General features: G+C 74.3%; 42 protein-coding genes, 1 tRNA gene and 1 pseudogene. 20 read left to right on the plus strand and 24 right to left on the minus strand.

What is annotated here, in order from left to right; genetic code table 11:
• Positions 1–702 (minus strand): SDR family oxidoreductase, encoded by a 702-nt coding sequence (locus tag VGP36_22585; GenBank protein HEV7657498.1) that lies wholly within the window; start codon positions 700–702, stop codon positions 1–3.
• 16 nt (positions 703–718) lie between these two features.
• Complete coding sequence (locus VGP36_22590) at positions 719–1,621, minus strand: sigma-70 family RNA polymerase sigma factor (GenBank protein ID HEV7657499.1); 903 nt, start codon at positions 1,619–1,621, stop codon at positions 719–721.
• A gap of 152 nt (positions 1,622–1,773) precedes the next feature.
• Between VGP36_22590 and VGP36_22595 the strand changes: the two genes are divergently transcribed.
• Positions 1,774–2,727 carry an ATP-binding cassette domain-containing protein gene (locus VGP36_22595; GenBank protein HEV7657500.1) on the plus strand — a complete coding sequence of 318 codons (954 nt, stop codon included), beginning with the start codon at positions 1,774–1,776 and terminating at the stop codon, positions 2,725–2,727.
• A complete protein-coding gene (locus VGP36_22600) occupies positions 2,724–3,560 on the plus strand; it encodes an ABC transporter permease (protein ID HEV7657501.1) in 837 nt (278 codons plus the stop codon). The genes VGP36_22595 and VGP36_22600 overlap by 4 nt, the downstream gene beginning before the upstream one ends.
• Here VGP36_22600 and VGP36_22605 read toward each other — a convergent pair whose 3' ends face one another.
• Entirely contained in the window at positions 3,561–6,728 is a 3,168-nt protein-coding gene (locus tag VGP36_22605) for a BTAD domain-containing putative transcriptional regulator (GenBank protein HEV7657502.1), read from the minus strand. It lies immediately after the preceding gene.
• Positions 6,729–6,935: 207 nt separating this feature from the next.
• Between VGP36_22605 and ssb the strand changes: the two genes are divergently transcribed.
• From ssb to VGP36_22620, 3 genes are read left to right on the plus strand one after another with little or no spacing between them, the layout of a single operon-like run.
• Entirely contained in the window at positions 6,936–7,370 is a 435-nt protein-coding gene (gene ssb / locus VGP36_22610) for a single-stranded DNA-binding protein (GenBank protein ID HEV7657503.1), read from the plus strand.
• Between the two features lie 59 nt (positions 7,371–7,429).
• A complete protein-coding gene (gene ettA, locus VGP36_22615; GenBank protein ID HEV7657504.1) occupies positions 7,430–9,112 on the plus strand; it encodes an energy-dependent translational throttle protein EttA in 1,683 nt (560 codons plus the stop codon).
• 59 nt (positions 9,113–9,171) lie between these two features.
• Positions 9,172–9,849, plus strand: a complete 678-nt coding sequence (locus VGP36_22620; GenBank protein HEV7657505.1) for a hypothetical protein — start codon at positions 9,172–9,174, stop codon at positions 9,847–9,849.
• A 126-nt stretch (positions 9,850–9,975) separates the two neighbouring features.
• On the opposite strand, the gene VGP36_22625 is transcribed toward VGP36_22620, so the two are convergent.
• From VGP36_22625 to VGP36_22650, 6 genes are all read right to left on the minus strand, one after another.
• Positions 9,976–11,592 carry a glycoside hydrolase family 13 protein gene (locus VGP36_22625; protein ID HEV7657506.1) on the minus strand — a complete coding sequence of 539 codons (1,617 nt, stop codon included), beginning with the start codon at positions 11,590–11,592 and terminating at the stop codon, positions 9,976–9,978.
• Positions 11,593–11,663: 71 nt separating this feature from the next.
• Positions 11,664–12,071, minus strand: coding sequence for a globin (locus tag VGP36_22630; protein HEV7657507.1), 408 nt, complete (start codon positions 12,069–12,071; stop codon positions 11,664–11,666).
• A 388-nt stretch (positions 12,072–12,459) separates the two neighbouring features.
• Complete coding sequence (locus VGP36_22635) at positions 12,460–13,122, minus strand: dienelactone hydrolase family protein (GenBank protein ID HEV7657508.1); 663 nt, start codon at positions 13,120–13,122, stop codon at positions 12,460–12,462.
• A 112-nt stretch (positions 13,123–13,234) separates the two neighbouring features.
• Positions 13,235–13,726, minus strand: a complete 492-nt coding sequence (locus VGP36_22640; GenBank protein ID HEV7657509.1) for a DUF2867 domain-containing protein — start codon at positions 13,724–13,726, stop codon at positions 13,235–13,237.
• A gap of 47 nt (positions 13,727–13,773) precedes the next feature.
• A complete protein-coding gene (locus VGP36_22645) occupies positions 13,774–14,808 on the minus strand; it encodes a mechanosensitive ion channel family protein (GenBank protein ID HEV7657510.1) in 1,035 nt (344 codons plus the stop codon).
• Positions 14,805–16,901 (minus strand): prolyl oligopeptidase family serine peptidase, encoded by a 2,097-nt coding sequence (locus tag VGP36_22650; protein ID HEV7657511.1) that lies wholly within the window; start codon positions 16,899–16,901, stop codon positions 14,805–14,807. The genes VGP36_22645 and VGP36_22650 overlap by 4 nt, the downstream gene beginning before the upstream one ends.
• A gap of 140 nt (positions 16,902–17,041) precedes the next feature.
• On the opposite strand from VGP36_22650, the gene VGP36_22655 reads away from it, so the two are divergent.
• The 7 genes from VGP36_22655 (at position 17,042) to VGP36_22685 (ending at position 23,575) form a co-directional block, all read left to right on the plus strand.
• Positions 17,042–17,242, plus strand: coding sequence for a hypothetical protein (locus VGP36_22655; protein ID HEV7657512.1), 201 nt, complete (start codon positions 17,042–17,044; stop codon positions 17,240–17,242).
• A 225-nt stretch (positions 17,243–17,467) separates the two neighbouring features.
• Positions 17,468–17,986 (plus strand): HNH endonuclease, encoded by a 519-nt coding sequence (locus VGP36_22660; protein ID HEV7657513.1) that lies wholly within the window; start codon positions 17,468–17,470, stop codon positions 17,984–17,986.
• A 238-nt stretch (positions 17,987–18,224) separates the two neighbouring features.
• Positions 18,225–18,719 (plus strand): hypothetical protein, encoded by a 495-nt coding sequence (locus tag VGP36_22665; protein ID HEV7657514.1) that lies wholly within the window; start codon positions 18,225–18,227, stop codon positions 18,717–18,719.
• A 335-nt stretch (positions 18,720–19,054) separates the two neighbouring features.
• The gene (locus VGP36_22670; protein ID HEV7657515.1) at positions 19,055–19,990 is read left to right on the plus strand and encodes an FAD:protein FMN transferase; all 936 of its coding nucleotides are present in this window, start codon (positions 19,055–19,057) and stop codon (positions 19,988–19,990) included.
• Positions 19,987–20,667, plus strand: coding sequence for a ferric reductase-like transmembrane domain-containing protein (locus VGP36_22675; protein ID HEV7657516.1), 681 nt, complete (start codon positions 19,987–19,989; stop codon positions 20,665–20,667). Before VGP36_22670 ends, VGP36_22675 begins: the two co-directional genes overlap by 4 nt.
• Positions 20,664–22,109 (plus strand): NADH-ubiquinone oxidoreductase-F iron-sulfur binding region domain-containing protein, encoded by a 1,446-nt coding sequence (locus tag VGP36_22680; protein ID HEV7657517.1) that lies wholly within the window; start codon positions 20,664–20,666, stop codon positions 22,107–22,109. Before VGP36_22675 ends, VGP36_22680 begins: the two co-directional genes overlap by 4 nt.
• Before the next feature lie 1,094 nt (positions 22,110–23,203).
• Positions 23,204–23,575, plus strand: coding sequence for a ferredoxin (locus tag VGP36_22685; GenBank protein HEV7657518.1), 372 nt, complete (start codon positions 23,204–23,206; stop codon positions 23,573–23,575).
• On the opposite strand, the gene kynU is transcribed toward VGP36_22685, so the two are convergent.
• Complete coding sequence (kynU, locus tag VGP36_22690) at positions 23,572–24,825, minus strand: kynureninase (protein ID HEV7657519.1); 1,254 nt, start codon at positions 24,823–24,825, stop codon at positions 23,572–23,574. The two genes, VGP36_22685 and kynU, sit on opposite strands and share 4 nt — an antisense overlap.
• A 43-nt stretch (positions 24,826–24,868) precedes the next feature.
• Here kynU and VGP36_22695 point away from each other — a divergent pair, with 43 nt between their 5' ends.
• The 3 genes from VGP36_22695 to VGP36_22705 are packed head-to-tail and all read left to right on the plus strand — an operon-like array spanning position 24,869 to position 27,240.
• On the plus strand, positions 24,869–26,299 hold the full coding sequence (locus tag VGP36_22695; protein ID HEV7657520.1) for an amidase: 1,431 nt from the start codon (positions 24,869–24,871) through the stop codon (positions 26,297–26,299).
• A 43-nt stretch (positions 26,300–26,342) separates the two neighbouring features.
• Entirely contained in the window at positions 26,343–26,660 is a 318-nt protein-coding gene (locus VGP36_22700) for a hypothetical protein (GenBank protein ID HEV7657521.1), read from the plus strand.
• Positions 26,647–27,240, plus strand: a complete 594-nt coding sequence (locus tag VGP36_22705; protein HEV7657522.1) for a DUF5130 family protein — start codon at positions 26,647–26,649, stop codon at positions 27,238–27,240. Before VGP36_22700 ends, VGP36_22705 begins: the two co-directional genes overlap by 14 nt.
• Before the next feature lie 195 nt (positions 27,241–27,435).
• Here the strand turns inward: VGP36_22705 and pepN are convergent, their stop codons facing one another.
• Positions 27,436–29,982, minus strand: coding sequence for an aminopeptidase N (gene pepN, locus VGP36_22710; GenBank protein ID HEV7657523.1), 2,547 nt, complete (start codon positions 29,980–29,982; stop codon positions 27,436–27,438).
• A 137-nt stretch (positions 29,983–30,119) separates the two neighbouring features.
• Between pepN and VGP36_22715 the strand changes: the two genes are divergently transcribed.
• Positions 30,120–30,743 carry a disulfide bond formation protein DsbA gene (locus VGP36_22715; protein ID HEV7657524.1) on the plus strand — a complete coding sequence of 208 codons (624 nt, stop codon included), beginning with the start codon at positions 30,120–30,122 and terminating at the stop codon, positions 30,741–30,743.
• On the opposite strand, the gene VGP36_22720 is transcribed toward VGP36_22715, so the two are convergent.
• The 5 genes from VGP36_22720 to VGP36_22740 all read right to left on the minus strand — a co-directional run bounded on the left by VGP36_22720 (position 30,740) and on the right by VGP36_22740 (position 36,469).
• Positions 30,740–31,573, minus strand: a complete 834-nt coding sequence (locus VGP36_22720; protein ID HEV7657525.1) for a BadF/BadG/BcrA/BcrD ATPase family protein — start codon at positions 31,571–31,573, stop codon at positions 30,740–30,742. The two genes, VGP36_22715 and VGP36_22720, sit on opposite strands and share 4 nt — an antisense overlap.
• Positions 31,574–31,676: 103 nt before the next feature.
• Positions 31,677–33,080: a glycoside hydrolase family 3 N-terminal domain-containing protein gene (locus tag VGP36_22725; GenBank protein ID HEV7657526.1), complete on the minus strand. Its 1,404-nt coding sequence runs from the start codon at positions 33,078–33,080 to the stop codon at positions 31,677–31,679.
• A complete protein-coding gene (locus VGP36_22730; GenBank protein HEV7657527.1) occupies positions 33,077–33,916 on the minus strand; it encodes a carbohydrate ABC transporter permease in 840 nt (279 codons plus the stop codon). The genes VGP36_22725 and VGP36_22730 overlap by 4 nt, the downstream gene beginning before the upstream one ends.
• Positions 33,913–35,016: a sugar ABC transporter permease gene (locus VGP36_22735; GenBank protein HEV7657528.1), complete on the minus strand. Its 1,104-nt coding sequence runs from the start codon at positions 35,014–35,016 to the stop codon at positions 33,913–33,915. The genes VGP36_22730 and VGP36_22735 overlap by 4 nt, the downstream gene beginning before the upstream one ends.
• Before the next feature lie 154 nt (positions 35,017–35,170).
• Positions 35,171–36,469 carry a sugar ABC transporter substrate-binding protein gene (locus VGP36_22740; GenBank protein HEV7657529.1) on the minus strand — a complete coding sequence of 433 codons (1,299 nt, stop codon included), beginning with the start codon at positions 36,467–36,469 and terminating at the stop codon, positions 35,171–35,173.
• Positions 36,470–36,591: 122 nt separating this feature from the next.
• Here VGP36_22740 and VGP36_22745 point away from each other — a divergent pair, with 122 nt between their 5' ends.
• On the plus strand, positions 36,592–38,031 hold the full coding sequence (locus VGP36_22745; GenBank protein ID HEV7657530.1) for an aldehyde dehydrogenase family protein: 1,440 nt from the start codon (positions 36,592–36,594) through the stop codon (positions 38,029–38,031).
• On the opposite strand, the gene VGP36_22750 is transcribed toward VGP36_22745, so the two are convergent.
• A complete protein-coding gene (locus VGP36_22750; GenBank protein HEV7657531.1) occupies positions 38,017–38,832 on the minus strand; it encodes an MBL fold metallo-hydrolase in 816 nt (271 codons plus the stop codon). The genes VGP36_22745 and VGP36_22750 overlap by 15 nt on opposite strands.
• Positions 38,829–39,020 carry a 2-hydroxymuconate tautomerase gene (locus VGP36_22755; GenBank protein ID HEV7657532.1) on the minus strand — a complete coding sequence of 64 codons (192 nt, stop codon included), beginning with the start codon at positions 39,018–39,020 and terminating at the stop codon, positions 38,829–38,831. Before VGP36_22755 ends, VGP36_22750 begins: the two co-directional genes overlap by 4 nt.
• 36 nt (positions 39,021–39,056) lie before the next feature.
• Here VGP36_22755 and VGP36_22760 point away from each other — a divergent pair, with 36 nt between their 5' ends.
• Complete coding sequence (locus VGP36_22760) at positions 39,057–39,542, plus strand: ribose-5-phosphate isomerase (protein HEV7657533.1); 486 nt, start codon at positions 39,057–39,059, stop codon at positions 39,540–39,542.
• A gap of 5 nt (positions 39,543–39,547) precedes the next feature.
• Here VGP36_22760 and VGP36_22765 read toward each other — a convergent pair whose 3' ends face one another.
• Positions 39,548–39,715: a hypothetical protein gene (locus VGP36_22765; protein HEV7657534.1), complete on the minus strand. Its 168-nt coding sequence runs from the start codon at positions 39,713–39,715 to the stop codon at positions 39,548–39,550.
• A gap of 639 nt (positions 39,716–40,354) precedes the next feature.
• On the minus strand, positions 40,355–41,587 hold the full coding sequence (locus VGP36_22770) for a GNAT family N-acetyltransferase (protein HEV7657535.1): 1,233 nt from the start codon (positions 41,585–41,587) through the stop codon (positions 40,355–40,357).
• A gap of 128 nt (positions 41,588–41,715) precedes the next feature.
• Between VGP36_22770 and VGP36_22775 the strand changes: the two genes are divergently transcribed.
• Positions 41,716–42,816, plus strand: a complete 1,101-nt coding sequence (locus VGP36_22775; protein HEV7657536.1) for a PP2C family protein-serine/threonine phosphatase — start codon at positions 41,716–41,718, stop codon at positions 42,814–42,816.
• Here the strand turns inward: VGP36_22775 and VGP36_22780 are convergent.
• The 3 genes and pseudogenes from VGP36_22780 to VGP36_22790 form a co-directional block, all read right to left on the minus strand.
• A pseudogene (locus tag VGP36_22780) lies at positions 42,726–43,430 on the minus strand (UbiA family prenyltransferase). The gene VGP36_22775 and the pseudogene VGP36_22780 sit on opposite strands and share 91 nt — an antisense overlap.
• 253 nt (positions 43,431–43,683) lie before the next feature.
• Positions 43,684–43,836 carry a hypothetical protein gene (locus tag VGP36_22785; protein ID HEV7657537.1) on the minus strand — a complete coding sequence of 51 codons (153 nt, stop codon included), beginning with the start codon at positions 43,834–43,836 and terminating at the stop codon, positions 43,684–43,686.
• A 56-nt stretch (positions 43,837–43,892) separates the two neighbouring features.
• Positions 43,893–44,597, minus strand: a complete 705-nt coding sequence (locus VGP36_22790; protein HEV7657538.1) for a hypothetical protein — start codon at positions 44,595–44,597, stop codon at positions 43,893–43,895.
• A 67-nt stretch (positions 44,598–44,664) separates the two neighbouring features.
• Here VGP36_22790 and VGP36_22795 point away from each other — a divergent pair, with 67 nt between their 5' ends.
• Positions 44,665–45,429, plus strand: a complete 765-nt coding sequence (locus tag VGP36_22795) for a class I SAM-dependent methyltransferase (protein ID HEV7657539.1) — start codon at positions 44,665–44,667, stop codon at positions 45,427–45,429.
• Positions 45,430–45,681: 252 nt separating this feature from the next.
• On the opposite strand, the gene VGP36_22800 is transcribed toward VGP36_22795, so the two are convergent.
• Positions 45,682–45,752: transfer RNA gene (locus VGP36_22800), tRNA-Gly, on the minus strand.
• Positions 45,753–45,820 lie beyond the last annotated feature (68 nt).

Genomic DNA, 45,820 nt, shown 5'->3' on the forward strand with positions numbered 1-45,820 from the left:
TCAGGCGGGAGTCGTGCCGGCGGGGGTGAGGAGCCAGGCGCCGGTGGTCTGCTCGGCCGTGACGAGGTCGAGGACCGCGGCGCCGACCTGCTCGGCCGTCAGCAGCGGACCCCGCCCGGCCAGGAAGGCCTCGACGTCGACCCCCTCCCGCTCCGCGTACGCCGCGGCCCCGGACGCCCCGACCGCGCCGGCGGGCGTGAGCGCGGGCAGCAGGCTGGCGAAGCCGATCCCGAGACCGGCCCGCTCGGCCTCGACCGCTCCGTAGGCGGCTAGGAAGCGGACGGTCGCCTTGGCCCCCGCGTACCCGCCGCTGGCCGGGGAGCCGTGCACGGCCGCGCCGCTGGACAGCGCGACGACCCGGCTGCCGGGCGGGAGCGGCGCGAGCAGAGCGGCCCGGGTCCACTCGAAGACGTGCCGGACGTCGACCTCCCAGTGCCGGCTGAACGTCTGCCAGGTCTGCTCCTGGACCGGTCGGTTCACCGGCACCGCGCCCGCGTTGAGCACGAGGATCCGGGGCCGGTGCGCCCGGATCAGCCGGGCGGCGAGGTCGGGGTCGGTGGCGTCGCCGGCCTCCACGCCGTCGGCGGGATGCCGGGCCAGGCCGACCACTTTCGCGCCGGCGTCGGTCAGGGCGGTGGCGATCGCGCGGCCGAAGCCGCGGCTCGCGCCGGTCACGATTGCGGTGCTGCCGTCAAGGGTCATGCCGTACTGACCGGCCTCAGCCCGGCGAGGAACCGGGCAGGCCGAAGAGGGGGAGGAGACCTGGATCCAGGAACGCGACGATCCCGGCGACCAGCCCGTCGCGGATCTCGAGGACCTGGATGCCGTGGGGCTCGCCGTTGACGTACATGGCCATCGCCGGCTGGCCGTTCGCGGTGATCGCGATCCCGGCCTGCCGCGTGGTCAGCACCCGGGTGGCCAGGAACTCGAGCACGTCGTCCCGGCCGGCGAACCAGGTCGCGTGCGGCGGCATCTCCAGCGTCGCGTCCTCCCGCAGCAGGCTCGTCAGGGCCGGGATGTCGGCGGTGACGAACGCGGCGACGTAGCGGTCGAGCAGGCCGCCGGGCGCCGGCTCGGGCTGGTCGTCCACGACCAGCCCGAGCGCGCCGATCCGCTCCCGGGCCCGCTGCAGCGCGCTCTTGACCGCGACCGTGCTGGTGCCGAGCAGCTCGGCGACCTCGGCCGCCGGCCAGCCCAGCACGTCCCGAAGGATCAGCACCGCCCGCTGCCGGCCGGGCAGGTGCTGCAGCGCGGCCACCAGCGCCAGCCGCAGCCCGGACCGGCCCGCGGCCACCGCGGCCGGGTCGTCCGGCAGCGGGCCGAGCCAGCGCACGCCGTCGACCAGCGGCGTCCCGATCGGCGACGGGCCGCCGAGCCCCGACGGCAGCGGCCGGCGACCCCGCTGCTCGGCCGCGGTCAGGCAGACGTTGGTGGCGATCCGGTAGAGCCAGGTCCGCAGCGACGACCGCCCGTCGAAGCCGCCGTACGCCTTCCACGCCCGCAGGTAGGTGTCCTGGACGGCGTCCTCGGCCTCGTCGGCCGAGCCCAGCATCCGGTAGCAGTGCGCCAGCAGCTCCCGCCGGTACGGTCCGGCGAGCTCGGCGAAGTCGGTCTCCATCACCAGGTCAGACCGGCCGCGGGCGCGAAAGGAACCGGTCCGGCTGGCAGCCGGCTGAGGCCCGCTGACAGCGCCGGGACGCCGCTGCCAGCCCGGTGTGCGCGGGCTGCCAGCGGCCGGGGCGATCGTCGTACCCGACGAGAGAGGAGAACGCCATGTACGCGATCGAGGCTGAAGGACTGGTGAAGCGGTTCGGCGCGACCACCGCGCTGGCCGGAGTGGATCTGGCCGTGCGCCCCGGGACGGTGCTCGGCGTGCTCGGACCGAACGGGGCCGGCAAGACCACCGCGGTCCGGGTGCTGGCCACGCTGCTGCGCCCCGACGCCGGCGTCGCCCGGGTCGGCGGCCTGGACGTGGTCCGGGACGCGTCCGCGGTTCGCCGCCTGGTCGGGCTCACCGGCCAGTACGCGGCTGTCGACGACGACCTGACCGGCGCCGAGAACCTGGTGCTCATCGGCCGCCTGCTCGACCTGCGCTCCGGCGAGGCCAAGCGCCGCGCCGCCGACCTGCTGGCCGAGTTCGACCTGACCGACGCGGCGAACCGGGCCGCCAAGACGTACTCCGGGGGCATGCGGCGGCGGCTGGACCTGGCCGCGAGCCTGGTCGGCCGGCCGTCGGTGATCTTCCTGGACGAGCCGACCACCGGTCTGGACCCGACCAAGCGGGACGAGGTCTGGATGACCATCCGCAGCCTGGTCTCCGAGGGTGCGACCGTGCTGCTGACCACGCAGTACCTGGACGAGGCGGACGCGCTCGCGGACGAGATCTCGGTCTTCGACCACGGGAAGATCATCGCCCACGGCACGCCGAACGAGCTCAAGCAGATCGTCGGCGACCAGAGTCTGCAGGTCCGTCCGGTGGATGAGGCCCGGCTGCCGGACGTGGCCCGGGTGCTCACCGCGGTCGCCGGCGCCGCGCCGGAGTCGCCCCGCCGCGGCGTACTGCAGGTCCCGGTGCGCGGCGACGAGGCGATGACCGAGGCGGTCGCCCGGCTCGCCGCGGAAGGCATCGCGGTGACCGAACTGGCGCTGAAGCTGCCCGGACTGGACGAGGTGTTCGCGGCGCTCACGGGCGCCCCCGCCACGAGTGACGAGGAGGACGCGGCATGACCACGACGACTCTGGAAGAGACGACCGCACAGGCCCCGCCGCCCGTGTCGGCACCCGAACAAGGCGCCCGGCCGTTCCCACTGCTGCGGCACAGCCTGGTGCTGGCGGGCCGGGCTGTGCGCAAGATCCGCCGTACGCCCGAGCAGTTCATCGACGTCACCCTGCAGCCGATCATCTTCGTGGTGCTGTTCGTCTACATCTTCGGCGGCGCGGTGTCCGGCTCCACCCACGACTACCTGCAGTACGTCCTGCCCGCGATCATGGTGCAGACGGTCCTGTTCAGCTCGCTGTCCATCGGGGTGAACCTCAACACCGACATCAAGAAGGGCGTCTTCGACCGGTTCCGGTCGCTGCCGATCGCCCGGTCGGCGCCATTGATCGGAGCCGTCTCGGCCGAAGTGGTCCGGTTCGGCGTCTCGGTCATCGTCCTGATGGGCTTCGGGTACGTGCTGGGTTTCCGGATCGGCACCGACCCGCTGTCCGCGCTGGCCGGCTGCCTGCTGGCCGTCGCGTTCGCACTCTGCGTGAGCTGGATCGCGGTCTTCCTCGGCACCTGGCTGCGGGAGTCCGGCGCGGTGCAGGGCATCGGCTTCCTGGTGATGTTCCCGCTGACGTTCGGCAGCAACATGTTCGTCCCGACCGCCTCGCTGCCGGGCTGGCTGCAGGCCTGGGTGAAGATCAACCCGGTCACCCACCTCACCGACGCGATCCGGGGGCTGCTGGTCGGCGGCCCGGTCGCCGGTCCGGTCGGGTGGTCGGTGCTGACCGGGGCGATCATCCTGGCGGTCTTCGCTCCGCTGGCGGTCACCACGTACCGCCGCAAGACCAACTGATCAGCCCGTCTCCGCGGCGCTGCCGCCCAGCAGGTCCATCGCCTGCTCGCGCGGCAGCGCGGCGTTGTCGTTGTAGATGCGCTCCAGCTCGGCCGGGCCGAGGGCGGCCAGGAGCTTCTCGCGGAGCTCGATGACCTGCGGGCTGCCGCGCTCCTCCGTCCCGCGCAGCGCCAGCGCCGCCCCGAGCCGGGCCGCGGACGCCTCGAACCGCCCCGCCTTGAGCTCCACGTACGCCGCGGCCAGCGCGACCGTGCCCATCACCGGCATGTCCCGATCGGCCAGCGGCAGCGTCACAGCGTGCCGGATGCGGTCCCGCCCGAGCGGGGCGTCGCCGTCGTCGGCATCGAGCATGCCGAGCGCCGCGTACGCCACCGCGGTCATCTGGGGCGGCATGTTCTGGATCTCGTCGGCACCGCGGACCGCCGACTCGACCAGGCGCCGCGCCTCGACCCGATCGCCGTCGTCCCGGGCCAGCTCGGCCATCACCAGTTCAGCGCTGACCAGCCCGATCGGCGAGCCGCTGCGCTCGGACTCGGCCAGGGCCGCGGCCAGCTCCACGCGGGCCCGGTCCTTGTCGCCGCTGCGCGCGTACGCCACGGCCAGCCGGGTCCGGGTGAACGAGGCGTCGTCGGTGGCGGTGATCTGGCCCATCAGCTGATGCGCCTCTGCGTACGCCGCGACCGATCCCGCCGCGTCGCCGTCGGCCAGCCGGACGCTGCCGGTCGCGGCCAGCGCACCGGCCAGACCCCAGCGCTCGCCGATCTCCCGGTAGCCCTCCAGCGCATGCTTGAGGTATTCGCGGTGCTCGGCGAAGTGGCCCGCGTTCTCGTGCACCATCGCGCCGAGCAGCCAGCGGGTCGCCGCGATCCACGGGTCGTCGTCGGTGTGCCCGCGGTCCAGCATTGCCAGCGCCTTGTCCTCCTCGCCCGACAGGAGGGCCGCGATCGGCTCCAGCAGACTCAGCATCGGGTGGTCGTCCCAGCTGTCGCCGATGTCGAGCCCGCGGGCGGCCTCGATCTGCTTGGACATCCCCTCGAAGTCGTCCAGCGCGGCGCCGCGGCTGACCGCGCCGACGACGATGCAGATCGCGCGGGCCTCGCTTGGTGCCTCGCCCGGCAGCTCGGCGGCGGTGGGCAGCAGCTCGGCGGCGAGCGCGTGCTCGCTGCGGGCCGTCCAGTACCAGGCCAGGGCGGCGCCGAGGCGGATCGCGGTGGCGGCGTCGCCGGTGTCGATCGAGTACCGCATCGCGGCCAGCAGGTTGTCCCGGTCGGCGGTGAGCCGGGCGAACCACTCCAGCTGATCGCGGCGGCGCAGGTGCGGGTCGGCCTCCTCGGCCATGGCCAGGAAGTGCAGCGCGTGCCGGTGCCGGATCTCGGCGACCTGGTGGGCGGCGGCCAGCCGCTCGGTGCCGAACTCCCGGAGGGTCTCCAGCATCCGATAGCGCGGCGGCGCGCCGGGCAGCTGCTGCAGCAGCGACTTGTCGGTGAGCGCCGCCAGCAGGTCGGGCACGTCGGCGGCGTCGACCGGGTCGCCCGCGCAGACCGCTTGGGCCGAGTCCGCGGTGACGCCGCCGGGGAAGACCGCCACCCGGTCGGCCAGCGCGGCCTCGGCCGGGGTGAGCAGGTCCCAGCTCCAGGCGACGACCGCGCGCAGCGTCTGGTGCCGGGGCAGCGCGGCCCGGCTGCCGCCGGTCAGCAGCCGGAACCGGTCGTCCAGCCGGGCGGCGACCTCGGTCACCGGCAGCGAGCGCATCCGGGCCGAGGCCAGTTCGATCGCCAGCGGCATGCCGTCCAGGCGGCGGCAGATCTCGACCACCGGCGCGACGGTGCGCTCGTCCACCTCGAAGCCGGGCCGGACGGCGCCGGCCCGGTCGGCCAGCAGCCGGACGGCCGGATGCCGCAGCGCCTCGCCCGGGCTCGCGTCCGCCGGCGGCAGCCCGAGCGGGGCGACCGGCGCGAGCGCCTCCCCGGTGATCCCGAGCGGCTCCCGGCTGGTCGCGAGGATGCGCAGCCGCGGGCAGCGGGCCAGCAGCTCGGCCGCGGTCCGGGCCGCGGGCTCGATCAGGTGCTCGCAGTTGTCCAGCACGATCAGCGCGCACCGGTCGGCGAGCAGGTCGACCAGCCGGGCCAGCGGCGGCGGCTGGGCGGCGGCCTCCCGCAGCCGGGTGTCGGGCAGCCCGACCGCACTGACCACCGCCTGCGGGACCTGGCTGCCGTCGGTCACCGGGGCGAGCTCGGCCAGCCAGGCGCCGTCCTGGAACCCGTCCAGCACCCGGACCGCGGTCTCGGCCGCGAGCCGGGTCTTGCCCGCGCCGCCCGGTCCGACCAGCGTGACCAGGCGGTGCCGCTCGAGCAGCCGGGCCACCTCGGCCAGGTCCGCGTCGCGGCCGACGAAGCTGGTGAACTGGGCCGGCACGTTCGTCCGCGGGGTGGCTCGGCGCGGCTCCGGCGTCGCCCGCAGCACCCGCAGGTGGATCTCCTGCAGCTGTCGGGACGGGTCGACGCCCAGCTCGTCGGCGAGCAGCCCCCGCAGGTCCTCGTACGCGGCGAGCGCGTCGGCCTGCCGGCCGGCCGCGTAGAGCGCGCGGATGTGCTGCCCGCGGATCCGCTCGCGCATCGGGTGCGCCCGGGCGAGCGCCTCCAGCTCGGCCAGCACCGCCCCGTGCCCGCCCAGCTCCAGCTCGGCATCCATCCGGTCCTCGGTCGCGGCCAGCCGGCGCTCGGCCAGCCGGTCGGCGGCGGCGTCGGCCCAGGGGCTGCCGGCCGCGTCGGCGAGCGCGGGACCGCGCCAGAGCGCGAGGGCCTCGGTAAGCAGCCGGCGGGCGGTCGCGGGCTCGTCCGGCAGCGCCCGCCGACCGGCCTCGGCCAGCCGGGCGAACTCGGCCGCGTCGACGTCGCGGCGGTCGAGCGTGAGGCGGTAGCCGGTCGGGCCGGACTCGATCGGCGCGCCCGGCAGCGCCCGGCGCAGCCGGGAGACCAGCGACTGCAGCGCGTTGAGCCGGTCGGCCGGGGGCGTGTCGCCCCAGAGGTCCTCGACCAGCGCGTCCACCCCGACCGGGCGGCCGGGCTCCAGCGCGAGGCGGGTCAGCAGTGCACGCAGCCGGGCGCCGCCGACCTCGACCGGCCGGCCGGCCTCGTCGGTCACGAGGAGAGCCCCGAGGATCGCCACACGCACACCTCCACTCTCGCAGGTCCCGCTCACTGTTTCGGTCGGGCGCCCATCGGATCAGGGGCGCCCGGGCCTGTCCAACGGCTGTCCACAGCCCCGGCGGTTGTCCACAGAACGGCGATCGGGGCTCCCGCGACGACGGCTCTGGCCGGAGCCTTCGTGCCGTCGCCCACCGCGGTGGTGGGCATGTTTCGAAGGAGTCCGGCGTTGAACGAAACGTTTGTCACCGTGGTGGGCAACCTGGTCGACGACCCGAAGGTGCGCACCATCGAAGCCGGGCAGGACGTGGCCGGCTTCCGGATCGCCTCGACCTCCCGGCGGTTCGACAAGGCGACCGGCCGCTGGGTCGACGGCGGCCAGCTGTTCCTCAGCGTGAGTTGCTGGCGGGAGCTGTCGGCCAACGTGTCGGTGTCGCTGCGCAAGGGCGACCCGGTCATCGTCAGCGGGAAGCTCACCACGCGGACGTACGAGAAGGACGGCCAGAACCGGTCGGTCTGCGAGCTGGAGGCGCTCGCGATCGGTCCGGACCTGGCCCGCGGGACGGCGGTGTTCCGGCGGTCGCCCCGGACGGCGGAGGACCCGGCCGGCGGCTCGACGGCCGCGGTGCCGGACGGGTCCGGGCTGGTAGGAGCCGGCGTGTGACCTCGACGCGCCGGGCTGGGACACTGGAGCGGACTCAGGCGACGGGAGCGGCAAGCAGGATGGCGCAGTACATCTACTCGATGCGCAAGGTGCGCAAGGCGCACGGCGACAAAGTGATCCTCGATGACGTGACCCTGGCGTTCCTGCCCGGCGCGAAGATCGGTGTGGTCGGTCCCAACGGGGCCGGCAAGTCAACCGTGCTCAAGATCATGGCCGGACTGGAGCAGGCGTCCAACGGCGACGCCCTGCTCAGCCCCGGCTTCTCGGTGGGCATCCTCATGCAGGAGCCGCAGCTGGACGAGAGCAAGGACGTCCGCGGCAACGTGGAGGAGGCGGTCGCCGAGACGCGGGCCGCGCTGAAGCGGTTCGAGGACGTCAGCGCGGCCATGGGGGAGCCCGACGCGGACTTCGACGCGCTGCTGACCGAGCAGGGCGACCTGATGGAGAAGATCGAGCACGACAACGGTTGGGAGCTCGACAGCACGATCGAGCAGGCGATGGACGCGCTGCGCTGCCCGCCGGGCGACGCGGAGGTCTCGACGCTGTCCGGTGGCGAGAAGCGCCGGGTGGCGCTGTGCGCGCTGCTGATGAGCGCACCGGACCTGCTGCTGCTCGACGAGCCCACCAACCACCTCGACGCGGAGAGCGTCGACTGGCTGGAGCAGCACCTCGCGAAGTACGCGGGGACCGTCCTGGCCGTCACCCACGACCGGTACTTCCTGGACAACGTGGCCGAGTGGATCCTCGAGCTGGACCGCGGCCACGCGTATCCGTACGAGGGGAACTACTCGACCTACCTCGAGACCAAGCAGGCCCGGCTCAAGGTCGAGGGGCGCAAGGACGCCAAGCGGCAACGCATCCTCGAGCAGGAGCTGGAGTGGGTGCGCAGCAACCCGAAGGCGCGCCAGGCCAAGAACAAGGCCCGTCTGCAGCGGTACGAGGAGCTGGCGACCGAGGCGGAGAAGACCCGCAAGCTCGACTTCGATGAGATCCAGATCCCGCCGGGCCCGCGGCTGGGCACGGTGGTGGTCGAGGCCGACAAGCTCAAGAAGGGTTTCGGCGACCGGGTCCTCATCCAGGACCTGTCGTTCTCGCTGCCCCGCGGCGGCATCGTCGGGATCATCGGTCCCAACGGCGTCGGCAAGACCACGCTGTTCAAGACCGTGATCGGCGAGGAGAAGACCGACAGCGGCTCGGTCCGCCTCGGCGAGACGGTTGCCCTGTCCTACGTCGACCAGGGGCGGACCCGGCTGGACCCGAAGCAGAGCGTCTGGCAGATCGTCTCCGACGGGCTCGACCACATCAAGGTCGGCAACGCCGAGATGCCGTCCCGGGCGTACGTCTCGGCGTTCGGGTTCAAGGGGCCGGACCAGCAGAAGGCGACCGGCGTGCTGTCTGGTGGCGAGCGCAACCGGCTCAACCTCGCGCTCACCCTCAAGGAGGGCGGCAACCTGCTGCTGCTCGACGAGCCGACGAACGACCTGGACGTCGAGACGCTGCAGTCGCTGGAGAACGCGCTGCTGGAGTTCCCGGGCTGTGCCGTGGTCATCTCCCACGACAGGTGGTTCCTGGACCGGGTCGCGACCCACATCCTGGCCTGGGAGGGCACGGATGAGGACCCGTCGCGCTGGTTCTGGTTCGAGGGCAACTACGCCGACTACGAGTCGAACAAGGTCGACCGGCTCGGCGCCGATGCCGCCCGCCCGCACCGGGTCACGCACCGCAAGCTGACCCGCGACTGAGCCGTGCGTCCTTCCTGCCCGGGCCGGCCGGTGTCGCCGGTCGGCCGCCGGAGTCCCGCGTGAGCGGGCTCCGGCTGGGCGGGGCGGCCGACCGGGGCGACCTCGCCTCGTTCCTCGGCCGGGCGGTCGCCCTCGATCCCGCCGCCCTCGCCCGCGTACGCGTGGCGGGGGAGCGGGTGACGGCATGGGTCCGCCTGCCGTTCGGCGTCCTCGTGAGCCGAACCGTTTCCGGCTCTGCGGACCCGGCCGACGTGACCGTCGGCGCCGCGGACCTACTCACCGCCCTCGACCCACCGCCCCGCGACGCCGCCCGTCCGCCGCCACCCGACGGGCCGGCGGGAGACGCGGTCCGGTGGCCGGGGCGGCGGGACGTCGAGTGGCGGGCGGCGTTGCCGCCGGCTGCGGGCTGGCAGCGGCTGGACTCGGTGCCGGCGGACGTCCTGCGGGCGCTGGTCCGGGCCGGCCGGGACGCGCTCCGAGCGGTGCCGGCCGGGGCCGCCGCGGCCGCGGGAGAGTCGCTGCTGGACCACGAGTCGCTGACCGTCAGCGGCGCCGGGCAGACGGCCGTGCTCCCGCTGCGGGTGCTCAGCGCGCTGACCCGGATGGGATTCCTCGGTGGCGATCCCAGCGCGGACGTCGTCCTCGTCTCCGCCGCCGGTGGCTGGACCCGACTGGCCGGCGCGTACGGCTCCGCCTACCAGCACACCACCCCCACCCTCGGCCTGACCCCACGCTGAGCTCTGGCGCGGTCCGCCCGGCGGCGCCTGGCGGCTGATCGTGCAGCCGGGCTGCTCCGCGCCGGCCGGCGGAGCCGGATCCGCCCCGGCCTGGTTCGGTCGACCGCGCGGCGAAGCCGTGGACGCTCAGGCGAGCCAGGCGGCGGTGTCGGGCGGGAGGGTGCCCTCGGCGGCGAGGGGACCGCTGGCGAGCAGCAGCTCGCCCGGCGGCATCGGGACCGGCTCCGCCGAGGCGTTCAGCGCGCAGAGCAGCCCGGCCGGCCGGCGGAACGCCAGGCATCCGGCCGGCGCGCTGAACCACTCCAGCCCGTCCTCGGTGAATCCGGGGTGCTCGTGCCGGAGCTCCAGCGCCTGCCGGTAGAGCGACAGCGTCGAGCCCGGGTCCTCCAGCTGCACCTCGACGGTGAGGTCGGCCCACTCGTCCGGCATCGGCAGCCACGTCTTCGAGCCCGAGCTGAACCCGTACGGCGGCTTCTCGCCCGACCACGGCATCGGCACCCGCTCGCCGTCCCGGCCGCGCTCGGTGCGCCCGCTGCGTTCCCACACCGGGTCCTGCAGCACGTCGTCGGGCAGGTCCACGTTCGGCAGCGCCAGCTCGTCGCCGTAGTAGACGTACGCGACCCCGGGCAGCGCGAGCTGGACGAGCGCGGCCGCCCGGGCCCGGCGCCGGCCGGTCGCCTCGTCGGTGCCCCGCGCGTACCGGCTGGTGTGCCGGACGATGTCGTGGTTGGACAGCACCCAGGTCGTCGGTGCGCCGACCGAGCGCATGGTCGCCATCGAGTCCTCGATCGCGTCCCGGAACGCCGCCGCGTCCCAGTCCGCCTGCAGGAGCCGGAAGTTGAAGGCCAGGTTCAGCTCGTCGGCCCGGACGTAGCGGGCCAGCCGCTCGTCGCCGTGCACCCAGACCTCGCCGACCGTCATCCGCTCCGGGTACGAGTCGAGCACCCGGCGGATCAGCCGATGCACGTCGTGCACGCCCTCGACGTCGAAGCGCGGGTCGTCGCCGCCCTCCGGGTCCGGCACGGTGTTCTTGCGGTCCGGCAGGTCCATGTCCGGCAGGCCCTCGGCCTTCGCCATCCCGTGCGCCACGTCGATCCGGAAGCCGTCCGTGCCCCGGTCCATCCAGAACCGCAAGGTCCGCTCGAGGTCCGCGCTGACCTCCGGGTTCGTCCAGTCCAGGTCGGGCTGCTCGGGCGTGAACAGATGCAGGTACCACTGCCCGTCCGGGACCCGGGTCCAGGCCGGCCCGCCGAAGATCGAGTGCCAGTTGTTGGGCGGCTGCGCGCCGTCCGGTCCGTCGCCGGCGCGGAAGACGTACCGGGCCCGGGCCGGGCTGCCGGGCGGCCCGGCCAGCGCGGCGGCGAAGTCGGCGTGCCGGTCGGAGGTGTGGTTCGGGACCAGGTCGACGGTCACCTTGATGCCGAGCGCGTGCGCGTCGGCGACCAGCGCGTCGAAGTCGGCGAGGCTGCCGAAGAGCGGGTCGACGTCACGCGGGTCGGCCACGTCGTAGCCGTGGTCGACCATCGGCGAGGGATAGAACGGCGTCAGCCAGAGCGCGTCCACGCCGAGCAGGTGCAGGTAGCCGAGCTTGTCCCGGATGCCGGCCAGGTCACCGACGCCGTCGCCGTCGGAGTCGGCGAAGCTGCGGACGTACACCTGGTAGAAGACGGCGGTCTTCCACCACGGATCCTGCTGCCCTCCGGACGGGGTCGCGGACGCGCGGCTGTCGGGCGAGCGGTGCACAGGTCTCCTCGGCGATGGTGTGGTCTGCCCCGGTCGGCCGGCGCCCTCCGACGGCGCCCAGCCGGCGGAGGCTACCCGGCGCGGGTGGTGTCCCACGTGTTCTGCATGCTGTGGGCCGCCGTCTCCAGGTAGCGCCACAGCGGCTCCTCCTGCTCCGGGGGAAGCTCCAGCGAGTCCACCGCGACCCGCATGTGCCGCAGCCAGGCGTCCCGCTCGGCCGTCCCGATCGCGAACGGCGCGTGCCGCATTCGCAGCCGGGGGTGCCCACGACGCTCCGAGTACGTCCGGGGGCCGCCCCAGTATTGCACCAGGAACATCCGCAGCCGCTCCTCGGCCGGACCGAGGTCCTCATCCGGGTAGAGCGGGCGCAGCAGCGGGTCGTCGTGCACGCCGGCGTAGAACCGGGCGACCAGCCGATGGAAGGTCTCCTCGCCGCCCACGAGGTCGTAGAGCGTGGGTCCGGTCTGCGGGTCGGTCACACCCCCATTGTCCCGCACCTCCCACGTCACCGCCCCGAGCCCCACCGCACCGGTCGAACGCACCCGCCGCATGCCGCCCCGAGCGCCGGCGAGGGCCGCCGAGGGCGTCAAGGGGGACGCCGGGCGCCGGCCGGCTCCGTCTCGGACGGTCGGCGGCCCGGGGTGACCGGCGGGCGAGAACGCGGGGACGTGGGGCCGGTGCGCCGCTTCGTCTCGGACGGCTGGCGGCCCGCGCTGACCGGCAGCCAGAACGCGGGGACTGGGGCCGGCGCTCCGTCGGACCGGCCGGGCGCCTCGGAGGGACCGGCAGGTCGGGCCGTGCGGCATGGACCGTGGCCCCGGAGCCGGCCGGCGCTCGGTTTGGACCGGCAGGCGCTCGGTGTGGGGTTCAGCGGCGGAGATGGCCGGCGAGGAAGCCGGCCGTCTCGATCCAGGCCGCCACCGTCGGCTTCTCCAGGTATGCCGGCCGGTCGGCGTTGGCGAATCCAGGCGGCACCCCGGACCAGGTCCGAGCGGTCACCTCGGTCCCGGACGTGCGCAGGTCCTGCAGGAACGCCCGGGTGTCCTGGTCCTGGTCGCCCGGGCCGCCGGTCAGGTGCAGGAGCGTCGGGCACGGCACCAGCGATCGTTCGGCCGAGGTCAGGATCGCGTAGAACGCGACTATCACGTCCAGCGCCCCGGTCGTCGCGGTCAGCAGCGCCAGCCGGCCGCCGAGCCCGAACCCGACCGCACCGACCCGCTGCGGCCGCACCTTCGGCCGGGCCAGCAGCTGGGTCGCGGCGGTCGCCAGCAGGCCACGGGCGCGCCAGGTGTCCAGGCCGGCCCCGAGGCGCTCCGCCTCCTCCGGCGTCCGTGCGGTCCGCCCGTCGAAGAGGTCGATGGCGAGGGCGACGAAACCGGCCTCGGCGAGCCAGTCGCAGCGCTCCCGGACGTGTGGCAGCAGACCGAACTCGTCGTGCACGATGACGACGCCAGGACCGGCCAACCCGGGCTCGCTCAGGTAGCCGCGCCCACTGCGGCCGGCCGCCCCCAGCGTCACCTCCGTGCCCACCGACGTCACCCTTCCGCGTCACTTCCATTCGAACGTGTGTTCGATAGGGTGACCGTACAAGCGGGTCGCCAGGACCGGCAAGCGGCAGGAAACGGGGTGTTCGGCGATGGTCCTACGCGGTGTTGCGTGGCTCTGGCGCGCCCTCGTGACGGCGGCTCGCAGCCGCCGCCGCCGTCCGCACCATGAAGCGGTACAACAGTGTGTCGGCCGGCCGCAGCGCCCACCAGTAGAGCTCGCCGGGCACGCCGGCGGGCTGGAAGAGCACGCGCTGCCGATAGCGAGCGCGGCCGCCGTCGGCCGGCTCGGCCCGCAGCTCCAGCCGGACCGTCCCGGGCGTCCGCATCTCGGCCCGCAGCCGCAGCAGCGCGCCCGGGCGCAGTTCCTCGACCCGCCAGAAGTCCAGCGCGTCCCCGGCCGCGAGCGACGACGGCCGGCCGCGGCGCAGGCCGATGCCGCCCATGAGCCGGTCGAGCAGCCCGCGGAGCTCCCAGACCAGCGGCGGGGCGTACCAGCGGTTCGCGCCGCCGAAGTCGGCGATCACTTGCCAGAGATCGGCAGGCGTCGCGTCGACCACCCGCACCCGCTCGTCCACCCGCTGCGTCACGACCGGACTCCTGCCCGGGCCGGCGCCGCTGACACGCGCCGCGGGGATCAGCGGGGTTCGCGGGGGATGGGGTCGGAGCTGGTGGGACCGGTCGGCGGCTGCCCGCCGCCGCCGTCGACCGGCGCGGCCGCGTTCGCGTCGCCGACCGGCTCGGTGTGCACGTCGAGCCCGTTGCCCGGCGCCCGCCGGATCCCGTCCTGGTCGAGCCGGTCGGCGATCCGCTGCCGCAGTGCCCGGGCCACCCGCCACTGGTCCGACGGCCGCACCTTCACGGTCAGTCGCAGCGTGACGCCCTTCTCGACGTCGATCTCCTCGACGCCGAGCAGCTTCGGCTCCTCCAGGACGGCGTCGGCGAAGTCCTCCTCGGTGACCAGCTCGTCCGCCGCCATCTGCATGGTCGCCCCGGCCGCGTCCACGTCCGAGCCGTACGGGACAGGCAGGTCGAGCGTGACCAGCGCGAAACCCTTGCTCTTGTTGCCGACCCGCAGGATCTCGCCGTTGCGGGCGTACCAGAGCGTGCCGCTGGCGTCCCGGACCCGGGTCACCCGCAGCCCGACCGCCTCGACCGTGCCGCTGGCCGCTCCGAGGTCGACCACGTCCCCGACGCCGTACTGGTCCTCGAGGACCATGAAGATGCCGGACAGGAAGTCCTTGACCACGTTCTGCGCGCCGAATGCGACGGCGACGCCGATGATCCCGGCGCCCGCGATGAACGGGCCGAGCTGGAAGCCGATCTCGCCCAGCACGAGCATGAGCGCGAGCACGCCGATCACCAGCGAGGTGATGCTGCGCAGCAGCGACCCGACGGTCTCGGCCCGCTGCCGGCGCCGCTCGTCGACCACGGCCGATTCGGCGGAGCCGTTGTTGAGCCGGTCCTTCAGCGGCCGCAGCACGACCGGCACGTCGCTGTGTGCGGTCGAGCGCACCATCCGGTTGATCGCCCGGAACAGCAGCCAGCGGATCCCCAGCGCCAGCAGGATGATCACGATGATGTGGAGAGGCCGGACGATGATCGCGTCGCGGTTGTCCGCGACGAACTGGCCGAAGCTGCGGCCGGTGTCCACGGCGTCCTCAGCGTTCACAGCGGCAGCCCCAGCCGGTCGGCCAGGAACGCGAGCTGGTCCACCGACAGCTGCACGGTCCGGCTCACCGAGCGGGCGCCGTGACCGACGTCCTTCTCCCGGCGCAGCAGGATCGGCCGGGTGCCGGTCGTCGCGTGCTGCAACGCCGCACACATCTTGCGGGCGTGCAGCGGGTCGACCCGGGTGTCGCTGTCGAAGGTCGTGAACAGCACGGCCGGGTAGTTCACCCCGTCGCGCACCCGGTGGTACGGGGAGTACGCGGCCAGCCAGCCGAGCTCGACCGGGTCCGCCGCCGTGCCGTACTCGTCGTTCCAGGTGCGGCCGAGGCCGAACAGCTCGTAGCGGACCATGTCCAGCAGCGGGGCGCTGCAGACGACCGCCGCGTAGAGCTCCGGGCGCTGGGTCAGCGCGGCGCCGACGAGCAGGCCGCCGTTGGAGCCGCCGTAGATGCCGAGCTGGCCCGGCGTGGTCCAGCCGTCGGCGACCAGCCGCCCGGCCGCCGCCGCGAAGTCGTCGAAGACGTTCTGCTTGTGCTCGCGCATGCCGGCCCGGTGCCACTGCTCGCCGTTCTCCGAGCCGCCGCGCAGGTTGGCCACCGCCCAGACGCCGCCGGCCTCGACCCAGGCCAGCATCGAGGCGGTGTAGCTCGGGGTCAGCGCCTGGTTGAAGCCGCCGTAGCCGTAGAGGATCGTCGGACGCACCCGATCCGGCGCCAGCGTGGTGGCGACCACGAACATGTGCACCCGGGTCCCGTCGCCGGACTCGTAGTGCACCCGGCTCACCCGGACGCCGGCCGGCGTCCCGGCCCCGGGCGCCGTCGCCCAGGTGTCCAGCTCGGCCGGGTCGTCGGCGGTCCAGTGCCGCACCAGCGGCGGCGTGACGTGGTCGGTGTAGCCGATCCAGGCCTCGCGCCCGCCCTCCGGTCGCCCGGTCAGGCCCACCACGCTGCCGGTGCCCAGGCCGTCGACCGTGCCGAGGCGGGCCGCGCCATCCGGATCCCACCAGGACAGCGCGTCCACCGCGTCCTTCGTGTGCGCGGCCAACACGGTGACCACGTCGCCGGCACCATCCGCGGACGACAGCAGCACGGTCCCGGCCAGCACCTCGTCGCCGGCCTCGGGCACCACGTCGACCCACCGCTCGTACGCGGGATCGGCCGGGTCGACCCGGGCCAGCCGGCCGCGCGGCGCGTCCCGGTCGGTGTTGAGGTAGAGCAGGCCGTCCGGGCCGATCCGGGGGAAGACCCGGGCGTCGACGCCGAGCTGGATCGGGTTCAGCACGGCGTCGCCGGTCAGGTCCGCGATCCAGACGTCGTCCCGCGGCGCCGTCCCGGCGGACGCGGTGACCAGCAGCCAGCGGCCGTCCCGGGACACCGACACGTCGTAGTAGTTCGTCGGGTCCAGCCCGGCGCCGTGCACCTCGAGGTCGGTGGCCGGGGTCGCGCCGAGCCGGTGCCGCCAGACCCGACGGTGGAACTGTTCCTCACCGGCCGGCACGGCCTCGGGCGCCAGCCGCCGGACGTAGTAGAGCTCGTTGCCGCCGGGCAGCCAGGCCACGGGGGAGTAGCGGCAGCGGTCGACCGGGCCGTCCAGCTGCGCGCCGCTGGCGACGTCGAGCACGTACAGCCGCGACTCCTCGTCGCCGCCGGTGGACAGCTGGTAGGCGAGCCGGTCGCCGTCGATGCTGGGGACGTACGCGTCGAGCGTGGTCGTGCCGGCCGGGTCCAGCGCGGTCGGGTCGACCAGCACCCGCTCGCTGCCGTCCGCGTCCCGCACCAGCAGCGCGGCGTGCTCCTGGCCCGGCTCCCGGCGGGTGAAGAACGCCCGCTCGCCCCGCCAGGTCGGCGCGCCCACGCTGCCGGCCCGCAGCAGGGTGGTGAGCCGGCCGGTCAGCCGGTCCCGGCCCGGCAGCGCGTCCAGCAGCGGGCGGGCCAGCTCGTCCTCGGCCTCGGCCCAGGCCACCGTCCGGGGATCGGCCGGGTCCTCCAGCCACCGGTACGGATCGGCGACCTCGTGCCCGTTGAGCTGCTCGACCAGGTCGAGACGCTCGGCCGGCGGGTAGTCGGGTCGGTGGTCGGATCGCAGAGCGGGCACGGCGACGAGGTTAGAGCGGCGGCGGCGGTCCGACGGTGACCGGGGTGCTGCAGTTCACGTCGCCCGCAACGAGGCGACTTAATCGATCCAGTAGACTGGGAGGCGTCCACAGACCTACCGAGAAAGAAAGAAGAACGCCGATGCTCTCGACCATGACGGCCCCGGCCGCCGAGTTCGCCGCGCGGCACCGCGTCCGGCGGGCACAGCGGGCCGAGCGCGACCGCCTGCGTACCGAGCTGGCCTCCTACCGCACCCCGGCCGAGCGGGCCGACCTCGAGGCGATGTTCGCGCGGCACAGTGCCGCCGAGATCGCCGAGCTGGAGGACCTGCTCCGCCGCTAGTGCGTCCGACGCCGGGCCGGCCTCGCAACGACGAGCGGCCGCCCGGCCCCACATTCGTTCCACGTCCCGCACGCCGCGCGTACGGGCAGCACACCGATCCGCTGTCGCCGGGCGGGGCCCTGGGGGAGGGCCCCGCCCGGCGACAGTCTTGTGAACCAGGGCGCTAAACGCGTGCACAGCCGCCCCGCTTCAGGTTCACTGGTCTCAGCTCAGGGAGGTGGGCCGGTGGCGCCAGCGACTGTGACGTTGCTGCTCAACGCGACGTATGAGCCCCTGTGTGTCGTGTCGTCGCGGCGCGCCGTCGTGCTGGTGCTCAGCCAGAAGGCCGTCGCGGTCGAAGACGGCGACGGTTCCTTCCACAGCGCGACCACCGCGATCCGGGTGCCGAGCGTGCTGCGGCTGACCCGGTACGTGCGGGTGCCGTACCGGGCCCAGGTGCCGCTGACCCGCCGGGCCGTGTTCGCCCGCGACGGCGGCCGCTGCGTCTACTGCGGGGCCGCCGCCACCTCCCTCGACCACGTCATACCGCGCAGCCGCGGCGGCGCTCACACCTGGGAGAACGTGGTCGCGTCCTGCGCCCGGTGCAACCACACGAAAGCCGACCGGGCCCTGGTCGAGCTGGGCTGGCGGATCGGGACACCACCGAGAGCCCCGTCCGGGACAGCCTGGCGGGTGCTCGGGTTCCGTACCCCCGACCCACGCTGGCAGGCATACCTGGACGACGGCGAAGCCGCAACCGCGTGACCTGCTCGCCCCGTCGTGACGACGGGGCGTCGTTGTCTGAAGCCTTACGGTGATGCGGCTCGCCTTCACAATCTTTCCTTGATACAAACTTCCGCGGATCGCGCTCGGGCGTGATCCGTCAGGACCGGGCACCGGTGGTGAGGCGGGCGCCCGACCCGATGCCGTGGTGGTGAGGCCTGGCATCGGGAGGGCCGCAGTAGGGCGGCCCGCACGGACGGGGGAACGGCACGGTCCAGGCATGTCTGAGAGGAACTCGATGGCTTCTCCCCCCGCTCACCACCGCGACCGCGCGCTCCGGCGTCTCTCGCTGGTCACCAAGGGGGTGGCTGCCGGCGCGGTGATCGCGACCGGAGGACTTGCCGCTGCGATCGCGGGTGCGACGCCGGCCCAGAGCACCACGGCCGCCACGGTCGGGAAGGCGCCGGCGGCGAAGGCCCCGGCGACCAAGGCCGCACCTCGCAAGGCCCAGCCGGCATCGCGGGCGAACCGGCCCGCGCCCAAGGCGACCAAGGCCGCGCCGAAGACCACCGCGGCCGCCCCGCCGGTGGACGACGACCCGACGACCACGGCCGCGGCGCCGAGCACGACGAAGGCCGCGCCGCCCAAGGCGACGCCGCCGAGGACCACGACCGCGCCCAAGCCGCCGCCGGCCCCGCCGACGACGACCGCGGCGCCGACGCCCGACCCGACCACGGACCCCGTGCCGGCGCCGACCCCGACCGGCGGCACGTGAGCCGAGTCGCCGCCTCCCCGGTGCGCCAGCGCACCGGACAGATCCCCGACCCCGTCCCGTCGGTCCACAGTGGACCGGCGGGCGCGGTCGCCGCTCCGCCCCCGGCCGACACCGCGGACCCGGCCGCACCGCACGGTCCCGCCGCGGACGCAGCCCGCCCGCGGGACGCCGAAGGCCCGACCGCACCGCACCGTCCCGCCGCGGGCGCAGCTCGCCCGCGGGACGCTGAAGGCCCGACCGCACCGGGGTGTCCTGCCGAGGCGGCAGCCCGCCCGGGAGACGCCGCGGACCCGGCCGGAGCGGGGCGTCCCGGCGGGCGTCCGCGGGAGGCGCGGGTGGTGCGCAGCCGGTTCGAGGCCTTGGGCACGTACGGGGAGCTGCTCGTCGACAGCCGCCCGGACGCGCTCGGCACCGCCGTCCGGATCCTGCAGGACGAGCTGGCCGCGATCGACCTGGCCTGCAGCCGGTTCCGGCCCGACTCCGAGCTGATGGCGGTCAACGCCGCGGCCGGGACGACCGTGCCGATCAGCCCGCTGTTCGCGGCGGCCGTCCGGGTCGCGCTGACCGCGGCCGAGCAGACCGACGGTGACGTCGACCCGATGCTGGGTCGCGCGCTGGTGGCCGCCGGCTACGACGCCGACTACGAGGCGCTGCCGGCCGACGGCCCGGCCGCCGTCCCCGCGCCCCCGCCGCCCGGCGCCTGGCGGCAGGTCGAGCTGACCGCGGACACGATCCGGATCCCGGCCGGCACCGGCCTCGACCTGGGTGCGACGGCCAAGGCGCTGGCCGTGGACCGGGCCGCGACCGCGATCGTCGCCGCCACCGGCGCGGGCGTGCTGGTGAACGTCGGCGGGGACCTCGCCGCCGCCGGTCCGCTGCCGCCGGCCGGCTGGCCGGTCCGGCTCACCGACGACGCCGCCCGCGAGCACGTACGGACCCCGGGGCGGACGGGACCGGTGATCCGTCTGCACGGTGGCGGGCTGGCCACGTCGAGCACCGCCGTCCGGCGCTGGCAGCGGGCCGGGCGCAGCTACCACCATGTGCTCGACCCGCGAACCGGGCTGCCGGTCGAGCCGGTCTGGCGCACGGTCACCGTCACGGCAGCGAGCTGTGTCGACGCGAACACGGCGAGTACGGCGGCCATCGTGCGGGGTCGGGGTTCACCCGAATGGCTCCAGAGCCGGGGACTACCTTCGCGACTGGTCGATGCGGCCGGGGCGGTGCACCGGGTCGCCGGCTGGCCGGAGGACAGGGAGGGGGACGCCGGGTGAGTGACCTGCTCGGCGATTCCCAACTGACCTGGTTCCTGACCCGGGCCAGCGGCGTCGTCGCTCTCGCGCTGCTCACGCTGAGCATGGCGCTCGGCATCGGCGCCAGCACCCGGCTCTCCAGCGCCCGCTGGCCCCGCTTCGTCACCCAGGGCCTGCACCGCAACATCTCCCTGTACGTGCTGGTGCTCCTGGCCCTGCACGTCGTCGCCGCGATCCTCGACGACTTCGTCCGGATCACCGTGCAGGAATCCTTCATCCCTTTCATCGGGAGCTACCGGCCGGTCTACATGGGGCTCGGCACGCTGTCGTCCGACCTCATCATCGCAATGATCGTGACCAGCCTGATGCGTCAGCGGATCGGGTACGAGGCCTGGCGCGCGGTGCACTGGACTGCGTACATGTGCTGGCCGCTGGGCATCGTGCACGCGCTCGGTACGGGTTCGGACACCCGCAAGGCCTGGTCGGTCTGGTTCACGATCGCCTGCGTCGTGCTCGTGCTGCTCGCGTTCGCCTGGCGGATCGTCGAGGGCTGGCCCCGACGGGCGCTGCTGCGGACCAGCGCCGTGCTGGTGACCGCGTGCGCGGTGGCGCTGGTGTTCACCTGGGCCAAGCAGGGACCGTTCGCGCCGAACTGGTCCAAGCGCTCGGGCACCTCCCAATCCACGGGGCAGAAGTGACCGCGCCGCCGTCCCAGCGGCGGACCTGGCCCGACCCGGCCGCGACCGGCGAGTGGGTCCGGGAGGACATCCCGGGGCTGCGGGCGCCGTCGCGGGCCGCGACCGGGGAGATCACCGGCGAGTGGCCGACCGGGATGTGGGAGCGGCGGGCGGTGGCGCCCGCGGTCGAGCGGGCCGCCGGGTCCGGCGCGGCCGGGCTGCCGCGGCTGCTGGCCGCGGTCCGGCCGGACGGGCGGCCGGTGACGCTGGCCGAGCACCGGGCGGCCTACGGGCCGCTGAACAGCGCCGGCGCCGGCCGGGTCATCGCCGAGAGCGGGCTGCGCGGGCGCGGCGGCGCCGGGTTCCCGGTCGAGGCCAAGGTCCGCGCGGTCCGGGCGGTGCGGGGCAAGGCCGTCGTCGTGGTCAACGGCGCCGCCGGGGACCCGCTCGGCGAGAAGGACACGTTCCTGATCAGCCGCGTGCCGCACCTGATCCTGGACGGCGCCCAGGTCGCCGCCGACGCGGTCGAGGCCCGCCAGATCATGGTCTCGGTCGTGCAGCGCACCGGCGTCTACGACGTGATGGAGCGCGCGCTGGCCGAGCGCCGCCGGGCCAAGCTCGACGAGGTCCCGATGAAGCTCGTGCCGGCTCCCGACCGGTACGTCACCGGCGAGTCGTCGGCGACCGCGCAGCACCTCTCCGGCGGCGCCGCGGTGCCGCTCTACCACCCGCCGCACACGTCCGAGCGGGGCGTGAAGGGCCGTCCGACGCTCGTGCAGAACGTCGAGACCATGGCCAACCTCGCGCTGCTGTCCCGGTACGGCGCGAGCTGGTTCCGGGAGGTCGGCGAGGCCGCCGAGCCGGGCTCGCTGGTGCTCACCATCCGCGGCGCGGTCGCGCAGCCGGCCGTGGTCGAGGTGCCGGTCGGCACGACCGTGGAGGCCGCGCTGTCCGGGGTCGGCTGGCTGACCGAGCCGGTCGGCGCGATGCTGATCGGCGGGTGCGCCGGCCGCTGGCTGCCGGCCACGACCGCGCTCGCTACGCCGCTCTCGCACGCCGGGATGGCCACGGCCGGCGGCTCGCTCGGGGCCGGCATCGTCATCGCGCTGCCGGACCGGGCCTGCGGGCTGGACGAGACCGCGCGGCTGGCCCGCTACCTCGCCGACCAGTCGGCCGGGCAGTGCGGCGCCTGCCTCAACGGGCTGCCGGCGATCGCGGGCGCGCTGAGCGCGCTGGCGACCGGCAAGGGCGACCGGAACGTGGTCGCGCGGTTGCACCGCTGGTGCTCCTCGATCGCCGGGCGCGGCGCCTGCTCGCATCCGGACGGCACGGCCGGCCTGGTCGCCAGCGCGCTGGAGGTGTTCGCCGAGGACGTCGAGCGGCACCTGTCCGGTTGGTGCGGGCGGCCGGTGCGCGGGGTGCTGCCGCTGCCGTCCGAGCAGCGGAAGCCGAAGCGCCGGTGAGCCGGCACTCCGCGCCCGGCTCGTCCGGGTACACACCGCGGCCGCGCCGGCGGTACCAAGCCGACGAGGAGCAGTCCACGGCCGAGTGGTTGGGGACCGCGTACGGGCCGTACGCGGCGGGGTCGAATCGGGAGCCCGCGCTCTACGAGGAGACGGCGGACGAACCGCCCGCCCACGAGCCGCCGGCATACGAGCCGCCGGCATACGAGCCGCCTGCCTACGAGCCGCCCGCTGCTTACCCGGCGCCGGCTGCGTACGAGGTGCCGCGGTACGAGCCGCCGGCGGCTGCCCCGGCGTACGAGCCGCCCCCGGCGTACCAGTCGCCCGCCTACCGGTCGCCCGCCTACGAGCCGCCGCCGTTCGAGGCTCCGTACCAGGCGCCGGCGTCGGCCTATGAATCGCCTGCGGCGTATGGGACTTCGGCCTCGTACGCGGCGCCCTCCTACGAACCGCAGGCGCCCTCCTACGAACCGCAGGCCCCGGCCTACGAGCCGCCGGCCTACGAGCCGCCGGGCCCGGCTGCTCCGGCCTACGAGCCCGCCTATGCACCCCCGGCCCCAGCAGCCCCCGCCTACGAGGCGCCCGCCTACGAACCTCCTGCGTCGGCAGCTCCGGCTTATGAGCCGACCGCCTACGCGCCCCCGGCACCGGCCGCTCCGGTCTACGAGCCGGCGGCGTATGAACCGGCGGCCCCCGCCTACGAGCCGGCCGCGTATGAACCGCCGGCCCCCGCCTACGAACCGGCCGCATACGCACCGCCGGCCCCGGCCTATGAGGCGCCGTCGGCGTACCGGTCGCCTTACGACGCACCGTCGGCCTATGAGCCGCCGGCACGGGCCTACGAGCCGCCGCCCGCGCCGGCCTATGAGCCGCCGTCGGCGTACCAACAGGCATACGAGACGCCCGCGGCCCCGGCGTACGAGGCGCCGTCGCGGTATCGGGAGCCGGAGGCCCGTCCCGCCTGGGAGGCGTCCGCCTACGACCGCCCCCCGCCGGGGGAGGAGGCCCGTCCCGCCTGGGAGGCGTCCGCCTACGACCGCCCCCCGCCGGGGGAGTACGTCGGCCGCCGCCGCGCCCCCGAGCCCGACCCGCCGATGGCCGACTACCTGACCCGGCCCCCGATCCCGGCCCAGCACCCGGTTCCACCACCGCCGCCGGTACGCCGCCCCACCACGCCGATCCCGAGCGCGGCCCGCTCCCGCAAGCCGCCGAAGGAGCCGGTCAAGCCGCCGCTCAACCGGGCCGGCCGGATGCGCCTGCGGGTGAACCCGATCACCTGCGACGGGCACGGGATCTGCGCCGAGCTGCTGCCGGAGCTGGTGACCCTGGACGACTGGGGCTACCCGGCGCCGATCGTGGCCGAGATCCCGGCCGAGCTCGAGAGCCACGCCCAGCGCGCGGCCCAGCAGTGCCCGACGCTCGCGATCGTCCTCGAACGCCGCCACCCCAAACAGTCCGGCGCCTAGGTCACCCGCGCCGGCGACGCCGGGTACGACAGGTGCGCGCCGGACGCGACGACGTCCCGGATGACGACGAGCGCGTCGTGCACGTCGGTGAACCGGGTCGTCAGCGGGGCCGGCCCGAGCCGCAGCCGGTCCGGCGTCCGGTAGTCCGGCACGACGCCCCGATCCAGCAGCGCCTGGCAGATCTGCCACGCCGCCGGGTGCTCCAGCGACACGTGCGACCCGCGGGCGCCGGCCGACGGGGGAGAGGCGAGCCGGAAGCCGAGCGGCGCGAGCCAGGCCGAGTGCAGCGTGATCAGGTACGACGTCATCGCCTGCCCCTTGCCCCGCAGCCGCTCGATGCCGGCCTCGACCAGCAGCCGGGCGCCCTCCTCGATCCCGACCATCGAGAGCACCGGCGGGGTGCCGACGAGGAACCGGTCGATCCCCGGCGCCGGCTCGTACTCGGGGGTCATCGCGAACTGCGACGCCGCCCCGAACCAGCCCTGGATCGGCTGCCGCAGCTGCTCCTGCAGCTCGGTCCGCACGTAGAGGTAGGCCGGCGCCCCGGGGCCGCCGTTGAGGTACTTGTACGTACAGCCCACGGCCAGGTCCGCCTCCGCCGCGGCCAGCCCGACCGGCACCGACCCGCCCGAGTGGGACAGGTCCCAGAGCACCAGCGCCCCGACCGAGTGCGCGGCGGCCGTGATCGCGGGCAGGTCCAGCAACGCCCCCGACCGGTACGCCACGTGCGAGAGCACGACGACCGCGACGGACTCGTCCAGCCCGGCCCGCACCGCGTCGACGGACAGCCCACTGTCCACAGAGGACGGAAGGTCGCGGAGCGAGACGCCGCGGGCGGCACAGAGCCCCTGCAGCACGTACCGGTCGGTGGGGAACTCGTCGGCGCAGGAGAGCACCACCGACCGGCCCGGGCGGGCGTCCAGCGCGGCGGCGGCCAGCTTGTAGAGGTTGACGGTGGTCGAGTCGGCGATGACCACCTCGCCCGGCCGGGCGCCGAGCAGCGGGACCCCGATCAGGTCGCCGATCCGGCGGGCCAGCGAGATCCAGGTCGACCAGGACCGGACCAGCCCGCCGCCCCACTCCTCGGTGACGACCCGGGCCAGCCGGTCCGCGGTCGAGGCCGGCAGCCGCCCGAGCGAGTTGCCGTCCAGGTAGAGCACCTCCGGCGCCGGCACGAACCGGTCCCCGAACCCGGCCAGCGGGTCCGCCTCGTCCAGTGCGACGGCGTACGAACGCGAGGTCTCATCCATCCGGCACATGATGACGGGCCGGAGTCCTCGATAGGGTCCGGCTATGGCCGAGTTGCACGACATGAGCGCGTTGGAGCAGGCGGCGGCGGTACGCGCCCGCCAGGTCAGTCCGGTGGAGCTGGTCGAGCACTACCTGGCCCGCATCGAGCGGCGCAACGAGGAGCTGGGCGCGTTCGTCACGGTGACCGCCGACGACGCGCTGACCCGGGCCAAGGAGGCCGAGGAGCAGGCCTCCCGCTCCGACCCGGCCACGCTGCCGCCGCTGCACGGGGTGCCGACCGCGATCAAGGACCTCAACCTGACCGCGGGCGTCCGGACCACGCTCGGCTCGACGCTCTTCGCCGACTTCGTGCCGCCGGTCGACGACCACGTCGTGACGCTGCTGCGCCGGGCCGGCACGATCAGCCTGGGCAAGACCAACACGCCCGAGTTCGGCCTGCCCTGCTACACCGAGAACGGGGTCGCGCCCCCGGCCCGGACGCCCTGGGACCCGAGCCGGTCGGCCGGCGGCTCCAGCGGCGGCGCGGCGGCCGCGGTCGCCTCCGGGATGGTGCCCTTCGCGCAGGGCAGCGACGGCGGCGGCTCGGTCCGGATCCCGTCCAGCGTCTGCGGGCTGTTCGGCATCAAGGTCTCCCGTGGCCGGGTCAGCAACGGCCCGGTCGGCGGCGACGTCACCGGCCTGGCCTGGAACGGCCCGCTGGCCCGCAACGTCCGGGACGCGGCCGCGCTGCTGGACGCGATGGCCGTGCCGATGCCGGGCGACCCGCACTGGGCGCCGCCGCTGGCCAACGGGGCCACCTTCCTGTCCTTCGCCGGCCGCGACCCGGGCAAGCTGAGGATCGGGCGGTACGCGGCGCCCGTCATCGCCGACTCCGAGATACACCCCGACTGCCTGGCCGCGTACGAGGCGGCGACGGCCGCGCTGACCGATCTCGGCCACGAGGTCGAGGAGATCGACGCGCCGTTCCCGCCCGAGTCGCTGGCGCCGTTCGCGGCGGTCTGGGGCGTGTCGGCGGCGTCCGCGCCGGTCGACCCGGCCCGCGAGGACGAGCTGCTGCCGCTGACCCGCTGGCTGCGCGGGCTCGGCGCGAAGACCACCGGGGCCGAGTTCGTCGGCGCGATGGCCCAGCTGCAGATGCTCACCCGGCAGTGGATCATGCGCACCGCCCAGTACGACGCGGTGCTCAGCCCGACGCTGGCCAGCCCGCCGGTGCCGGTCGGCTGGTTCTCCGAGACCGGGGACCCGGCCGAGGACTTCGCCCGGCAGACGCAGTTCACCCCGTTCGCCGCGACGTACAACGTGACCGGGCAGCCGGCGGTGAGCCTGCCGATGTACTGGACCGAGGGCGAGCCCACCCTCCCCATTGGGGTGATGTTGGCCGGACGGCCTGCCGATGAGGCGACCTTGGTGTCCCTGTCGGCCCAGCTCGAGGACGCCGTGCCGTGGGTCGACCGGCGGCCGCCGGGCTGGTGAACCCCGAGATGAGCGTCCTGCGGAGGTTCGCTACCTTTACCGCGTGAGCGTCTGGGAGACCGTGCTGGTGTTCGGGGTCGCGCCGATCGCGGGGCTGGCCCTGCTGGCGGCGCTGACCTTCGCGCCCGGTGCCTCGCGCAGCCCGCGCTACCGGGTCGGGAAGTCCTGGGACTTCGAGCCGGTCTGGTACGTGGCGCGGCCGGACATCGCCGCGCCGGCCGGCAGTGCCGAGGGCCGGGCCGCGCTCGCCGCGGCGGGTAGGCCGGAGCGCAAGGCCCTGCCGGGCGGGGCGAGCGGACCGGCGTCGGTCCTGGACGTGAACACTGCGACGGCGAGGGGCGGGGCCAGTGGCGAGTGGTGAGCTGCGGACCGAGCACCCGGCCGAGCCCGATGTCGATCCCGACTTCCCGTCGGACACGGTGAGCCGGCCCGGCGGGGATCACGGTCCCGCTGCCAACGCGGAACACGCGCGGGAGGTCGTCGCGGGCCGCGACACGGAGGTCACCGACTTCTCGGCGCAGGTGGTCGGGCGCAAGCCCGGGCCCTTCGCGCCGCGGCAGCTGTCCCGGCTGGACGAGGCGCTGACGCTGTCGAGCCGGGAGACCGGGCTCGATTTCTCGGTCTGGGTCGGCGCGCTGGACGAGCCGACCCGGGAGCACGCCGAGCGGCTGCACGCGGGGCTGCCCCGACCGGCCGAGGGCGTGCTGCTCGCGGTCTCGCCGGCGCAGCGGGTGCTGCACATCGTGACCGGGGAGCAGTCGTCGCGGCGGCTGCCGGACCGGTCGGCGGCGCTGGCGGCGCTCTCGATGCGGGCTTCGCTCTCGGTCGGTGACCTGGTCGGCGCGCTCGTCAACGGGCTGCGCATGCTCTCCGACCAGGCCGGGCGCCCGAACGAACGCGCCGCGGGTACACCCCTGGCGCCACCTCACCACCGCAACTAGTCGCCCACCCCTGGCGCCGCCCACTCCGGGCGGCGCCTGTGCGCGCGCCTGCGGTGGTCGATCCCTTCCGCGCCCGCGGTCGGCGCCGCCGGCCCGCCGGGACCATCGAGCCCCGGCGGAGCCGGCCTTCCGGCGGAGCCGGGCTCCCGGGGCCGGCTTTCCGGCGGGGCCGGCTTCCCGGCGGGTCGAGGAGACTCAGGTCGCGTCGCGGGCGCGGCCCTTGAGGGCGCGGACGGTGTCGTCGCGACCCTCGGCGACCAGCCGGCGCAGCGCCGGCGGCACCGCCGGATCGGCCAGGAACGCCTCGGCCGCGTCCACCACCGAGGGCGAGGCCGCGTCCGGGAACAGCCCGACCACCACGTTCTGGGCGATCTCGCTGGTCCGCCGCTCCCAGACGTCCGGGATGACCTCGAAGTAGCGGGCCAGGTACGGCTCGGTCAGCGCGTCCTGCTCCGGGTGGTGGAAGCCCCCGATGATCGCCTCGTTGATGGCGTTCGGCAGGTCGTCGTCCTCGGTCGCCAGCCGCCAGGCCTCGGCCTTCGCCGCCTCCGTCGGCCGCAGCGCCCGCGCGGTCGCGGCCCGCCGCTGCCCGGACGCGGTCGGGTCCCGGTCCAGCTCGGCCTCGATCTCGTCGTCGCCGGCCGCGCCGAGCGCCACCAATGCCGACAGCAGCGACCAGCGCAGCTCGGTGTCGACGCTCAGCCCCGGCACCGCGCCGGTGCCGTCCAGCAGCCCGCGGACGACGGCGACCTGCGCCGGCGTCCGGGCCGCGGCCGCGAACGTCCGGGCCCAGGCCAGTTGCAGGTCGGAGCCGGGCTCGGCCCCGCGCAGCTCCTGTTCGGACAGGTCCGCCAGCTGGGCCCAGCCGGTCGGCGCCCAGTCCGGCGCCGCGTAGTTCATCAGCGCGGAGCGGATCTTGCCCTGGATCGACTGGACCACGCCGATCTCGGACTCGCCCGTCACCCCGGCCAGCGCGAGCGCGACGTAGTCGCGGGCCCGCATCTCGCCGTCGCGGGTCATGTCCCAGGCCGCGCCCCAGCACAGCGTCCGCGGCAGCGGGTCGTCGATGTCGGCGACCCGGGCCACGACGGTGGCCAGCGAGCGCTCGTCCAGCCGCACCTTCCCGTACGTCAGGTCGTCGTCGTTGACCAGCAGCAGGTCCGGCTGCAGCACTCCGGCCAGTTCCGGCACCTCGGTCCGGGCGCCGGTGACGTCCAGCTCGATGCGCTCGGTGCGCACCAGCTTGGCCCCGTCGACCCGGTAGAGCCCGACCGCCAGCCGGTGGTCGCGCAGCGGCCCCGCGCCCGGTTCGGCCGGCCCCTGCTCGACCGTGACCGAGGTGTAGCGCCCGTCCTCGTCGACCTCGAACGACGCGCGCAGCGTGTTCACCCCGGGCGTCTCCAGCCACTGCGCCGACCAGCGGGACAGGTCCCGGCCGGACTCCTCCTCCAGCGCGGCGAGCAGGTCGGCCAGTGTGGTGTTGCCGTACTCGTGGCGGCGGAAGTAGACCTGCAACGCCCGCAGGAACTGCTCCACCCCGACGTAGGCGGCCAGCTGCTTGAGGACGCTGGCCCCCTTCGCGTACGTGATCCCGTCGAAGTTGACCTCGACGGCCTCGATGTCCGGGATGTCGGCGGCGATCGGGTGCGTCGAGGACAGCTGGTCCTGCCGGTACGCCCAGGTCTTCTCGATGTTCGCGAACGTCGTCCAGGCCGACGTGTGCCGGGTCGCCGAGGCCTGGCAGAGCACTGAGACGAAGCTGGCGAAGGACTCGTTCAGCCAGAGGTCGTCCCACCAGCGCATGGTCACGAGGTCGCCGAACCACATGTGCGCCATCTCGTGCAGGATCGTCTCGGCCCGGCGCTCGTAGCTGTAGTCGGTGACCTTCGAGCGGAAGACGTAGTCGTCCAGGAACGTCACGCAGGCGACGTTCTCCATCGCGCCGGCGTTGAACTCCGGCACGAAGAGCTGGTCGTACTTGTCGAACGGGTACCGGTACTCGAACGCGCGGTGATACCAGTCGAAGCCCTGCTTGGTCACCAGCAGGATGTCCTCGGCGTCGAGGTGCTCGGCCAGCGAGGCCCGGCAGTAGACGCCGAGGTCGATGCCGTCGTGGGTGTCGGTGACCTTGTGGTACGGCCCGGCCACCAGCGCGGTGACGTACGGGGAGATCGGCGGGGTGGTGGCGAAGACGACCTGCTGCGCGCCGCCGGTGGTCTCGCTGACGTCGAGCGGGCGGCCGTTGGAGACGACCTCCCAGTGCGCCGGGGCGGTCACCGTGAGCGCGAACGTGCCCTTGAGGTCGGGCTGGTCGAAGCAGGTGTACATCCGCTTCGCGTCCGCGGTCTCGAACTGCGAGTAGAGGTAGACCTCGCCGTCGACCGGGTCGACGAACCGGTGCAGCCCCTCGCCGGTGTTCGTGTAGAGGCAGTCCGCGTCGACCACGAGCACGTTGTCCGCGGCCAGGTCGGGCAGCGCGATCCCGGTCTCGGGCTCGTACCCGGAGGTGTCCAGGGCGACGCCGTTGAGCGTCGCCTCCCGGAATCCGGCCGCGATCAGGTCGACGGACGTCGAGTCCCCGGGCCGGGACGCGGTGAACCGGATCGTCGTCCGGGACGCGAAGGTCCGCTCGCCGGGCTTGCCGCCGCCGTCGGTCAGGTCCAGCTCGACCTCGTACGAGGTGACCGTGAGCAGGTCGGCACGGGCGCGCGCGTCGGCGCGGGTCAGGTTCGGGACACCCATGCCAGGAGTCTCGCACGGCGACCTCACAGCATCCGGCGGGAATGAGCCGGGACGCAGTGGTGCTGCGGCTCTCGGAGAACCGTCTTCCGGTGCTGCCAACCGGCGAGACGACCAAGAAACCTTCTGCAGGAGGACCTGTGACCGAGCGGACGAGGGTCGATTTCTGGTTCGACCCGATCTGCCCCTGGGCGTGGCTGACATCGCGGTGGATCCTCGAGGTGGAGAAGCTCCGCCCGCTCGACCTGAGCTTCCACGTGATGTCCCTGTCCGTGCTCAACTCCGACAAGGACGACATCCCCGAGAGCTACCGGGAGATGCTCAGCAAGGGCTGGGGTCCGGTGCGGGTGGCCATCGCGGCCGAGCAGAAGTTCGGCACCGAGGTGTTGCGCCCGCTCTACACCGCGCTCGGCAACCGCATCCACCAGGAGAAGGCCGGCTACGGCCGGGACACCCTGGTCGCCGCGCTGGAGGAGGCCGGGCTGCCGGTCGAGCTGGCCGACGCCGCCGACTCCACCGACTACGACGAGGCACTCAAGGCCTCCCACCACGCCGGCATGGACCCGGTCGGCACCGAGGTCGGCACGCCCGTCCTGCACGTCGAGGGCGTCGCGTTCTTCGGCCCGGTGATCTCCCGGGTCCCGACCGGCGAGGACGCCGCGACGATGTTCGACGGCGCCCGGGCGCTGGCCGCCAACCCGTACTTCTACGAGCTCAAGCGGACCCGCACCGAGGGCCCGCAGTTCGACACCGTCCCGGCCTAGGCAGCGGGCGGCCGGTCCAGGAGGCGGAGCGCGCCGAGCTCTGGAGGTTCGGCGGGCTCCGCCGCGCCCGTCGCCGTCCGGAACGCGGTCGCGACCGGCGCGCAGCGGAAGATCCCGCCGACACCGGCCAGCGGCAGCGCGCCGAGCCTGTCCTGTACGGCCCGGGCCAGGTCGACCAGGTGCCCGGCCGCCTCGGCCAGGATCCGGTCGGCCTCGGCGTCCCCGGCTGCGCGGGCGACCACGGGGACGAGCCGGGCCAGCAGCTCGCGGTCGGTCGGGTGCCGGTGCACCTGCTGCTCGGCACCGGCCAGTGAGTCGAACGCGCGCTGCACGGCCGCGGTGAGCACCGTCGGCGGGCCGGTGCCGTCGGCGGCGCGCATCGCCGCCCGGACCGCCTCCCGGCCGATCCAGTAGCCACCGCCCTCGTCGCCGAGCAGGTAGCCGTGCCCGCCGACGCGGACGGTGCGGCCGGCCTCGTCCTGGCCGGCCGCGCCCGACCCGGTGCCGGCGATGACCACGATCCCGGGCCCGCCCCGGAACGCGCCGGCCAGCGCGGCGTCGGTGTCGTCGCCGACCGCGACCCGGGCCCCGGTCCGGTCGGTCAGCTCGGCCGCGATCTTCCGGGCGTGCGCGCCGGAGCGGACGCCGGCCAGCCCGAACCCGGCCGCCTCGGCGCCGACCCCCGTGACGGCGGCGGCCAGCCGGTCCAGCGCGTCGTCGTGCAGCAGCACGTTGATCGGCCCCAGGTCACGCCGCTCGACCACGGTCCCGTCCCGGACGACGACGGCCCTGCTCCCGGTGCCACCCGCGTCCACCCCGACCGCGATCACGCCCGCCCTCCGGGGGAGCGGTGTGCGCCCGCGCGGCTACCACCGCGAGTGGTGATTACCACCGCGAGTGGTGGCGCCCCGGCCGCACCACCGCGCCGGCCGCTCACAGTTCGGTCCCGAGCAGGAGCTCGGCCGCGGCGCGGGCGGCGGCCGCGGAGGCGCCGCCGGTGGCGATCCAGCCCCGCGCGGGCGGCACCGGGCCGGGCAGGCCCATCTCGACCACGATCGCCCCGGGCTGCGCGGCCAGCAGCCCGTCGACGGCCCGCCCGACCCAGCCGACCCGGGTCGCGTCCCGGGCCACCACGACCAGCGGCCGGTCGGCCGGCACCGCCGGCAGCGGGTCGCCCGGCCCGACCCGCAGCTCGGTCGCGTCCGGCAGCAGCCCGGTCAGTCCCCAGGCGGTGTAGCCGACCGCGATCGTCGGCGCCGGGTCCAGCTGCACCACCACCGGCGCCCCACCCGCCAGCCGTACGTCCCCGGCGACCCGAACCGCCAGCCGGGCCGCCACCAGGCCCACGTCCTCCAGCCCCGCCGGCCACGCCCCCCGGGCGGCGAGGGAGCCGACACGGGCGGCCGCCTCGGCGAGGCGGTCCTCCGGCAACCGTCCACTGTGGACCGCGGCGACCAGCGCGTCCCGGGCCGCGTCCGCGATCGGCGCACCCGCCTCGTCGCCGCCGAGGCAGAGCGCGTCCACCCCGGCCAGCACGGCCAGCACGGCGCCCTCGCCGATGCCGACCCCGCCGGAGATCGCGCCCATCTCCAGCGCGTCGGAGATGACCACCCCGCCGAACCCGAGGTCCTTGCGCAGCAGCCCGGCGATCAGCGCCGGGTTCAGCGTCGCCGGCAGGTCCCCGTACCCGGGGACGAGCAGGTGCCCGGTCATCACGGTCGCGACCCCGGCGCCGACCGCGGCCCGGAACGGCTCCAGCGCGCCGTCGAGGTCCGGCCCGGTCGTGGGCAGCCCGACGTGCGAGTCGACGGTCGTGTCGCCGTGCCCGGGGAAGTGCTTGGCGCAGGCCGCCACCCCGGCCGCCTGGATGCCGTCCACCGCCGCCACCACGTGCCGGGCGACCAGCTCCGGCGTGGCCCCGAACGACCGCACCCCGATCACCGGGTTGTCCGGCGCGCTGTTCACGTCCGCGACCGGACCCAGGGTCCAGTCGATCCCGGCCGCCGCGACCCGGGCCGCCAGCGCGTACGACACCGCGCGGGTCAGGGACACGTCGTCGGCCACGCCGAGCCCGTACGGGCCGGGTACGGGGGAGCCTGTGGCCGCGAACAGCCGGGTGACGTCCCCGCCCTCCTCGTCGGTCGCGACCAGCACGTCGTCCCGCTCGGCCCGCAGGGCCGCGGTCAGCGCCGCGACCTGGTCGGCGGAGGCGCAGTTGCGGCCGAACAGGATCACCCCGCCCAGGCCCGTACCGACCCGGCGGCGGACCCAGTCCGGCGGCGAGGTGCCGGTGAAGCCGGGGAACAGGACCGCGTCGGCCAGCGCCGCGACGCTCATCCCTTGACCGCGCCCGCGGCCGCCCCCGTCGCGATCCGGCCCTGCAGCACGACCGCGAACACGACCACCGGGATCGCCACCAGCGTCGAACCCGCCATCAGGCCGCCCCAGTCGGTGCCCTGCGCGGTCTTGAACGTGCCCAGCCAGACCGGCAGCGTCTGGTTGCCCTGCTCCATCAGCGTCAGGGCCAGGATGAACTCGTTCCAGGCCTGCATGAACGCGAACACCGACGTGGCCACCAGCCCCGGCCCCATCAGCGGGAAGGTGATCCGCCAGAACGCGCCCCAACGGGAGGCGCCGTCGATCATCGCGGCCTCCTCCAGCTCCACCGGCAGCGCCTGGACGAACCCGCGCAGCGTCCACACCGTGAACGGCAGCACGGTCGCCATGTACGTCGCGATCAGCACCGGCACGATGTTGAGCAGGTCGGCGTCGCGCAGGGTCAGGTACATCGGGATGACCAGTGCCTCCAGCGGCACCATCTGCACGATGAGGATCACCAGCAGGTACGCCTTCCGGCCGCGGAACCGGAACCGCGCGACCGCGGTCGCCGCCAGCAGCGCCACCAGCACCGCGAGCACGGTGACCGAGCTCGACACGACCAGGCTGTTGCGCAGGAAGGTCCAGAACCCGGCCGCGTGGAAGGCGGTCCGGAAGTTCTCCAGCGTGACCGTGTGCGGGTACAGCGTGATGTTGAACGTCCGGATGTCGCCGGCCGGCTTGAACGCCGTCGCCACCATCCAGTAGACGGGGAACACGAACAGCACGAACACGATCACCCCGGTGACGTTCGCCGCGACCGTGCCGCGCCGCGGCCGCACCGCCCGAGAGCTCACAGCTCCTCCTCGCCCACGCGGATCATCGACCGGACGTACCAGAGGGTCAGCAGCAGGGTGAGCACCACCATCACCACCGCGGCCGCCGAGGCCACTCCGAACTGACTCACCGCGAAGCCCTTCTGGTACGTGTAGAGGTTGATGAGCAGCGTCTTGCGATCCGGTCCGCCCTGAGTCAGCACGTACAGCTGGGTGAAGACCTTGAGGTCCCAGATCACCGACAGCGACGTCAGGATCAGGAAGACCGGCTTGAGCATCGGCGCGGTCACCGACCAGAACGAGCGCCAGGCTCCGGCGCCGTCGATCCGGGCCGCCTCGCCGACCTCGTCCGGGATCGTGGTGAGCCCGGCGTACAGGGTCAGCGCGACGAACGGGATGGCCTGCCAGACCACGCACAGGATGATCACGGTGAACGCGGACAGCTGGCCGTCGAACCAGGCGTGCTGACTCCAGTCCAGCGGGGTGGCCTTGGTGATCATCCAGTCGACCACGCCGTACTGCTGGTCGAACAGCCACTTGAACACCGTCGCCGCGCTGACCGGGGGAGTGGCCCAGGCCAGCAGCAGGCCGGCCGAGACGAGCAGCCGCATCCCCTTGCCGACCCGGCGCATGAGCAGCGCGACCAGGGTGCCGAGCGCGATCGTGAGCGCCACGCAGGCCGCGGCGAACAGGATCGTGCGGATCGTGACGGCCCAGAACTCGGGGTCGGTGAGGATCGTGCCGTAGTTCGACAGTCCGGTGTAGACGGTCTGCCGGCGGATCAACTGGCGCAGGTCCAGCGTCTGGAACGAGGTCTTCACCAGCACGTACAGCGGGTAGCCGAGCAGGCCGGCCAGCAGCACGATGCTCGGCAGCACCAGGCCGTACGGCAGGGCGCCGGTGGCCCGGCGACGCGGGGTGCGGTGCAGCGGCGCCTCGTCCGGGAGGGCCGCGGTCGCCGGGACCGGGGGCACCGGACCCGCCCCGCCCGCACCGGTCGCCGCGACCGTGGCCGCGAGGTCGGCGGCGGCCCGGTCCGGACCGTCGCCGAGCGTCTCCACCGCCGTCCCGGAACCGGCCTGGTCCGGGACGGGATCGGCGGTGCGGGGTTCGGGATCCACGAATCCTCCTCGTCCGGGGGCTCGCCGTGATGCTGCCCGGCGACGAGCTCCTGGGTCCACGCGCGGGCCCCGGACCGGGATGTCCCGGTCCGGGGCCGCGTCCGGGTGGAGTACCGGCCGCCCGGCCCCGGCGGAGGGTCGGGCGGCCGGCAGGCTACGAGTTCAGCGTCTTGTTGATCGCGTCCGACGCGTCCTTCGTCGCGTCGGCCACGCTCTTCTTGCCGCTGAAGATCGAGACCAGCATGTCCTGCAGGACCGTGCCGCTCTCGACGTCGCCCCACTTCGGGCTGTTCGGAGTGGACCGGCTGTTCTTCGCCGCCGCGTCGAAGACCGAGAGCACCGGGTCGTTGGCGTGCAGGCTGAGCAGCGAGCTCGAGTTCGGGATCACGCCGCCGGTGGTGGCGAGGTCCGTCTGCGCCTTCGTGGTGGCCAGGATCTTGATCCAGTCGTACGCCAGGCCCTGGGCGTCGCTGCCCGCGGCGATCCCGAGGTTGGAGCCGCCCAGGAAGACCGGCGCGGTCTGGCCCGCGTTCTTGCTCGGCAGCGGGAACACGCCGATCTGGCCCTTGAGCGCCGGGTGCGCCTTCTCGATCGTGGCGACCTTCCAGCCCGCGTCGATCGTCGTGGCGGCCTTGCCCTCACCGAGCGGGACGGCCGGGTCGTTGTCGTTCTCGTTGCCGTTGACCGGCGCCTTCGAGTACTTGGTGACGATGTCCTTCAGCGCGGACAGGCCGGCCTGCGACTGCGGGCTGTCCAGCGCCGCCTTCCACTGGCCGTTGTCCTGGACCGCGACCTCGCCGCCCTCGTCCCAGATGAACGGCAGCGACGCGTACCAGTACTGGCCCGGGAAGTAGAGCGCGGAGAACTGCTTGTCCGTGCCGAACTTGGCCTGCACCTTGCCGAGGTCCGCGACGAACGTCGCGCGGTCGGTCGGCAGCGAGGTGATGCCGGCCTTGGCCCACAGGTCCTTGCGGTAGAGCACCGCGCGGTCACCGGCGTAGTACGGGATCGCGTAGAGCTTGCCGTCCAGGGTGCCGGCGTCGGTGAGGCCCTGCAGCCAGGTGCTGCCGCCGAGGTCGGCCTTCTTGTCCGACAGGTCCTGCAGACCGCCGGCGTCGGCGAACTTCGAGACCAGCGTGCTGCCGATCTCCAGCACGTCCGGCGGGTTGTTGCCGGCGAGCGCGGTCGTGGTCTTGGTCTGGATCTCGGACCACTGCTGGATCTGGACGTTGACCTTGGTGCCGGGGTGGGCCTGGTTGAACTGGGCATTGACCGCCTTGACGACCGAGTCCGGCGCGGAGCCGTTCATCAGCCAGACGGTGATGTCCTTCGCCTGCGCGTTGCCGCCGACCGACGCCGAGTCGGACGTGTCGCCGCCGTTGCTGCCGCACGCCGCGGCGAACAGTGCCACCGCCACGCCGGCCACGGCCGCCGTGCGCAATTTCCGATGCATCGCGGGATCCTCCTGGTGCGACTTGCTGCGGCCCGGGGACTGGTCCGTACTGGTCCAGACCAGTGGTGGGAAGATGGCACAAACGGCCGAACGGTGTCAAGGGCGGCCCGTACGGTGGGTTCATGACCTCGACCGACTCGCGGACGCTGCCCGACCACCTCGACGCCCTGTACGTCGGCGGAGCCTGGGTGCCGCCGACCGGGACCGAGACGCTGAGCGTGGTCAACCCGACGACCGAGGAGCAGCTGGCGACCGTGCCGGCCGGCACCGTCGCCGACGTCGACCGGGCCGTCCGCGCCGCCCGGGCCGCGTTCCCGGGCTGGGCCGCGACCCCGGTGGCCGAGCGGGCCGCGATGCTGTCCGCGCTCGCCGACGGCCTCACCGCGCGGGTGCCGGAGCTGGCCCAGCTCATCGCGCGCGAGGTCGGCTCGCCGCTGAAGTTCGCGACCTCGACCCAGGCCGGGCTGCCGACCGTGGTCATGCGCTCCTACGCCACGCTGGCGACCGAGTTCGCGTTCGAGGAGGAGATCGGCAACTCGCTGGTGCTGCGGGAGCCGATCGGCGTGGTCGGCGCGATCACGCCCTGGAACTACCCGTTGCACCAGGTCGTGGCCAAGGTCGCCGCCGCGCTCGCGGCCGGCTGCACGGTCGTGCTCAAGCCGACCGAGGTCGCCCCGCTGTCCGCGTACGTGCTGGCCGACGTCGCCGCGTCGGTGGGGCTCCCGGCCGGCGTGCTCAACATCGTGCCCGGCACCGGACCGGTCGTGGGCGAGGCGCTGGCCGCGCACCCGGACGTCGACATGGTCTCCTTCACCGGCTCGGTCCGGGCCGGCAAGCGGGTCCAGGAGGTCGCCGCGGGCACGGTCAAGAAGGTCGCGCTGGAGCTCGGCGGCAAGTCCGCGAACGTGATCCTGGACGACGCCGACCTCGCCAAGGCCGTCAAGGTCGGCCTGGCCAACTGTTTCCTCAACGGCGGCCAGACCTGCACGGCCTGGACCCGGATGCTGGTCCCCGAGTCGATGCACTCCGAGGCGGTCGAGCTGGCCGTGGACGGGACCGCGAAATACACGGTCGGTGACCCGCTGGCCGAGGGCACCCGGATCGGGCCGATGGTCTCCGCGGCCCAGCGCGACCGGGTCCGCGGCTACATCGAGAAGGGCGTCGCCGAGGGCGCGACGCTCGCCGCCGGCGGCCCGTCCGCGCCGCTCGACCGGGGCTTCTTCGTCCGGCCGACGGTCTTCGCCGCGGTCCGGCCGGAGGCCACGATCGCGCAGGAGGAGATCTTCGGGCCGGTGCTCTCGGTCATCCCGTACCGGTCGGAGGAGGAGGCGGTCGCGATCGCCAACGGCACGCCGTACGGGCTGGCCGGCGCGGTCTTCGCCGGTTCCCGGGACCGGGCGGTCGCGTTCGCGCGGAAGATGCGGACCGGGCAGGTCGTCGTCAACGGCGGCGCGTTCAACCCGGTCGCGCCCTTCGGCGGCTACAAGCAGTCCGGCACCGGGCGCGAGCTCGGCCGGTACGGCCTGGAGGAGTTCCTCGAGGTCAAGTCACTGCAGCTGTAGGTACGCCTTCTCCACGGCGTGCGTGGCGAACTCGCCGAAGTACGGCAGCTCCTTGGCGACCTCGTCGGCCGGGCGGCCGTTGCCGTACCCGTCCCGGGCCCGGGCCGCGAGGTCGGCCAGCTCGGCCCGCTGCGCCCGGACGTACTCGCGGTCGACGACGGCGCCGTGGCCGGGCACGACCGGGCCGTCGACCAGCTCGAGCAGCCCGTCCAGGGTGCCCGGCCAGTCCAGCGGGAAGCCGTCGCCGAACTGCGGCGGCGCGCCCTCCTCGACCAGGTCGCCGGCGATGAGCAGGTGCGCGTCCGGGACGGTGAGGACCAGGTCGCTGTCGGTGTGGCCGCGGCCGAGGTGGCGCAGCTGCACCGGCCGGCCGCCGACGCTCAGCGTGGCGACGTCGTCGACCAGCTCGTCCGGCGGGTCGATCCGGGTCGCCTCGATGTCGGCCGCCATCTCGTCCATCCCGGCATCGCGGTAGAGACCGAGGATCCGCTGCCGCATCTGCTCCCCGCTGCTCACCATCTCTTCGGCACAGCGCCGGTGGCCCCAGATCGTCGCCGGCCGGAACACGGCGTTGCCGAAGGTGTGGTCGAAGTGGAAGTGGGTGTTGACGACCGTCCACGGATGCGGCGTGACCGTGCGGACCGCCTCGGCCAGCTCGCGGCCCTGGGCCTCGCTGGCCCGGGTGTCGACGACCAGGCAGGCGCCCTCGCCGACGATCAGGCTGACGTTGAGGTCCATGCTCTGGTGCCGCCGGACGTACACCCGGTCGGCGACCTCCACCCAGGCGTCTTCCTCCGTCATCCGCGCTTCTCCGCGATCGTCACGTCCCCGGCGGCCCAGTGTGTCGGCTGGACCTCGCGCAGGATGACGCGCACGTTCTCCTGCGGGGCGCCGACGGAGTCGACCACCGCGGCGGTGAGTTTCGAGATGAGCGTGCGCAGCTGCTCGGGCGTACGGCCCTCGACCAGCGTGACCTCGACCAGTGGCATGGGTGCCATCTTGCCCGGCCGGGGAGACTGTCGGTCATGCGCGTCTACCTGGGGTCCGACCACGCCGGCTTCGAGCTCAAGGCGTACCTGATGGAGCACCTCGCCAAGAACGGGCACGAGCCCGTCGATTGCGGGGCCGGCTCGTACGACGCCGAGGACGACTACCCGCCGTTCTGCTTCGAGACCGGGCGGCGGGTGCTGGCCGACCCGGGCAGCCTCGGCGTCGTGATCGGCGGCTCCGGCAACGGCGAGCAGATCGCGGCCAACAAGGTGCCGGGGATCCGGGCCGCGCTGGCCTGGTCGGAGGAGACGGCCAAGCTCGGGCGGGAGCACAACGACGCCCAGGTCGTCGCGATCGGCGCCCGGATGCACACCCAGGACCAGGCCGCGACGCTGGTCGACACGTTCCTGGCGACGCCGTTCAGCCAGGGGGAGCGGCACCGGCGGCGGATCCGCCTGGTCGCCGAGTTCGAGGTCTCCACCGGCCGCCCACCCCGCCAGACCGCCCTCGGCCTCGACTGAGCTCCCTAGCGCGCTCCGGGCAGCGTGTCGGGCGGGACGTAGTGGCGGCGGACGATCACCACGTCCCGCTCGGCCGCGGCCAGGTCCTCGGCCGTGGGCCGGGCGGCGTCGCGGGCCCGCATCGCGCTGACGACGCCGACCTGCGACGGTCCGGCGCCGACGATCCCGCGCAAGCCCCGCTCCGCATCCGTACGCCGCGCCCGACTCTTCCGCCGTACCTCCCCGCCGGGCCGCGCAGCGCTCTCCCCGCCCGACCGCGCCCCTGCGCTCTCCTCGCCCGACCGCGCCCCGGCCGGGTCCGCCGGATCGACCGCCGAGCGCGGGTCGCTGCCGGGGTCGGCACCCGGCCGGCCCGCGCCCCCCGCGCCCGTCGGGTTCCCGAACCCAGCCGCAGCGTCAACCGCGGCGCTCGACGCGGCCAGCTCAGGCGCGGTGCCCGGCGCAGCCGGATCGGGCGGGGCGCCAGACGCGACGCTCGGCGCAGCCGGGTCAGCCGCGGAGCCGGACTGGGTGCTCGCCGCGGAGCCGGGCGGAGTGCTCGGCGCAGCCGGCGCCGGCGAGGAGCCAGGCGCGGTGCCCGGCGTAGCCGGATCAGCTGCGGCGTCGGGCGGAGTGCTCGGCGCAGCCGGATCAGCTGCGGCGTCGGGCGGAGTGCTCGGCGTAGCCGAATCAGGCGCCGGTCCGGCCGGGTCCGGTGCTCCGGGAGACTGCACGGGCGTACCGGCCCGGCGCCGTTCCCGGCGCCGGTGCCGCGGCGGGATCGGCTCGCTCACGGACCCACGATCCCGCGCCCCGATCACGAGCACAACCGGCTAGAAGACCTCCGGGCACCACGGCGCCCGCGCCCCCGCGAACGCCGCGCTCGTCGCCGCCAGCGCGCCCGGGGTCAGCTCGGAGACCAGCCCGGCCGCGCCGAGCCCGGCCAGCGTCGGCCCGCCCAGATATGCCCCGCCGAGCCCGGTCGAGGACAACGCCAGATCGGCCGGGTCGGACGTCGGCTCGCAGGTCGCCCCGCTCGCGTCCCCGGACAGCCGCCAGCGCCCCGCGTTCCACGGGCAGAACTCGTCCCGGACGTCGAGCACCACGTCCACCGCCGCCGAGTACGTCCGCGTCGCCAGCGCCCGGCCCACGTCGGCCAGCCGGATCCAGAGCGAGTCGTACACCCACGCCTCCAGCGCCCGGCTGTCGGCCATCATGTGCTGCAGCGGGTCGTCCAGCGGCGCCCGCCGCCGGATCACGTTCGGCACCAGGTCGATCCCGGACAGGAACGTCCACAGCGCCGCGTACGCCTCCGGGGTCGCCGCGAACACGTCGTCGACCCGCAGCTCGCTCTCGTTGCGCCGCGGTGTCCCGTCCTGCTTGGTCCGGTACGTCGCGTAGCCGGTGACGGTCCCGTCCTGCTCGGTGTGCAGCGCGTGCCGCCGGGCGCTGGCGCCGGCGCGGATGTGCGCGGGGTCGGCGATCATCCGGTCGGCCCAGGCCCCGGGCCGGGACAGGAAGCCTGGTGTGACCTCCCGCAACGCCTCGTACACGGCAGCCTCGGCCGGCTTGGCCTGCTCGGCGGGGACCAGCGTGACCCGCCCGGTCCCGGTGGGCACGTCCGGGCGCAGCCGCAGCCGGTGCTTCTCCCCGGTCCAGGCCAGCTGGCGGGCGGCGATGCCGTATCCGAAGCGGCCGTAGATGGTCGCCTCGGAGGCCCACAGCGCGGCGACCGGCTCGCGCTGCTCCTCGTGCAGCTCGGTCAGCTCCCGGCGCATCATCGCGGTCAGCAGCCCGCGGCGCCGGTGCGTCGGCTGCACGGCCACCACGGTCACCGCGGCCACCGGCCGCGGCCCGCCGGGCACGGTCATGTCCCGGGTGTAGATCCCGGCGGTCGCGACGACCTGCCCGGCCTCGAACGTGGCCAGGCTGCGCTCGGGCTCGAAGACGGTGCCGAACGACTCGCGGTCGCGGTCGTCCGGGTCCTCGCCGAAGACCTCGGACAGGGTCCGGTAGAAGGCAGGCAGCTCCGTACGGTCGATGGGGCGCAGCTCGAGGTCGGTCATGCCGTCTTTCCTACTCCCGGGCTCTGACATGACGCGATCGGTTTGCCGGTCCGCCCGGCTCACCTCGGCATCGATTCGGCGCTGTCCGTACTCGCCGGTCACCTCTGCTCGCTACTGTGCGCGCGGTCATGGTGTGGAATCTGTGGGGACGGTTCGCCGGCGGCGTGCAGCGGCTGCGCTGGCTGCTCGGCGATCCCGGCGTGACCGCGGCGCTGATCGCGCTGGCCGGCCTGCTCGCGCTGGCCTCCCTGGTGTTCCCGACCCAGCTGCGCCCGGCCTCGACGCTGGCGATTCCGGTGCTGCTGGGCGGGCTCGCGCTGCCGCTGCGGGGGCTGCGGCTGCTCGTCGGCGCCGCGGTCGCGATGATCGTGCTGGTGACCGCGGTCCGCGGCTGGACGCTGCCGATCGGCGGCGTGCTGATCTTCCTCACCGTCACCGCGGTCTCCTACGAGCAGGCCCGTCGCCGCGACCGTCTCGGCGTCCGCCGGGGCCGCCCGGACCGGATCCTGCTCGACCTGCGGGAGCGGTTGCGGGTCCAGGGTGAGGTGCCGCCGCTGCCGGGCGGGTGGGGGATCGAGGTCGAGCTGCGCCCCGCGTACGACTCCGGGCTGGCCGGCGACTTCGTCTCCTCCCGGGTGCACGTCGTGGCGGCCGCGGACGGGCCGCACACGATCCTCGACCTGGTCCTGGTCGACGTCTCCGGCAAGGGCGTCGACGCCGGCACCCGGGCGCTGCTGCTGTCCGGCGCGCTCGGCGGCCTGCTCGGCGCGGTGCCGCCGGAGGAGTTCCTCACCGAGGCCAACCGCTACCTGCTGCAGCAGCGCTGGCGCGAGGGCTTCGCGACCGCGATCTACCTGCGGGTCGACCTGACCACCGGCGCGTACCGGGTGGAGAACGCCGGGCACCCACCGGCCGCGCACCTCCACGCCGGCAGCGGGACCTGGCGGCTGCTGCTGCGCCGGGGCCCGCTGCTCGGCGTCGTCCCGGACGTGGGGCACCCGCCCGACACCGGCATGCTGCGCCGCGGTGACGCCGTCCTGCTCTACTCCGACGGCGTGGTCGAGGACCGGCACCGCGACATCGAGGTCGGCGTGGACCGCCTGCTCGGCACCGCGGAGCGGCTGGTGCCCCGGGGCGACTACCGCGGCGGCGCCGCGTTCCTGGTCCGCGAGGTGCCGACGAGCACCGGGGACGACCGGGCGATGGTCATGCTCTGGCGCGAGTTCTGACGCACCATTGCTGTGGCCTGGACGGCGAATACCACGGTCAGCGCCGCCACGAGCAGGTCGTGCCGCCCGGTCAGCGCCACCAGCAGGACGACGAGCAGCCCGCGCCCGACGATCGCGATCGCGGAGATCAGCCGCTCGTCCCGGCGGTGACCGCCGTCGGTGGCCAGCATCCGCAGCAGCACCAGCACGCCGGCCGCGCCGAGCCCGGTCGGGATCGCGATCTCCGGCTGCGCGACGGCCAGCAGGATCGCGCCGGCGACCCAGCAGCAGGCCGAGAACGCGCAGGTCGCCCGGCGGCCGTGCCGGACCAGGAAGGTCCGCTTGCCGAACAGCGCGTCGCCGCGGACGTCCCGGAAGTCCTTGAGCAGGATCCGCCCCACGAACCCGACGTACAGCCCGGTCATCAGCATCAGGTCCGGTCGTATCCCCGCCCCGAACGCCCCGAGCAGGTACGGCGCCGCGACGTAGCAGGCCGGCAGCACCAGCGAGGCCACCGCGCCCTGTCCGGACAGCTTCCTGGAGTACGCCACGGAGACGACGAGGCCGCCCGCCGCGACCGGCCCGCAGCGCCAGCCCAGCGGGACCGCGGCGGCCGCGGTGACCACCGCGCCGACCCCGGCAGCACCCGCAGGTCGAACCGCTGCCCGGTGCCCGTGACCAGCGGCCGGGACGCGGCACCGGGCAGGTTGACCCGGTCGATCGCCTCGTCGGCCAGGTCGTTCACGGCCACGGAGAACAGCAGGAACGCGGCGACCACGAGCGACACCCGCGGGTCGACGGCGCCGCCCGCCCCGATCGCCGCGTACAGCCCGAGCAGGATGACGACTGCCGGCCGGGCCATCACCACGAGCAGCCGCGCCCGGGCGATCACTTGTTGCTCCCGTACGAGTTGAACGCGATGACGCCCCAGATGAACACGCCGACGACGGCGATCCCGGCGAGCACGGTGATGACGGTGAACGTGAGGCCGACGGCATGCCAGAACGGCCGCCAGTCGGTGCGGCGAGGAGGTGCGCTCATGCGAGCGACGCTGCCAGCCGCTCCCTGGTCGGCGGATCGGCAGAACTACTCAGGTCTCAGGTTCTGTCGAGGACGAACGTGGAGACTCCGGCGACGTTGTCGACCTCGTACCGGTCCGGTGCCGTGGCGGTGCTCAGCACCGTCCCGCCCGCGAGCCCGGTCCGCCGGACCCCGTCCACGTCCGTACTGGCCGCCCCGCCCGTCACCCGGACCCCGGTCGCCACGCCCGCCGGAACGTGCACGGTGAACTCGGTCGCCCCGCCCACCATGGTCACCGGCACCGTACGGTCCGGCGTCGGCAGCGACAGATCGATCCGCGTCACCCCGGCGACGAAATCGACCCCGCTCAGCCGCGCCCCGCGCAGGTCGAGCCGCTGGTCCACGGACCCACCGGACATCCGCACCTGCCACCGCACCCGCGGATCGAGCAGCAGCGTGACCGCCGACGGCCCGGGCTCCCCGGTCTGCACGAGGCTCACGCTGACGATCCCGTCCGCGACGTCCAGCACCGGCGCGACCCCGGCGTGGTCCGGCGTCGTCGCCCGCAGCCGCTCCGTGCCCAGGTCCGCGGTCCGGACGGTCACGGTCCTCGCCCCACTGACCAGGTCGACGGTCCCGGCGTCCGCGCCCAGCGCCGTCCCGGCGACATGTGGCGACGAGGTCGGTGTCAGCAGCCCGAATCCCACCGGCGGCCCGTCGCCGCTGTCACACGCCGCGGCCACCAAGGCGACGGCGACCACCGCACCCCAGCGTGCTCGCACGGAAACGATCTACCCCGGCCGAACTCCACCCATGCTGCACTGGTCGTCCCGATTAGTGTGCGACGGAATGACCGAGTTCACGGACCCGCGCCTCGTCGATCTCTACGAGACCCTGAACGCGTACGACCCCGGCACCCAGCCGGCGTTCTACTCCGAGCTTGCTTCCTCTCTCGCCGCCCGCACGATCGTCGACATCGGCTGCGGCACCGGCCTCATCACCCGCGACCTGGCCCGCCAGGGATACGAGGTGACCGGCCTCGACCCGTCCGCACTCATGCTCGCGGCGGCCCGCACCCGCCCGTACGGCGACCAGGTCCACTGGATCTGCGGCCCGGTCACGGCTCTGCCCGCCCTGGGCGCGGACCTGGCCATCATGTCCGGCCACATCCCCCAGTTCTTCCGCACCGACGAGTCCTGGTCCGCCGCCCTCACCGCGATCGCCGCCGCCCTGCGCCCCGCCGGCTGGCTGGCCTTCGAAACCCGCAACCCCGAGGCCCGAGCCTGGGAAACCTGGTCCACCCGCCGAACCGCCACCCACGGCGTCACGTTCTGGACCGAAACAACCGCCGTCCGCGGCCTGACCGTCGACTACACCCTGCACTACCTCTTCGACTCCGGCGAAGAGGTAGTCGCCCCCGGCACCCTCCGCTGGCGCACCCTCGAGGAACTGACCGACTCCCTCACCACCGCCGGCTTCACCGTCCGCCGTCTCCAAGGCAACTGGACGGGCGCGCCCACCACTCCCGAACTGATCCTCACCACACAGCTCGACAAGGCGGGCCCGCCCGGTGTAGCGAGCACCGAACGGGCCCTTGATCCCGAACCTGTGTGACAGGGACGGGACCCACGGCGAACGGTAGTGGCCGGCCCGGGACGTCGGGACACGGGGCGGCAGCGGCTCGACCCGCGCCGCGATGATCTCCGTCATGCAGCGCGCCAAGGGCGGTCCCAGGTCCACAAGCCGACGTTGACGTCACGTGAGCGGAGAGTCGGGCAGTCGCTCGTGGCACGCGCCCACAAGAGACGAAGTGTGACGAACACGCAGGTGAGAGCGACAGGCCGCTGACCTGGGGTGGAGCGGGGGAGCGGGTGACCGGGATCGAACCGGCATGGCCAGCTTGGAAGGCTGGGGCTCTGCCATTGAGCTACACCCGCGTGTGCCGGGACCAGCGTAGCGGTAGGTCGGGGGGTACCCGTCTACACTCGCGGACGGCGCCGGGGTG

Source organism: Mycobacteriales bacterium (assembly GCA_035995165.1).
GTDB lineage: Bacteria > Actinomycetota > Actinomycetes > Mycobacteriales > CADCTP01 > CADCTP01.

Bases quoted from the DNA above. Each gene is read 5' to 3' on its own strand.
- VGP36_22585 (HEV7657498.1), bottom strand. From the start codon at position 702: ATGACCCTTGACGGCAGCACCGCAATCGTGACCGGCGCGAGCCGCGGC.
- VGP36_22725 (HEV7657526.1), bottom strand. From the start codon at position 33,080: ATGAGCGTCGCGGCGCTGGCCGACGCGGTCCTGTTCCCCGGCTTCACC.
- VGP36_22785 (HEV7657537.1), bottom strand. From the start codon at position 43,836: ATGAGCGCACCTCCTCGCCGCACCGACTGGCGGCCGTTCTGGCATGCC.
- VGP36_22695 (HEV7657520.1), top strand. From the start codon at position 24,869: ATGGCCGAGTTGCACGACATGAGCGCGTTGGAGCAGGCGGCGGCGGTA.
- VGP36_22755 (HEV7657532.1), bottom strand. From the start codon at position 39,020: ATGCCACTGGTCGAGGTCACGCTGGTCGAGGGCCGTACGCCCGAGCAG.
- VGP36_22760 (HEV7657533.1), top strand. From the start codon at position 39,057: ATGCGCGTCTACCTGGGGTCCGACCACGCCGGCTTCGAGCTCAAGGCG.
- ettA (HEV7657504.1), top strand. From the start codon at position 7,430: ATGGCGCAGTACATCTACTCGATGCGCAAGGTGCGCAAGGCGCACGGC.
- VGP36_22595 (HEV7657500.1), top strand. From the start codon at position 1,774: ATGTACGCGATCGAGGCTGAAGGACTGGTGAAGCGGTTCGGCGCGACC.
- VGP36_22745 (HEV7657530.1), top strand. From the start codon at position 36,592: ATGACCTCGACCGACTCGCGGACGCTGCCCGACCACCTCGACGCCCTG.
- kynU (HEV7657519.1), bottom strand. From the start codon at position 24,825: ATGGATGAGACCTCGCGTTCGTACGCCGTCGCACTGGACGAGGCGGAC.
- VGP36_22750 (HEV7657531.1), bottom strand. From the start codon at position 38,832: ATGACGGAGGAAGACGCCTGGGTGGAGGTCGCCGACCGGGTGTACGTC.
- VGP36_22685 (HEV7657518.1), top strand. From the start codon at position 23,204: ATGGCCGACTACCTGACCCGGCCCCCGATCCCGGCCCAGCACCCGGTT.
- VGP36_22655 (HEV7657512.1), top strand. From the start codon at position 17,042: ATGCTCTCGACCATGACGGCCCCGGCCGCCGAGTTCGCCGCGCGGCAC.
- VGP36_22600 (HEV7657501.1), top strand. From the start codon at position 2,724: ATGACCACGACGACTCTGGAAGAGACGACCGCACAGGCCCCGCCGCCC.
- VGP36_22795 (HEV7657539.1), top strand. From the start codon at position 44,665: ATGACCGAGTTCACGGACCCGCGCCTCGTCGATCTCTACGAGACCCTG.
- VGP36_22665 (HEV7657514.1), top strand. From the start codon at position 18,225: ATGTCTGAGAGGAACTCGATGGCTTCTCCCCCCGCTCACCACCGCGAC.
- pepN (HEV7657523.1), bottom strand. From the start codon at position 29,982: ATGGGTGTCCCGAACCTGACCCGCGCCGACGCGCGCGCCCGTGCCGAC.
- VGP36_22770 (HEV7657535.1), bottom strand. From the start codon at position 41,587: ATGACCGACCTCGAGCTGCGCCCCATCGACCGTACGGAGCTGCCTGCC.
- VGP36_22740 (HEV7657529.1), bottom strand. From the start codon at position 36,469: ATGCATCGGAAATTGCGCACGGCGGCCGTGGCCGGCGTGGCGGTGGCA.
- VGP36_22775 (HEV7657536.1), top strand. From the start codon at position 41,716: ATGGTGTGGAATCTGTGGGGACGGTTCGCCGGCGGCGTGCAGCGGCTG.